The sequence below is a fragment of the Acinetobacter sp. YH12136 genome (genome assembly GCF_013418545.1).
GTDB lineage: Bacteria > Pseudomonadota > Gammaproteobacteria > Pseudomonadales > Moraxellaceae > Acinetobacter > Acinetobacter towneri.
Window position 1 is genome coordinate 57,672 of the sequence record NZ_VPBV01000006.1, and the last position, 55,974, is coordinate 113,645.

The window sequence follows — 55,974 nt, forward strand, 5'->3', positions numbered from 1 at the left end:
GCATGTGCATCCTTTTTACAGTAAAGTGATGACCAAAAAATTATTCCAGTTTTTTATTCAGCCCCATCAGGACATTTGGCAAAACGTAAAATCTTTATCGCAAGTGTTAAGTGCGACTACATTGGCAGAGTTTGAAAAGGCGTATTTTGAATTGGCGGGTTTTGAAGATTATGACAGCTACACACAAGCCATTAACCCAATTTATGTGTTTGAGAATGTCAAAATTCCGCTTATGGTTTTAAATGCAGAAGATGACCCAGTGTGCCACATCAAAAACTTTGATCCTTATAAAGAAACCATACGGAAAATGCCAAATATTATGGTAGTGACGACCCGTAAAGGCAGTCATTGTGGTTTTTATGAAGGTGTCGGTTTTACTAAATCTTGGGCATCGCGTTTAATTTCTAATTATTTTAAAGTGCAATCGCAGTTGCTGCAGGCAAGTTAAAGTGAAGCGCACAAACCTATATAGAAATAGGTAGCTGTATTGCAAATGTATTCACGAGTTATCTCAGCGAAGACTCATCCAAATGAATAAAAAACCCAGTACACAATGACTGGGTTTTTTAACGTCAATTCAAATCTAAGATAAGAACTTACACCTTAAAACTGACTTTAACTTAAAGCTTAGTTTTAAGTGAGCACTTAGTTCTCAAGTGCTGGGGTTGCAGCAGCAATCGCAGCGGCAACAGCATCATCTTCAGATTGAGCACCTGTGTTATTGCTTGGACGTGCTTGAGTTGGTTTATCTTCTGCTACAGGAGCTGCCGCTTTCGGCGCAGGCGCAGGTGCAGCAGCAGGTTGTGCAGGTGTTTCACGACGGATTTCAGTTGTGGTGTTCGCTGTTTCAGTGCGCTCCACTTCTACCTGTGCAGGCGCTTCTGGTTCAGCATCTTGAATGTTTTCAACAGGTTCTAGTGGTTCAAATTGAGCAGTTTCAGTAGTTTGTTCAGTTTGAACCTCTACTTGTTCTTGCTCATCTTGCTTTGGCTGTTCTTTTTTTACACATGCAGTTAATAACAACGCCGTTGCAATTGCACCACAAATTAAAAGTTTCTTATTCATAATTGCACAAAATAAAAGATCGGATAGACGGACGTATTATAGCAATAAAATGACAGATGAAAATCCTCTCAAGAAGTTCTAATTTTTTATAGGAAATGCTGATAGAATAACCAATTGTTTATTGTTCTATGAATTGACGCGGAATGACTTTGCTTTATTGGTGCAGAGTAAAGTAAAATTGCGCAACATTGCAGGCCGATTTAGGCTCGATTGTACGAGAAACCCAATGACCCATTTTATTTTCGTGACTGGTGGTGTAGTTTCATCACTAGGTAAAGGTATTTCAGCTGCTTCAGTTGCTGCACTTTTAGAAGCCCGTGGTTTAAAAGTAACCATGGTCAAAATGGATCCATACATTAATGTCGATCCAGGGACAATGAGTCCTTTCCAACATGGTGAAGTTTTTGTCACAGAGGATGGTGCCGAAACTGACTTAGATTTGGGTTATTACGAACGTTTCTTGCGTCGTGCGAAAATGACCAAGTTAAATAACTTTACATCTGGTCGCGTGTATCAAGACGTTCTAAACAAAGAGCGCCGTGGTGATTACTTGGGCGGTACTGTTCAGGTGATTCCACACATTACCGATAATATTAAAGAACGTGTACTTCGCGCTGGCGAAGGCTACGATGTCGCAATCGTAGAAATTGGCGGTACAGTAGGCGACATTGAATCTCTCCCATTCATGGAATCTGTACGTCAATTGATGGTGGAATTAGGGCATAAGCGTACTATGCTCATGCACTTAACTTTATTGCCATATATCAAATCTGCGGCAGAGTTAAAAACCAAGCCAACTCAACACTCAGTTAAAGAATTGTTATCTATCGGTATTCAGCCAGATATTCTCATCTGCCGTACTGAACATGATGTTGATGCTGACACTACCCGTAAAATTGCGTTATTTACCAACGTAGAAGCACGTGCGGTTGTGGTATGTAAAGATGCCAAAACCATCTACCAAATTCCGCGTACATTCTATGAACAAGACGTTGATGATTTAATTTGTGAGCGTTTTGGCTTCAATGATCTTCCAGAAGCAGATTTATCTGATTGGGATAACGTAGTTGATGCATTATTGAACCCTGAATACAGCGTTCGTGTGGCGATGGTGGGTAAATATGTTGAACTGCCAGATGCCTATAAATCTGTAAACGAAGCATTATTGCATGCGGGTATTCAAAACCGCGTCAAAGTTGAAATTGACTATGTCAATGCAGAAGACCTTGAAAGCCAAGACGTTAATAGTGTGCTTAAAGATGCCGATGCAATTTTAGTTCCGGGCGGCTTTGGTGAGCGCGGTACCGAAGGTAAAATGCAAGCCATCAAATATGCACGTGAAAACGGTGTCCCATTCTTGGGAATCTGTTTGGGTATGCAATTGGCTGTGATTGAATATGCACGTAATGTGGCAGGTATTGCCGATGCAAGTTCAACAGAGTTTAACCGTTCGACTAAGTCGCCACTTATTGGTTTGATTACTGAATGGTTAGATGAGCGCGGCGAAGTTCAACAGCGTTCTGTCGATTCTGACTTGGGCGGCACTATGCGTTTAGGTGCACAAAAATCTGAATTGGTTGAAGGTACCAAAACTCGTGAAGTGTATGGTTCTGCAGAAATTGTAGAGCGCCATCGCCATCGCTATGAAATGAATAACCGTTATATTCCTGTGCTTGAAGAAGCAGGTCTTAAAATTTCGGGTTATTCACCAATTCAGCACTTGGTTGAAACTGTTGAAATTCCGCAACATCCTTGGTTTATTGCGGTACAATTCCACCCAGAATTTACTAGCTCGCCACGTGATGGACATCCATTGTTTGCTGGCTTTATCGGTGCGGCAAAACAACAGCATCAAAAAACCAAATAAGATGGCTTTAGGGATAAACTAGGAAGTTGAAATGTCACAATTAAAACCACAAGAAATTGTACGTTTGGGTGATATACAAATGGCGAATCATTTGCCATTTGTATTGTTTGGCGGCATGAATGTACTTGAGTCTAAAGACCTTGCATTTGAAATTGCTGAAACTTATGTGGATATTTGCACACGCTTAAATATCCCGTATGTATTCAAAGCCAGTTTTGACAAAGCCAACCGTTCTAGCCTGAACTCATTTCGTGGTCCCGGTTTAGAAAAAGGCATTGAATGGCTGGCTGACATTAAAAAGCATTTTAATGTGCCAATTATTACCGATGTGCATGAGCCGTATCAGGCTGCGCCTGTGGCAGAAGTGGCAGATATTATTCAGCTTCCTGCGTTTTTAAGTCGCCAAACCGATTTGGTTGAAGCGATGGCAAAAACTCAAGCCATTATCAACATCAAAAAAGCACAATTCCTTGCGCCGCACGAAATGCGTCATATTTTGCATAAGTGTTTAGAAGCAGGGAATGACAAATTGATTCTTTGTGAGCGTGGTTCAGCATTTGGTTACAACAACTTGGTTGTCGATATGCTGGGCTTTGACATCATGAAAGAAATGAATGTACCTGTGTTCTTTGATGTAACCCATGCTTTGCAAACTCCGGGTGGTCGTGCAGATTCGGCAGGTGGTCGTCGTGCACAAATTACCACCTTGGCACGTGCAGGTATGGCAACTAGCTTGGCAGGTTTATTCCTAGAAGCACATCCTGAACCAGAGCAGGCAAAGTGTGATGGCCCATGTGCATTGCGTCTATCACAACTTGAGCCGTTCTTGGCACAGCTTAAAGAATTGGATACCTTGGTAAAAGGTTTCCAAAAGCTAGATACACACTAAATTAGATCCATATTAAATTATAGACTCATTGATGCCTAAAGCATCACGTTATTAATCAACTGAGGAATTGTTCATGAGCCAAATCGTTGACATTCGTGCACGTGAAATTTTGGACTCTCGTGGTAACCCAACCATCGAAGCAGACGTAATCTTAGCATCTGGCGTAGTTGGCCGTGCATGTGCACCATCAGGTGCTTCAACTGGTTCTCGTGAAGCTCTAGAACTTCGTGATGGCGATAAAGCACGTTACTTGGGTAAAGGCGTTAAAACTGCGGTAAATAACGTCAATACTTTAATTCGTGATGCTTTACTTGGTAAGTCTGTGTTTGAACAAAAAGACATCGACAACACCATGATTGCGCTTGATGGTACTGAAAACAAAGAAAAATTAGGTGCTAACGCAACTTTAGCCGTGTCTTTGGCTGCTGCGCGCGCTGCTGCTGATGAAAAGAAAATTCCTCTTTTCCAATACATCGCAGACCTTCGTAACAACAGCATTTTAACCATGCCTGTACCAATGATGAACATCTTAAATGGTGGTTCACACGCAGACAACAACGTTGATATTCAAGAGTTCATGATTGAGCCAGTGGGCTTTACTTCATTCTCTGAAGCATTACGTGCTGGTGCAGAAATTTTCCACTCATTAAAATCTGTATTGAATCAAAAAGGTTTAAACACAGCAGTGGGTGATGAAGGTGGTTTTGCGCCAAACTTACGTTCTAACGAAGAAGCAATCACAGTTATTCTTGAAGCTATTGAGAAGACTGGCTACAAAGCGGGTTCTGACATCATGTTGGCGCTTGACTGTGCATCTTCAGAATTCTACAAAAATGGTCAGTACATTCTTGCAGGTGAAGGCAACAAAGCATTCACAAGCAACCAATTCTCTGACTATTTAGCTGGTCTTGTAAATCAATATCCAATTATCTCAATTGAAGATGGTTTAGATGAGTCTGATTGGGAAGGTTGGTCTTACCTCACTTCGATCTTAGGTGACAAGATTCAATTGGTCGGTGATGACTTGTTCGTTACTAACCCGAAAATCTTACAACGCGGTATCGATGAAAAAGTAGGTAACTCAATCCTGATCAAGTACAACCAAATTGGTACTTTGACTGAAACGCTTGATGCAATTTACCTTGCGAAAGCCAATGGTTACACAACTGTTATTTCACACCGTTCAGGTGAAACTGAAGATTCTACAATTGCGGATCTTGCAGTAGGTACAGCAGCAGGTCAAATCAAGACTGGTTCACTGTGCCGTTCTGACCGTGTAGCAAAATATAACCAATTACTTCGTATTGAAGAATTGACGAATGCTGCATATCGCGGTAAAGCTGAGTTCAAAGGTTTGAACTAAGCGAAATCAGTAGATGTCATTATTAAATGTATTTGACTCCAAAGCGAGTAAAGCATTGTTGGGCCTTGCGATCTTTTTGATCGCAGGGTTTCAATATTTACACTGGTTTGGTGAAGGTGGTTATCGTGACCATGCTGCACTGACAGAAAAAATCCAACAACAAATAGAATTAAATACAGAGCTGAAGGAGCGCAATCGTGTACTTGCAGCAGAAGTTTATGATTTAAAAAATGGGGTAGAAGCCATTGAAGAGCATGCCCGTTTAGATTTAGGCTTAATTAAGCCACATGAAACCTTTGTGCAAATGAGCACCATCAGCACACAATATAAACCAATTTATATTCAACCGAATTCCACAGTAGATTTACGCACCAATGAATCACAACAACTTGCAGCAGCAACCGCCCCGACACCGTAAACTTTGGGCGGTTATTCCCGCAGCGGGTTCTGGTAGTCGTTTTTCTAGAACTGAACTTAAACAATATCAGTATATTCAAGATCAAACAGTCTTAGCGCACAGCATCGCACGTTTAAATCACTTGCCTTTAGCGGGTTATGTTTTGGCGATTGGTCAAGCAGATGATGTAGCGCAAAACCTAAACTTGGCACAAAAAGAAAAAGCACATTTTTGCGTAGGTGGTGCAGAGCGAGTGGATTCAGTCTTAAATGCACTGCATTATTTATCTGAAATCGCCCATGCAGATGACTGGGTTTTGGTGCATGATGCAGCGCGTCCTTGTGTGACAGCTGCTTGCCTTGAACAGTTGTATCAGACTGCACTGGCAACAGATCAAAGTGCAATTTTGGCTATTCCAGTGCGTGATACTTTAAAAAAGGTAAGCCAAGGCACAAAAATTGAAACCACGGTAAGCCGTGACCAACTTTGGCAAGCGCAAACTCCGCAAATTGCTAAACTTGATGTGCTTAAAACAGCCATTGAATCTGCATTAAAACAGCAATTGACGATTACCGATGAGGCCAGTGCTTTAGAAGCAGCAGGGCAAATTGTAAATGTTGTGCACGGTCGTTCGGATAATATTAAAATCACCTATCCCGATGATTTAGAGCTGGCACGTTTAATTTTAGCCTCACAACAACATGGATGATAAAAATCTAGTGTAATTAACACCGCGTTAAACTTGAATCTTCAACGATTAAGCTCTAATGATTCACTCTGTGCCGCTTTGCTTCTATAATTGTCCATCCTGTCTATTTTAAATACCTTTGAGTCGCATGAATCCATCGCAGCAGTATCGTTTTTTACGTCACTCATTACGTGATGGTAGAAGCATTAAAAATGATTCCTCACGCTGGACTAAATTACATTTAGATCCATGGTTGCTGTGTTTTCTGATTTTAAATGCGATTCTGGGTTTAATGGTGGTATATAGTGCCACCGCGCAAGATATGGGGATGGTGCTGCGTCAAGCAACCAGTTTTGGCATTGGTTTTATCGCCATGATTATTTTGGCGCAAATTCCGCCTAAGGTATATCAAGCTGCCAGTCCATATTTTTATATCTTTGCAGTCATCATGCTGGCTTTGGTTTTGGTCATTGGTGAAACCCGTATGGGGGCAAAACGCTGGATCAGCTTGCCGGGTATTGGCAGTATGCAACCCAGTGAATTTATGAAATTTGCCATGCCATTGATGATGGCGTGGTATTTTTCGCGTCGTGCTTTCCCGCCTAAATTGATTCATATCATTGTCGCTTTAGTGATTATGATGATTCCTTTTGTCTTGGTGGCATTGCAACCCGATTTAAACATTGGTTTGATTATTCCCGGTGTCTTTGCGCTATTTTTAAGTGGCATGTCATGGCGATTAATCTTAGGAGCAATCACTGCATTGGCGCTCGCAGCACCATTGCTTTGGATGTTCTTTTTGCAGGAGTACCAAAAGAAAAGGGTACTCACCTTATTTGACCCAGAGTCGGATGCCTTGGGGGCAGGCTGGAATATTATTCAATCTAAAATTGCCATTGGTTCAGGCGGCTTTACAGGTAAAGGTTATTTAGAAGGAACGCAATCACATTTGGGTTATCTGCCTGAACATCATACTGACTTTATTATGTCGACCTATGCCGAAGAATTTGGTTTTATTGGCGTATTTTTACTGTTCAGTTTGTTTGCTGCCATTATTTTACGTTGTTTGATGATTGGGATGAATTGTTTCCATAATTTTGGACGTTTGTATGCAGGCACGGTTGGTCTGACTTTCTTTTTCTTTGTATTTCTAAACTCAGGGATGGTGAGTGGTATTTTACCTGTAACGGGTGACCCATTGCCGCTGATGAGTTATGGTGGAACGGCTGTTATTTCCATGTTGGCGAGTATGGGGATTGTGATGTCTATCCATACTCATCGTTAATACAGAATCCATCTGAAAGATGATATAGGTGAGTTTTGCTATTATCATCTTTTTCTCTTTTTGTGGTTTTAAAAAGCCTAAGCAATTAGGATAAACACAAAACAATCCTTATAATATCCAGTAAATTTACTTTATTTATTAAGCAATAATTTAAAAAGAACAGCATAACAGTAACACAGAGCACCCCATGACCCATTTAATTTTTATTGCACTTTTCCCTTTGATTGCCTTAATTGCAATGGGTTATCTGCTTAAGCAATCACGTATGTTGGATGAGCCATTTTGGAAGGGTGCAGAAAAGTTAAATTACTATATTTTGTTTCCTAGCATGTTGTTATTAAACCTCGCTACAGCAAACATTGAAGCGAAATCAATCGCACAGATTTTGTCGGTCGTAGGGATTATTGTGGCTTTAGTAAGTTGTCTGTTATATGCCTTGCGCGGCTATTTCAAAACACCCGCAGTCCGTTTTGGGGTGTATATGCAAAGCATGGTACGTTTCAATACGTATATCGGTTTGGCTTTGGTCGCAGCATTGTTTCAGGTGCAGGGCATGGCGCTGTTTGCGATTATTTTGGTGTTCTGCATTCCATTGGTGAATGTTTTATCTGTGCTGGCTTTAAGCGATACTAAGACTTTACAGGCAAAGCAAATCCTATGGTCATTAATGAAAAATCCATTAATTTTAGGGTGTATTGTTGGCGGTCTATTTAATTTATCAGGTTTGAGCTTGTGGGAAGGTGCAGCGCATTTTATTCGTCAAATAGCGTTATGCAGTTTGCCTTTGGGATTAATGTGTGTGGGCGCAGCATTACAATTTAATGGCTTGCAACGAGATGTATTCGCATTGGCATTGAATGTGTTCGGGCGTTTGTTATTTATGCCTGCTTTGGCTTGGCTAATTTGTCAGAGCTTAAATGTTCCAGTGTTGGAGTCGCAAATTTTAGTCTTGTTTTTTGCTTTACCTACTGCATCGGCAGCTTATGTACTTACACAAGTTTTAGGGGGAGATAGTCGTTTAATGGCTTCAATTATTAGCTTGCAAACCGTATTCGCCGCATTAACTTTGCCAATTGTGTTGTGGTTGCTCATTTAATCTGTCTAATACAATCTATTGTTCAGCATTAATCGTATAAACGATAGATGCCCGCAAAGCGTTCACAACCTTTTTGTTTGGTTTGAATTTTTAAGATTGCTTTAGAATAATTAAACTCATAACTGCAATCGTGCTCATTGTCGATGATTTTGTTTTTTTGATCAGGTGTTGTATAAGCTAAAAAGGCAATACTTTGGCTTTCAAGGCGGTTATTTGGATTGCGATAAGCAATACCTTCAATTTTAATGCTGTTTTTATTGAGTTGATGAATTTGTAAATGTACGGGTTGTGCAGCAAATTGACCATTTTCATATTTTAAATAATGTTGAGTCATGCTTTGATTCATTGAAGTGAAAAAATTCAGTTGATCAATTCTAAAATCAAATTGCTGAGTATAACAATTTAAGCTTTTGCATTGCTGTAAGCGTTGGATCCACAATTGCTGAGTATCTTCTAACAAGCGAATAGGCGCATCACTCATCAAATAAGCTGTTAAATGTTGATCACTTAATTTTTCACGCAATTCTGAGAAATTTTCTGTGCACACCTGCGCCAACTTTTTATTGGGTGTAGATCTACAATCAATCCCTTGTGCATAAGAGAAAGATGAATATAAACAGCCAAATAACAGCAGTGTACTTAAGTTTTTGATAAGATGAATCTCAGATTTCAACAGCATGATCGCTTATACTTTCACTATGTTGCGCTAGGTCTAATATAGCGAAATCGAAAGTATGAATACAAGATTTCAATGATTTATTTCTACAGGAGTTGAACATGGTTGCACAGATTCGTATTGGACAAGGATTAGATGTTCATGCCTTTGAAGCGGGAGATTTTGTGACGCTTGCAGGTGTTCAAATTCCTCATACACAAGGTTTAAAAGCACACTCAGATGGTGATGTAGTGCTGCATGCACTATGCGATGCATTATTAGGTGCTTTGGCGCTGGGGGATATTGGGCAGCATTTTCCAGATACCGATCCAAATTATAAAGGTGCAGATAGTCGGGTATTGCTTAAACAGGTTTATCAACTCATTTTAGACCGTGGCTATAAACTGAATAACGCCGATATTACTGTGGCGTGCGAACGTCCTAAACTTGCACCGCATACGCTAGAAATGCGCCAAAGTGTCGCTGATGTATTGGATGTAGAGGTCACACAAATCAGTATCAAAGCGACAACCACTGAAAAATTAGGTTTTACTGGGCGTCAGGAAGGTATTTTAGCAACAGCGATTGTATTGATTTCTCATACAAAATAATCGCGTTAGAATTTTATCTATACAATCTGCTGAATTAAGAAAGTTCAGCAGATTCTAAAGCTTGTTGTAAATCTTGCGTGGCTTTACGACCTTGTAATTGCAAAGAAACGGCGTGAATTAAGCCTGTCCAAGTTTCATTGGGTTTCCAGATATCATGTAAAAAGTCTTGAGCCGTTGCAATATCCACATCCATAAAATATTGACGATACAAATACATTAAACTACTGACGTGGTTGTTATTGCTGCAATGTACCCACACCATTTGGCTTTCTAATAAATGATTGACCAAATCGAGCAATAATAAACATTGATCAGAGGATGGTGTTTCCCATGAAATTGGCAGTTGAATATAGTTTAGTCCAACATCCAGACAAATTTTGTCTTCATGGGGAAGGGCGTGTTCCGCATCACTTTCAGCCAAATTAATGACAGTGCCAATACCATATTCTTTAATTTGTTTTAATTCGTCTGCGGTAGGTTGACCTGAAGTAAACAGGCGTTCATGAACAAACTGGAATTTTTTAATTTGGCTAAGTTGAGTTTCAAGTTCATTCATGGCAGGTCATTTCCTATGCAACAAATAGAAACGCCATCATGAAGATGGCGTTTTTAAATCTTAACGATTTGCTAAAACGTCTTTTAATGCTTCATGCATTTCAAGTAATGCTTTTTCTGTGGTTTCCCAGTCGATACAACCATCAGTCACAGATTTACCATACTCTAAATCGCATAAGTTTGCAGGAATATCTTGACGACCACCTTTAAGGTGACTTTCGACCATAATGCCTACAATAGACTTGTTACCATCAACAATTTGCTCGGTAATGTTTTTTAATACCAGCGGTTGTAAGAATGGGTCTTTGTTGGAGTTGGCATGACTGGTGTCAATCATGATTTTGGTGCTAACTTTGGCTTTAGTTAAAGCATTTTCAGCTTCTGCAACAGAGCCAGCATCGTAGTTAGGTTTGCCATTACCACCACGTAAAACCACGTGTGCATATGGGTTACCGCTGGTGCGAATTACAGAAACTTGACCTTGATCATTCAGACCTAAGAAGCTGTGACCATGTTTTACCGATTGCATAGCGTTAGTTGCAACTGTTAAACCGCCATCTGTACCATTTTTAAAACCAACTGGCGATGAAAGACCTGAAGACATTTCACGGTGTGTTTGGCTTTCTGTAGTACGTGCACCAATTGCAGACCAAGAAATTAAATCTTGATAATACTGTGGCGAGTTTGGATCTAGTGCTTCAGTCGCACACGGTAAGCCTTTTTCATTTAGCTCAAGTAAAAGTTTACGGCCAAGGCGTAAGCCTTTTTCAATATTGAACGAGTCATTCATGTCTGGATCGTTAATTAAGCCTTTCCAGCCCACAGTAGTACGTGGTTTTTCAAAATAAACACGCATGACAATGTAAAGAGAGTCTTTTACTTTTTCGCTTAAAACTTTCAAACGATCTGCATATTCGTGTGCAGCAACAGGATCGTGAATAGAACATGGGCCAATGACCACAAATAGACGCTTGTCTTTACCATCTAAAATATTGCGGATAGTTTCACGACCATGAAGAACGGTTTGATAAGCAGTTTCAGTCAAAGGTAACTCAGTTTTTAATTCTGCAGGAGTCACGAGTGGCTGAATACTTTTAATATTCACGTCATCGATGTCTGATTGTGTAAGAGGATTAGACTGTAAAGTATTCATTGCCGTCACTGGTTTGATCATACAAAAGATTGTTTAATAGTCTGAATATAACATGAATTTCACTGTATTTTGTTATAAAAAGATGAATACTTCTTTAAAAAATAAGTGGTGAATCGGGCAGATAAATTAAACTGCCCATTTCTATAAATTATATTCAAACTTAGTTTGTTAATTATTGCTTGGATTGTGCTTCAGAAATCACAGCCGCTGTTTCAGGTGTACTTACAGGCTTAGATTTGACAGGATTCACCATAAAGTTAATACCAATCACAAATAGGGTAATCCCTAAAACTTTACGAATCACTTTTTCAGGTAAACGTGAACTGACTAAAGTTCCCACCACAATTGCAGGAATCGAGCCAACCAACAACCAAACCAATAGGTGAAAGTCGACATTGCCTGAACTCATGTGACCTAAGCCTGCAACTAGGGTAAGCAAGACGGCATGCACGACATCTGAACCGATAATACGAATCATCGGTAGATTCGGGAACATCAGCACCAATGCCATGATGCCAAAAGCACCTGCACCCACTGAAGAAAGTGTGACAAATACACCCAGTACAACTCCCATAATTACAATGAGGGCACGCTTATCTGCAGCCTGTAGTTTGACCTTTTCAAGGTCTTGGGTCATATCGGGCAATTCTTGTTTATGGTATTTATTAAAAAACGTTTCAATTTGACTGCGAAACACAATTGAGATGCCAGTTAAGGTCAACATAAAGCCCAGTACCACGGTCAGTACCATTTTGTAATGGGTAGATTGGCTTAAATAATTCTCTAAAACCCAGTGGGTCGCAAATGAAGCAGGGATACTGCCCACCGCAAGCCAAATGACAATGGGCCATACAATATTCATTTTTTTGGCATGAACCAATGAGCCGCAGAATTTTGAAATGGCGGCATAAAGTAGGTCTGTTCCAATTGCGATATGCGGTTCAATTTTAAACAAGCTGATCAGAATGGGAGTCATCAGTGAACCGCCACCTACGCCAGTCACACCCACGCAGAAGCCGACCAATACACCTGCCAAAATAAACTCTAAAGGACCAACCATGAAGATATGCCGAAGTCAAAAATCGTGAATATATTATGACTTTTGGCAATAAGCTGTTGTCTTGATTAATGATTTACTTATTCTTAAAACAGATATAGTCAATGTGGAAAATCAGTGCAAAAGATCGCAGATTCAAGCCACGGCTTACTTTCTGTTTCTTACAAAATACAGTGGCTATGCTAAAATATGAAAAATTCATATCAATTAAAATTTAGAGGATAAAACGCTTGCAAAATCGGAAACTTAAAATAGGTATCGTTGTGGGAGAAGTATCGGGTGATACTTTAGGGGCACAACTCATGCGACGTTTTCGTGAGCAAGGCATTGATGCAGAGTTTGAAGGCATTGGTGGCCCACAAATGATTGCGGAAGGTTTTAAAAGTTATTATCCGATGGATATTTTATCGGTAATGGGCATTGTTGAAGTGCTGAAAGATTTGAAAAAACTCTTTGCAGTACGGGATGGTTTGGTCGAAAAGTGGACTCAACATCCCGTCGATGTCTTTGTCGGAGTTGATGCGCCTGATTTTAATTTACGTCTTGCCAAAAGTTTAAAACAGAAAAACTTGCCGATTAAAACCGTGCAATATGTCAGTCCTTCGGTATGGGCATGGCGACAAGGTCGGGTACATGGCATTAAAGCCAGTATAGATTTGGTACTGTGTTTATTTCCGTTTGAAAAAGCCTTTTTTAAAAAATGGGATGTGCCTGCAGCCTTTGTCGGACATCCTTTGGCGAGTCAGTTGCCGTTGGAAAATCCAATTGCTGCAGCAAAACAAGAATTGGGTCTAGACCAACAGCAACAATATATTGCGTTATTACCCGGTAGTCGACGTGGTGAAATTGAGCGTTTAGGGCCGTTAGTTTTAGATGCGGCTTATATTTTGACGCAAAAATATCCGCAGTTTAAGTTTCTAATTCCTGCAATTAATGATGCACGTAAACAACAAATTGAAGCGTTACTGCAGTCTTATCCGAGTGCATTACAAGACAAAGTGCAATTGATAGAAAATCGTGGCACAGAATCCAAAATTGGTCGTCAGGTAATGAATGCGTCCGATATGATTGCACTGGCTTCAGGCACGGCGACGTTAGAAGCGATGCTATTACATCGTCCAATGGTTACGTTTTATAAGCTCAATCGCATTACGTACTGGATTGCGAAACTGTTGGTGAAAATTCCTTATTATTCATTGCCAAATATTATTGCAGGTAAAAAGGTGATTCAGGAGTTAATTCAGGATGATGCAACGCCTGAGCGTTTGGCAGCAGAAATTGAAAAGTTAATTTATATCGAAACTGCACAAATTCAAGTGATGCAACATATCACTATGCATAAGCAATTATTGTCCGATAATAGCGAAGACCCTGCACAAGCAATTTTGGCGATTTTAGATCGTTAAACTGTTCATTTCGTGATTGCATTGTTGTTTTGAAACTGCTGCCGATACTGGCTAGGTGTTAGCTCGAATTGCTTTTTAAAAGTTTGGCTAAAGGCGGTTTCGGAAGAATAACCGACACGATGGGCAATTTGTTGAATCGACAATTGTCCTTGCTGTAAATAATGCGATGCCAAGCGTAGCCGATGTTGTTGTAAGTATGCCAAAGGCGGCTCACCAATTACCTGATTAAACAAATTGGCAAATTTAGAACGTGACATGCAACATTGTTCTGCCAAACTTTCTACCGTCCATGCTTTTTCGGGTTGACCATGAATAGCTGCGAGCGCATTGGAAAGTTCAGGATGTGCCAAAGCGCCGAGCCAGTTATTTGAGTCATCAAGCTGAAAAATATAATCACGCACACATTCAATCAGTAAAATACTGACCAAGTGATCTAATATTTTATCCCGTCCCGGTCGGATTTGATGACTTTCCACCGCTAAAAATTGCAAGCCAATTTGTAACCACTCGGGCGCTGTGCTGCACATGATATGCGGAATATGCAGATATTCGGGTAGGGCACTTAAAAGCGGTTTTGCCATGGTGGTGTCCATGTGGCATTGAATCACCAAAATAAATGCGTCTTCAGCTTGTGTGTGATTTATCGTGCCAAAATTTATTGACTGCTGTGACTGAATTTGAAATAAATCCGAAATATCAAAGTGTTCTGTCCAGTGAGTGTCTGCAGTTGCACTTGCGTAATGACTGCAACCCGATGGAATCAGGACAATATCACCTGCATCAATGTGAAGGTGTGTCTGTGCAGATAAATGGATATGCAGCGAGCCTTGTAGTACTACATAAGCCAGCATTGCCCCTTGGTCACGATATTGAAATGACCAATCTCCTTGAGGATTTAAATAGATATATTCTGATTGGTGCAGATGTATATCATCAAAAATTTTACTTAAAGCATCCATATTTTAAGCATAAATCATTATAAAAAATAAACCTGTGATTTCAGGACAATATAGCGCATTTTTGCGCCAAAGACTTTTGCATAGCTTTTTTGGACGTCTGCAACTGTTCATTCTCGTGTCTTTCCTCAAATATATAGGTAGAACAGCGTAGAAGGAAGAAAATAAGATGAACGCACCACTTCATTTGCTTAAAGAGATGGAACAGGATGTTCCTTATAAAAGCGCGGCTCAACTCGATAAAAAGCGTTATTTATGGTTGATCAGCCCATTTTTACCTGTATTGGGGATGGGGATTTTGGCGGGTTATCAATTCGCTCCGAAGCCTGCGAAAAAAGTTTTTGCTCTAGGTGGCCCTTTATTATTGCATGTGATTATTCCAACAATTGATACTTTAATTGGTCAAGATGCCAATAACCCAAGCAATGAAGATGTGAAACGACTTGAGGAAGATCGGTATTATTCGCGTTTGGTGAAAAGTTTTATTCCTTTGCAATATGCCGCCAATATTTATGCAGCTTATTTGGTTGGACGGCCACAAACCTCGTTAGTCGATAAAATTTTTCTGGGTATTTCCATGGGGATGGTGAATGGTATTGCTGTCAATACTGCGCATGAACTCAGCCATAAATCTTCAAAAATAGATCACTTACTGTCACATTTGGCTTTAGCACCAACAGGATATAACCATTTTCGGGTTGAGCATCCGTATGGGCATCATAAACGTGCTGCGACACCTGAAGACCCTGCATCTTCACGTATGGGAGAAACATTTTATGAGTTTTGGCCCCGCACGGTAAAAGGTTCGTTTAAGTCTGCACTGCAAATTGAAACTCAGCGTTTAAAACGTAAAGGCAAAATTTTTTGGTCGAAAGACAATGAATTATTACAAGGCTGGGGCATGAGTGCGGCATTTCATGCTGCATTGTTGGCGCGTTTTGGTACTGGGATCATTCCGTATTTGGCGACACAGGCTTTTTATGGCATTAGCCTGTTTGAAATAATTAATTATATAGAACATTATGGCTTGCTTAGACAAAAAGATGCGCATGGCAAATATGAGCGCACTATGCCTGAACACAGCTGGAATAATAACAATATTGTGACCAATTTGTTTTTGTATCAATTACAGCGTCATTCCGATCATCATGCTTATCCAACCCGACCATTTCAGGCTTTGCGACATTTTGATGAAGCGCCTGAATTACCAAGCGGTTATGCCAGCATGTTGCTGCCTGCCATGATTCCACCTTTGTGGTTTAAAATTATGGATAAACGTGTATTTGAACATTATCAAGGCAATTTAAACAAAGCCAATATTCAGCCTAAACGCCGTGCACGAATTTTTAAGAAATTTGGTGTGGTGGATAATTGATTGAATTATTAAGATTATTTTTTAATATTCATTTTGATATTTCTTTTGTATATATCTTTCAAAGGAAAGATTGAGATGTATACCAGATGTCTATTTTCACTCATCTTACTATGAATTGACTTCATCTCATTTTGGCGCATAATAAAGTTATATATTTATATAATATTGAGGTGGGTATGATTCATACAAACTTGAGAAAAGTAGGTGGTTCGGTCATGCTTGCCGTACCGCCTACATTATTAAAAAGTTTAGGTTTAGATGCGGGAAAGGAGGTTTCTCTGAGCATTGTGAATGGTAAGTTAGTGGTCGAACCTAAAGCGAAGCCATCTTATAAATTGGCTGACTTGCTGCAAGAGCATCAAGCTTTAGCATTAGAGCAAGATGCGTGGCATGATGTAAAAGCAGTTGGGCGAGAAGAAATCTAATGAATCAAGGCGATATTTATTTGATTTCATTAGATCCAACACTTGGACATGAACAACAAGGTAAGCGACCTGTATTTGTTATTTCACCTAAGTCATTTAATCTTATTACTAAAATGCCGATTGTTTTGCCTATTACTTCTGGTGGAAACTTTGCACGAAATATGGGTTTCGCTGTAGAGCTTATTGGTGGGAAAACTACAGGTATTGTGCGTTGTGATCAATCTAGAGCTTTAGATTTTGAAGCTAGACACGCGCGGTTTTTAGAATCCTCGCACGCAGATGTTTTGGATGAGGTTTTAGCAAGATATATCGCAATTTTTTCACCTGAAGATTAATTTATATAGAAAAAGACAGAAATTTATAGCAATATTTCTATGAAAATCTGTCTTTTATCTTACTTTACTATATGCCTTAAATCATAAAATCACTTGAGCTCACTCGAACTTTTACCTAATTCACGACGGGCAATAATCAATAGCTGAATCTGTTGCGTACCTTCAAAAATATCTAAAATTTTCGAATCACGTGCCCATTTTTCCAATAACTCATCTTCGTTATAACCCACCGATGCAGCTAACTCGACACACCTGAGCGTGATTTCATTACACACGCGACCAGCTTTGGCTTTGGAAATAGAAGCTTCGCGTGAGTTAGGCTGTTTATTGTCTGCCATCCATGCTGCTTTGAGCATCAATAAACGTGCGGCTTCCCATTCTGCTTCCATCCGATAAGTCTGTGCTGCGATATGTGAACACTGTAAATAGGGCGTGGCATAATTTGCATCTAATTGGTCTTTAAAAATTTCCTTAATCCGCTCTAAAGCGGCTTTGGCACAACCAACGGCCATAGCTGCCACCAAAGGGCGAGTGTTATCAAAGGTTTCCATCACACCTGCAAACCCTTTGGCAACATCAATTTCTGTATTGCCTAAAAGGTTGCTCGCAGGAACACGGCAATTTTCAAATCGAATTGTTGCTGTGTCCGAGGCTTTAATCCCTAATTTATGTTCTGAGCGTTCCACGGTCATGCCAGGTGTGCCCTTAGTCACAACAAAGGATTTGATCGCAGCACGTCCCAGTTTTTTGTCTAAGGTTGCCCACACAACAACGGCATCGGCGCGGTCACCAGAGGTCACAAAAATCTTTTCACCATTTAAAATATATTCATTGTCTACTTTGGTGGCAGTGGTACGAATAGCCGCAGAGTCAGAACCACAGTTGGGTTCGGTAATTGCCATGGCTGCCCAAACACCATTAAAGCGTTGTAATTGTTCTTCATTGGCCACCGCAGCAATCGCAGAATTACCTAAACCTTGGCGTGGCATACTGAGTAATAAACCTGTATCGCCATAACACATTTCGACAATACTCAGTGCGGTAGACATATTTACGCCATTTTTGTTACCTGTAGATGTGTCACCACGTTTGTTGACTGCTGCACCTGCATTCATGCCATCGCCCGCTTGGTTCATACCATCAACTAAGGCGGCAAGCATGTCTAATTCTTTCGGGTAGGCGTGTTCGGCTTTATCATATTTCCTTGAAATGGGACGTAATACATTTAAAGCAACTTCATGTGCCTGATCGACCAACATTTTGAATTTTTTTGGATTTTGTAAATTCATGGATGTATTCCTTATTTTTCTAGCTGGCTATCGTTTATTGATGGTGTGAGATTAAGCATGCAAGCCTGAATGCATAATTGCAGTCGCACGTAAATCACGATACCAACGCTCTACAGGATGTTCTTTGGTAAAGCCATGACCACCTAAAATTTGCACGCCATTGGTGGCAATTTGCATAGATTTTTCTGCACAGAGCAGACGTGCTAAATATGCTTCTCGATGAAAGTTTTTACCCGATTCGGCAAGACTCGCTGCATTCAGCAACAGCATGCGCATGGCTTCAATTTCAATGGCCATATCTGCAATCATAAAAGCCACACTTTGACGATGTGAAATTGGTTCGCCAAATGCAGTGCGCTCATTGGCATAGCGAATACAATAACTTTTCACTGCTTCACAGCAACCAACTGCCATGGCGCACCACATGAGATTGCCTAAATCTAAAAATGCGCTGTAATCGAAATCATCTGTGCCTAAACGCTCCGCAGGGGTTTGATTAAACTTTAAAGTTGCCGTTTCGCAGGCTTTTAAGCCCATTGCAGGCGCTGCTTTAAATTGAATAGAAGCATCACGTTGCACAATGAACACATCGGCTTGACCATTTAGCTCTGCACTAACCAAAAATAAATCTGCTGTTTCGGCCAAAATCACCAGCGTTTTTTCACCTGTAATTAGGTACTGTCCATTTTGCAAAGTCGCTTTGGTTTTTAGCTGATACGGATTAAACGCAGCAGTATTTTCCTGAATCGCAAAAGTGGCTTGAAGTGGCGTTGGATGGTTCGCGTCTGTTTCGGAAAACGCAGATAAATACTGATTTTGAACCTGTTCTGAACCCCAGCGAGTTATGGCATTCATTACGCCAAATGTGGAAAGTAATCCTGCGGTTAAGCCAAAGTCGCCACGTGCCAATTGTTCGGCAATTAAAATATGGCTGACAATATTTTGTTCAGTGGCAACACCGCCTAAAGCTTCGGGCAGAGCATAGGTGTTCAAACCTAAATCTGTGCTGTATTGCCATAATACTTGTGGGAATTTCGCATCATGATCTGCCTGATGTGCCAATGGATAGATCACTTCTGTAGCAAATTGCTGCATGGCATCGACCAGCATTTGCTGTTCTTCACTCAATGACAAATCAAATAAATCTTTGGATTGACGTGTCAGTCGTTGTTGCGGTAATTTTTGTGTGCTTTTAAAATTTTTTTGAGTGGTTTCAAAGGTTTTAAAACCTGCTTTGGCTGAGTGATATAGAGATTGTTCAACCCATTTGCGTAATTTGAATTGATCGAGCAGATCACTCGATGCCATTTTAGTGAGTAGCGCTAAGCCGAATCCTTGGGCTTTGTTTATCATTTGACTCATGATTGTGTTGTCCTACACAGAGAATGCTTGTTTTTTATGCTGACATGCAGACTATAAAAAAACTATGTCATTGCTGACATGCAGAATTGTCAAAGATAAACGGTAAAAATTTTCTTATAACTGGACTAATATGTGGATTTTTATAGATTATTAATTTTATAGAAATCTACGCTTTTAAAATAAATTGACCTAAATGACAATTGCATCGAGTGGGCAACAATCATTTAGGTCTATATAACAGCTTTGATCAAAGAAATAAAAGTTGGGACTTAAATAAACTTTTGAATCATTTTGCGGACATTGGTTTTCGCATCAATCACGGTCATAAAGGTGTAGGCACCAATAAATTTACGGCTAATAAACATAAATTCTTTAGGCGGCACACTAAAGTAACGCGAAGCCATCGATTTAGATGCTTGTTGCATGACACGGCTATGCAGCTGACTTTTTTTCCAGTCATAGCGCGATTGTTCATCCATCACGCCTGCAGGTAAATCGCGGTTATTGTCTAAGTGACTAAAGGCTTCGGTTGCCAATAGAAACACTTTTGCCATGTCAGGTTTAATGCTTTCAGGGATGCTGTCAAAAAACTCATAACCCGTCATGGCATTCACCATCATTTGTGGGTCGTGGTAATAACCCGCCTTGATCAAATTACGAGCCACAGTCAGCAAGTGTTGATCAAATTGACGAATAGCACCAAAGTCGAGCAGTACAATTTTATCGTGAATATCTTCACCATTACCTAAGCGAACTAAGTAGTTGCCAAAGTTCGGGTCAGTCTGCATTTCGCCCCATTCAAATACTTCACGCACAGCAATTTCTAAAGAGGCTTCGCCTAATTGGTTACGGCGTTCTTGAGGTAATGAGAGCATGACAGGGCTGTTAATCGGTACGCCACGTTCAAAGGTCATACACAGCACTTGGTCGCTACAGTATTCATCCACAATTTGCGGCACAATGTAGCGCGGATCATCTTTTAAACGGGCAGCAAAACGACGTGTCGTTTCCGCTTCAATTTGATAGTTGACTTCACGATGCATCATTTCACGCACTTCATCAAACCACTGATCAAATTCACGGGTTTGCGGCACCATGCGTGTCAATTTGAGCATATTTCTAAATAGGCTCATGTCTGAGTCAATCGCATCTGCTACGCCTGGATATTGGATTTTTAATACCAACTCCAAACCATCCGACTTGCGGGTCGCGCGGTGAACTTGAGCCAAAGAGGCTGTACCTAATGGCTCATGATCAATGGTGAGATCATCAAGTTTGGCACCTAACTGTGCCTGTAATTGCTGTTTAATTGCAGGCCATGCCAATGCGACAGTCTGGTTATTCAGCGTGTTGAGTGCTTGCGTAATTTCTTCAGGTAAAAAATGTTCGCCGTACAGCGCCATCATTTGCCCAATCTTCACGATAGAGCCTTTGAGTTTGCCAATTTCAGCCACCAAGTAATCGGCTTGTTCTTTCATGGCTTTTTTTCGTTTACGTTCTTTTTCTTCTTCGCTTGAAAACATAGAGGTGGCATTCGAGGCTGCCCATCGTGTTCCTGCAAGTAAAGATGCCTTTGCGATGGATAAGCGTCGATCCATAGAGGAAGTCTTGAGTTGTTTAAGCTTATCGTTCTGATCTGACATTAAAATCAATCCTTAAATCAGCAATACGCAGGAAAATTAGATTGTAACGGATATTAGCGCGTCTTAACGTATTAAAAAAGTTCAACTTGCTGAACGACGAGTTTCCTCGTGAAAAAAGTATGAAAAACGGCTTAAAAGTACTTTTACATCCGATATTGCACTTTGGTTTCGGCTTTTTTCATCAATTGCGCTTTGTTGTCTTGGATAAATTTGAGAATCATCAATTTTACAGAATCGTGTAAAAAACCATGCGCATATCCCTTAACAATAATCACGCTGGGCAAACTAAAAAATAGATATTTGGCATCATCTAATGACGAATTTTCAAAAATGCCGTTTTCAATCAAAATTTGCTGAAAAAATTGTTTTTCAATCAAGACTGCTTCGGAGTGGTTGTCGTTCCAATAGCTTTGGCGCATGGCCATCAAATTATTGTGTTTGTAGCTCATAAGGCTGAAAGTTTCATCTATAAAATGAGTAATTCAATTATTGGGATATTGTCACATTTTTCAATGATTGTTGTGCATTTATCATAGACTGAATCATAAAAAGCAGGGGATTGACTATATGCTTTTTAACCTGAATCTTGTAGCATCAATGCAGCAATTTGGGTTTTGTAAAATTATAAAATATTGAAAATTTACCGCGCTTTAAAAACAGACTGCGCTCAGGGGAAAATATGAAAGTTTGGATATTTACACTATTGGGGATGCTGACTTTGGGTACAGCTCAAGTTTGGGCGAATGGCGTTTCACAAGGCTATACGCAATGTATGAACAATAGTTATGGCAAAATTTCCCAATCGCAAAAATGTATTAAAACTGAGCAAAAAGCACAAACCAAACGACTCAAAAAACACTATAAAGCCTATGTAAAACGCAGCGCAGGCAATGCCAGTAATATTCAACAACAGCATCAACTTTGGGAAAACCGTGTAAAACAACGCTGTTATTTATCGACTCAAAGCGATTTTGCCGCATTACAACGTGCACAATGTGTTTTGCTGCAAACAGCAGAGCGCGCTGATTATTATCAAGGTCAGTTTGTGGGAATCAAATAAGTAAAACCATAGCAAATAAATTACTTGGAAACTGCTTAAACATTATAAAACCGAGCAAAACAAGGTATCATAAGGCGTTTTAAAATTTGACCTTGGAGCGCCTTAAGTGGATCGACCGACAATTAGCCCTGAACATTTGCAGGAAGCTGCTGAAAACCTATCAACCATTCGTGATTTTATTCGCTTTGGGGTTACAGCACTACGTCAATACGATGCACATTTAGGTCAAGGTACAGAAGATTATTTTGCAGAAAGTTCTGCATTGGTGTTACAAACTTTGTCTTTAGACTGGAATGCAGACGCTGAAATTTTAGATGCAAAATTATTGCCGAGCGAAGCAGCTGAATTTTTAAGCTTGCTCGAACGTCGTATCAATGAAAAAGTACCAACTTCTTACTTATTAAACTTGGCGTATTTCTTCGGAAAACCATTTTATGTCGATGAGCGTGTTCTAATTCCACGTTCACCTATTGCCGAGCTAATTGAAAATCGTTTTGCGCCATATTGCCTAGATGAAGAAGGTCAAATGCGCGAAGCAGATAACAATTTACCAGCCAATGCTGCGCCTAAAACCCCACAACGTATTTTGGATATGTGCACGGGTTCAGGTTGTATTGCGATTGCTTTGGCTTATGCTTTTCCAGATGCTGAAGTCGATGCAACTGACATTTCAAAAGATGCTTTGGAAGTCGCACAAATTAACTGTGAACATCACAACAAACAATACCAAGTGGCGTTGCTTGAGTCTGATTTATTCGCCAAAATCCCAGCCGAAAATCAGTATGATTTAATCGTATCTAACCCGCCGTATGTTGATGCGGAAGATATGGCAGATTTACCTGAAGAATTCCATCATGAGCCAGAATTGGCATTGGCAGCAGGGCAAGACGGCTTAGATTTAGTCCGTAAAATGTTGGCGCAGGCGGCAGATTACTTAACTGAAGATGGTCTGATTGTGATTGAAGTAGGTAATTCTGAATGGGCGATGAAACAGAATTTCAACACGGTTGATTTGCACTGGTTAAAATTCCAAAAAGGTGGTTCAGGTATTTTTGCATTGACTGCAGCACAATGCCGTCAATATCGCGATTTATTTATTCAATCTGTTCAAGCATAAGGAGTCGTTGGACGTGGCAGGTAATAGTATAGGGCAACTTTTCCGTGTAACGACTTGTGGTGAATCTCATGGCGTAGGTCTGATGGCGATTGTCGATGGCGTGCCACCGGGGATTGAACTGTCTGCAGAAGATTTACAAAAAGATTTGGATCGCCGTAAACCGGGTACGTCTAAGTTTGCGACACAGCGTAAAGAACCCGATGAAGTTGAAATTATTTCAGGTGTTTTTGAAGGTAAAACCACTGGAACTTCAATTGGTTTACTGATTCGTAATACTGACCAAAAATCGAAAGACTACGGTAATATTGCACAGACTTTCCGCCCTGGGCATGCAGATTATACCTATACGCAAAAGTATGGTTTCCGCGATTATCGTGGTGGTGGACGTTCAAGCGCACGTGAAACAGCAATGCGCGTTGCAGCAGGTGCAATTGCAAAAAAATACCTGTTCGAAAAATTTGGAATTGTGATTCGTGGTCACGTCACTCAAATTGGTACAGAAAAAGCTGAAAAGCTAGATTGGAACGAAGTACCAAACAATCCATTTTTCTGTGGCGATGCCGATGCTGTACCACGTTTTGAAGCTTTGGTAACGTCTTTGCGTGAACAGGGTACAAGCTGTGGTGCAAAACTGGAAATTGTGGCTGAAAAAGTTCCTGTGGGTTGGGGGGAACCTGTTTTTGATCGTTTAGATGCCGATATTGCCCATGCCATGATGTCTATCAATGCTGTGAAAGGCGTTGAAATTGGAGATGGTTTTGCAGTGGCAGCGCAGTTTGGGCATGAAACCCGTGACGAACTGACCACTGACGGCTTTTTGGCGAACCATGCAGGCGGTATTTTAGGCGGTATTTCTAGTGGTCAAGATATTCGTGTTGCGATTGCTTTAAAACCAACAGCCAGTATTACTACACCTGGTAAAACCATTAATTTAAACCGTGAAGATACAGACGTACTGACCAAAGGACGCCATGATCCTTGCGTAGGTGTGCGTGCAACGCCAATTGCAGAAGCTATGCTTGCGATTGTATTGATGGATCATTTCATGCGTCATCGTGCGCAGAATGCCGATGTGGTTGCACCGTTTGCACCCATTGAGCCGAAATAACAATATGCTTTAAGCAAGGTGCATAATCATTGCCAAGTGCGAAAATATGTTGTGAAAAAAGCCAAACCGTAGTGTTTGGCTTTTTTCTGCCTGAGTTTTGAGCTTAGTTCTTCTTTTAGATTGTAAGTTTCAAAATTTTATACGCTGTTTTATATGGTGAAGATGCAGAGGAATGATCTGCGGCTCCTAAATATTAAGCCAATAAAAAAGAGCGCATATTGCGCTCTTTTCAAGGAATTTATTTACACCTCATTAAAGAAACCAAGTGTAATAACCCCAAATCATCAATGGCCAAGCCACAAATGGGCTAAATAACCATTTCCAAAACCAAAAGCGTGGAATAAAACCAACACCGTGTACAAAGCCACCTGAAATACCAATCATAATAAACATCATGGCACGGTGGCTATATTCACCGTTGGCATCCAGCATTGCTGCTGGATGAAGAAGCAGTACAGCTGCGAGTGGGAATGCCAATAAACATGAAATAACCATCGCAATCTTGTTCGGTTTTTGAACTGTTGTTTCAGCGTTCACTGCAGTGTCTGTCATCTAATTATTCCTCGTCAAGGTCTTGATGAGATTCAATATACAGGGCACTCAAGACACCTGCAAAGCATGCCATCAGAATACCGAGAATCCATGCAAAGTACCACATAATTTATTCTCCTTAGACACAGCCTTAGTAAAGGCTGTGTGAATTCTCTTTAATGTGCTTGTTGGTGATAACGCCCCACATTTTGTAGTAACACCAAGTGGTGTATAGCAAAATAATTGGTACGAAGATACATGCTGCAACAGTCATTACAGTTAATGTGTTTTTACTTGATACCGCATCCCACATGGTCAAGCTTGCAACTGGGTTGAGGCTTGATGGCATTAAGAATGGGAACAATGCAAAACCTGCAGTTAAAATCGCACCGATCACCGCTAAAGATGAACCTGTGAAACTTAAACCAGCTTTGTTTTTACCTGCTGCAAGAATAATCAAAATACCACCCAAGATGCCCATAATTGGTGCAATCATGGTAATAGGGTACGCTGAGTAGTTGTTCATCCAACCTGGGTTTGCATTAGTTAAAACTTCTTTAGCCAATGGGTTTGCTACGCCGTTCGTGTCGTATGGAGTGACTAGGGTATAACCTTCGATACCACCGAAGTATAGCCATGCGCCTGCACCCAAGAAACACACAAGGAACACAATGCCCATGATTTGCGTTGCTTTTGCAGAGCGTGCACGTAAGTCACCATCGGTACGCAGCATTAACCATGCACCACCATGCGCGCAAAGCATAGACAAGCTGACTAAACCACACACTAAAGCGAATGGGTTTAATAATGCAAAGAAGCTGCCTGTATATGTTGAACGTACAGTTTCGTCTAGGGTAAATGGTACGCCAAGGAACATATTACCAAACGCAACACCGAACACTAATGCAGGAACTGCACCACCTACAGCCAAACCCCAGTCCCAAGATGTACGCCATTTGGTGTTTTCAAGTTTTGAGCGGTAGTCAAAACCAACTGGGCGCAGGAATAGGGCAAACAGAACTAAGAGTAGTGCCCAATACATGCCTGAGAATGCTGTTGCATATACCATTGGCCAAGCAGCAAATAACGCGCCACCCGCTGTAATGAACCAAACCTGGTTACCATCCCAGTGCGGTGCAATCGTGTTGATTGCAGCACGGCGTTCTTCGTCATTTTTACCTACAAATGGCATGATCGCCATTGAGCCCATGTCGAAGCCATCGGTGAGGGCAAAGCCAATGAGTAATACACCCACTAACACCCACCAAATGATTTTGAGTAATTCATATTCGATCATGCTTAAGCCTCCTCATTGGCTTTTTTCGCAGCTTCAATTTTCTCGAAGTGGTATTTACCAGTATGAAGCGAGCTTGGGCCTAGACGTGAGAATTTGATCATCAAGTACATTTCAATAATCAGCAAAACGGTATAGAACGCTGCCAATGCAATGATTGAGCCCCATACGTCGCCAGTGCTGAGTGAAGATGCAGACAAGTGTGTTGGAAGTACTTCACCAATTGTCCATGGTTGACGACCAACTTCTGCTACATACCAACCTGTTTGCGCTGCAATCCAAGGTAATGGTAATGAGAATAACGCAAATTTTAATAACCAAGGTTTGCTTTCTGCGTTGCGTTTAGCCACTGCAAAAGTTGCAAGTGCGAATAACAACAGCATTAAGAAACCAGAAGCTACCATGGCACGGAATGCCCAGAACAAACTTGGTACGTGTGGAATAGTATCCGCAGCAGCCATTTTAATTTGTTCGTCAGTCGCATCTACTACGTTTGGCGTGTATTTTTTCAACAATAAACCATAACCCAAATCGGTTTGAGTTTGCTCAAATGCAGCTTTAAGTTCAGGAGATTGGTCGCCCGCACGTAATTGCTCAAGTTGTTGATAAGCAACCATACCGTTACGAATACGAACTTCGTGGTTTGCGATCAGGTCTTTAATACCAGTCACTTCTTCGGTGATAGAACGCGTTGCAATAATCCCCATGACATAAGGAATTTTAACTGCGTAATCTGTCGTTTGCGTTTCTTCGTTTGGAATACCAAATAAAGTGAACGCTGCAGGAGCAGGGTGAGTATCCCATTCTGCTTCAATTGCTGCGAGTTTGGTTTTTTGAACATCACCTAATTCATAACCTGATTCATCACCAAGTAGAATTACAGATAAAGTAGAAGCTAAACCGAAAATTGCTGCAATAGCGAATGAACGACGCGCAAATGGCAAGTCTTGCTTTTTCAATAAGTAATAACTTGAAATCGCTAAAACGAAAATAGCACCCGTTACATAACCTGCAGAAACAGTGTGTACGAATTTAACTTGCGCAACAGGGTTAAAAATTAACGCCCCGAAGTCAACCAATTCCATACGCATGGTTTCGTAGTTAAAGGTAGAACCCACTGGGTTCTGCATCCAGCCGTTGGCAACTAAAATCCAGAGAGCGGACATATTAGAACCAAGCGCAACCAGCCACGTTACACATAAGTGCTGCACTTTGGAGAGGCGATCCCATCCAAAGAAGAATAAACCAATGAAGGTCGATTCTAAGAAGAAGGCCATTAAACCTTCAATTGCGAGTGGTGCACCAAAGATATCACCCACGTAGTGTGAGTAATACGCCCAGTTTGTACCAAACTGGAACTCCATGGTTAAACCAGTGGTTACCCCTAAGGCAAAGTTAATACCGAAGAGTTTTCCCCAGAATTTGGTCATGTCTTTATAAATTTCTTTACCAGAAATCACATACGTGGTTTCCATAATGGCAAGAATAAAAGCCAGACCTAAAGTCAGTGGAACAAAAATAAAGTGATACATCGCGGTCATTGCGAATTGGAACCGCGAGAGATCGACCACGCTTTCAGAAATCATCAACGTGTCTCCTTGATTGAGGAAGGACTGCCAGCAATACGCTCAGCAACTTGTGAATCAAAATTTTGAGGAATAGTTGGGGCATCAAACCAAATATTTTTGATGACCATTAACAGCACGACCTTAATTATTAAAATGATCGTGAGTTCACGAACTACTTTTCTATTTAAATCTTTAGGAACTAAGCTCACTTTTATAAGCCTATTTTTTAAACTGTGTTTTATATTATTAAACAAAAACATACAAAAAAAAATAGCTGGCACAGTTAAAATGCAAATATATTGTTAACTTATTATAAATCAATAGTTTGTTTTTAGGTGTTGCAGAGAATAAATGGGAGAAATTAGTATTTTTTAAACTTGACAGGAACACTTGTAATTAATAATTCCAAATCTGACTAAAATACTTATATTTTAAAAAAGCAAATCTGACTAAATTGCTATGAATAAAAATCAATCTAAAAACCACAATAAATTAGAGATATTATCAGCTAATAATTATTCTCATTCATTTGTTAAAGTTTAATGACGATTCCGCACATTTTTTTTATTTCCCTACAATGTAGTGGTACTTTGTCTTTGGCTTAGTCTAACGTAAATAGCATTTTTTCATAATAAGTTTGTTTAAATATTGTTCAGATCACATGAAATGTATCGTTTATAAACAAACAGATTGTGTTGAGTTTGAGTGAAAAATTTTAACTTTCTTAGGTCAGCAAGATTGGTTTTAAATCTTAAAAAATGACTTATTGATTGCTAAACAAGTTATTTGATGCTGAAATTTTTTTAGCTAGATAGTGTGATCTTTTTTTGCGCACAATAATAATTTGAGCTTGAAATTCAAGTTCACCAAATTCAGGTTCAACCTGCACATAATGCAGTTGTCCAAACTCATCACGCACACGTGCTTGTGCAGAAAAACCAGGACGGGCATTGCCACTGGAAATTGTGGCTAAGCGTCCGAGTAAATCGACTTGGCGTATGCTATATTTGGGCTTAATCACTTGGTCTAGACAGTGAATCATAAAGACTGTAAAAAAGATGGCAATAATAAACGCTGGAATTATAATGTAATAAGCGGGAACGAAATGTTGTTGTTGTGAGTAAATTAAAAACTGTAAAAAATATCCTGCAACACTGAAATTCATCAGTAAAAAAATAAAAATCAGTACCTTAGAAAATTTAACATCTAAAAGTGGTGATTCTGTAATCCGTTGTGAAAATGCACGCTTGAGCAACTGACTTGGGCGAAAATTAAAGTAATAACCAATCGTTTCGACAGTGCTGAGTAGCAATAAAACAACTAGGCTGAGATGAAAGGGCATTAAGTTCAAATCAGATAAAAACTCATGCATGCGCTAAACTCACGTGTTGAAATATTTATAGGTGATGTTATTAGATGCAGATCATTGATCTAACTCTGCTTAGAGAGCATAGATAAATGATCTGGTTTTGTATAGAGCTAAGATTTGGAACTTTTCGCTTCTTTCTGAAAGTTGCAAAAAAGTTAGTCGTTGATCAAGTAAATCCCACCATCTGAATGAACGCTGATCTCAACTTTCTCAAGTGATTGACCTAAACATGGGCCAGAAATACATTCACCTGTTTCAACTAAAAATAAAGCACCATGCGTTGAGCATTCGATATATTCTTGGTCACGGTCTAAGAACTGGTTTTCTAAAAATTCTAATTCCACTTGTAGGTGTGGGCAGACGTTTTGGTAAGCGTAATACATGCCATCACGTTGGGTGATAAAAATTGTGTCACCATTTTGCGTTTCGTAGGCACGTGCTTCACGCTCAGGAATGTCTTCCATCATACAAATTTTATTCATTATGCAGATTCCTTTTGAATGCTATGCAAAAGTTTAGCGTAATCTTCTACCGCAAGACGAGGGCCGAATTGAGAAACCACTTCACTTGAAATCAGAATGGCAAGTTGAGCTGCAGTTTGGAAACCTAAGCCTGCATTGAGTGCATACAGGAATGAACCTGCAAAGGCATCACCCGCACCGTTGGCATCAACAGCAGTGACTTGACGACCTGGTACAGAAAAAGCGTTGTTGCCATCATAAATTAGGGCACCTTGTGCGCTCAATGTAATGACAATGTATTTGCTTTTTTGTTTTAGTTGTTCTAATGCCGCTTCAGCCGTTTCCGTTCCTGTGTACATCATGGCTTCTTGCTGGTTACAGAAGATCAAATCCACACCATCATCTAGTAACTCATCCAAACCTTCACGCGCATATTGCACCATGGCAGGATCAGATAAAGTCAGTGCAATTTTAACCTGATTGGCTTTGGCAATTTCACGCGCTTGTTTTACCGCAGCACGTGCAGTATCACTAGTAGATAAATAACCTTCGATATAAAGCCATTTTGCTGTTTTAAGTGGCTCAAAATCAATTTGTGTAGCAGAAAGTTCTGCGGTAATGCCCAAGTAAGTGTGCATGGTACGTTCAGAGTCATCACTCACAAGTACCATACAAGTCCCTGTAACGCCTTCACTGACCGATTTGGTTGTGGTGTGAATACCTGCTTCATTTAAGCCTTTGAGGTAAATATCACCCAATTCATCGTTACCAACACGGCAGGCATAGAAGGCTTGACCACCTAAAGCACTAAATGCAACGGTGGTATTTGCGGCAGAACCACCCGAAGCTTGGCCTTTATGTCTTTGTGTTTTAATTAAGTTGTTGTATAAATTTGCTTGTGTTTCACCATCGGTTAATTGCATAGTACCTTTTTGCAAGCTATGTTGAATGAGAAAGTCATCCGAGACTTGAAATTCTTGGTCAATTAATGCATTACCAATTGCAAAAAGGTCAACAGTTGCCATGTCTTTAAATCACAGTCAAAATTAAAAACGCTAAGTTTACACCAATGCTCAGGATTGCTGTAGTTTCATGAATAAAATTCAGCTGAATGAATGTTATTGATGAAAAATAGGGGTTTAGCAGAGTTATCAGGAAGGTTAGATGAACATCGAAATTAAAGAAGCACAAGAGTTACCAACGCAAATTCAGACTTTGGCCAAACATGCTGCTCAAGAAGGCTTTGATTTTGTCCATCGTTTAATTGAAGAATGGGAAAGTGGTAAAAACCGCTTTAGTCAGCCTGGTGAGTTTTTATTGTTTGTTTACGATGGTGATCAATTGGTTGCATGTGGTGGCTTAAACCAGCAATGGAATGAGCAAGATATTGAAAGTCGTATTGGACGTGTACGTCGTTTTTATGTTTTGCCAAATTATCGTAAACATGGCGTAGGTAAACAGCTCTTGCAACATTTAGAGAAAAAAGCACGTGCTAATTTTTCGGCGTTGTGTTTAAACACTGATACCAAATCGGCAGCGCATTTTTATCAAAAACAGAATTATGTGTATGTCGAAAATCATCCAAACTATAGTTATTTTAAATACCTGATCTAGTTTTGCTCATGCTACAAGCAGCAGTGTAGGCAGCATTTTGTTGATACTTTGCAAATTTCAATCAATTTAGTCGGGTTTTCAACGTGAATTATCTAAAGAACTAAAGCTATAATGGCTTTAGTTTTTTATTTGCTTATTTTTAGGAGATCACATGACTGTAGATGTCACTGAAACCATTTCCCAGACTGTACATCCTGCGTTTCAGTTGGTACGTCAACACCATGTTGAAGCCTTAGACATTTTAGTGTCTGAATATAAACATAAAGTTACAGGTGCGGTGCATTATCATTTGGCGACAGATCATGATGAAAATGTATTTTTAGTCGCATTTCGCACTCAGCCGATGGACTCCAAAGGTGAGGCACATATTTTAGAACATACTGCGTTGTGTGGTTCTGAAAAATTCCCTGTCCGTGACCCGTTTTTTTTAATGATTCGTCGTTCATTGAATACTTTTATGAACGCATTTACCGCGGCAGATTGGACGGCTTATCCATTTGCAACACAAAACAAAAAAGATTTCCAAAACCTGCTTGCGGTGTATATGGATGCGGCTTTTGCAGCCAATTTAAATCCTCTGGATTTTGCTCAGGAAGGTATTCGTATTGAGCTGGAAAATGGCGAGCCTGTTTATAAAGGCGTGGTATTTAATGAAATGAAAGGTGCGATGAGTTCGCCATCCGATCAGCTTTATCATCAATTGGCTTATCATTTATTCCCTGAAACGACTTATCACTACAATTCAGGCGGTGACCCGAAAGATATTCCAGATTTAACCTATCAAGAATTGGTAGATTTTTATAAGTCACATTATCACCCAAGTAATGCGGTATTTATGACTTTTGGCAATACGCCTGCATACGATTTACAAGAACAGTTTGAACAGTTGGCTTTGGCGAAATTTGAGCAGGGCGAAACGCTATATTCGAAACCTGAACGTCGTTTAGCAGCACCAGTGTCAGTGACTGAAAGTTATGCAGTCGATGCAGAAGAACTCAAAGATAAAACTTATCATGTTTTGGCGTGGTTATTGCCTGAAGCGAGCGATATTAAATTACGCTTGGGTATGCGTTTGGTTGAAGGTGTTTTACTCGAAAACTCTGCATCACCACTGCGTCATTATTTGGAAACTTGGGCGCATGCACAATCTACAGGGCCATTGATGGGTGTAGATGATTCCAACTTTGAAATGACGTTCTTCTGTGGTGTGCAAGGTTCTAACCCTGAACATGCAGCAGAATTTCAGGCGGGCGTTTTAAAAGTTTTACAAGACGTGGCTGCGCAGCCTGTAGATACGGCTTTGGTTGATGCAATTTTGCATCAAATTGAATTGCATCAGCGTGAAATTAATGGCGATGGTATGCCATACGGGTTGAGCTTGATTTTAAATGGTTTAAGCAGTGCAATTCACCACAATGACCCAATTCAGGTGTGGGATGTAGATACCGCAATTGAACAAGTCAAAGAAGAACTTAAAGACCCAATGTGGTTATCGCAATTAATTCAGACACATTTAATTGATAACCCACACCGTGTGCAAATGACTTTGGTACCGGATGCAGAAAAATCGGCCAAAGATACTGCACTTGAAAAAGCACGTTTGGCTGAAATTGGCGCACAACTCACAGATGAGCAAAAAGCAGAAATCGTCGCGCAAACGGAAGCTTTAAAAGTCCGTCAAGATACGCCCGATGATTTGAACTTATTGCCAAAAGTTGGTTTGGAAGATGTGCCTGCAGCCTTGCATATTGTGCAGGGTGAGTTGCGTGAAATTATCAGTAACCGCATTGATTATCCTTTAAATTTATATCATGCAGGAACCAATGGAATTTACTATCAGCAAGTGTTGATTCAAATTCCTGATGAAATTGTTCAATCGCCATATTTTAATTTGCTGTCTATTTTGATGGGCGAAGTGGGTGCAGGTGAATACGACTATTTAGAATTACAACAGCTACAAACCGCAGTCAGCGGTGGTTTGGGCATGGGCGCATCTTTACGCTCTAAAGTCGATGACAAAAATCAGATCAGTGCATGGCTCACTTTAACCACTAAGTCTTTGGTGAATAATCTTGAAGCCATCCGCTTGCTGAAACTGGCATTTGAGCAATTACGTTTTGATGAAAAAGACCGTATTATCGAGCTATTACAACAACGTAAAACCCGTTGGCAGTCGCGTTTGTCGGGTTCGGGGCACAGTTATGCCATGCAAATTGCAGGACGTCATCACAGTGCTTTGGCACAGCGCGATTACAACAACACAGGTTTGGGCGCATTAAATTGGTTGGCAGACTTGGTTGCTAAAATTGAAAAAGATGCAGCGGAATACGAGAAATTGATTGCTGAATTGCAATTGATTCACCATAAATTACTGCAAGCACCTAAGCAATTTTTGTTAGTATGTGAAGAACATCAATCCGATCGTTTGGTCGAAGAAGTTCAAGAAGTTTGGGATAAACTTATTGTTGCAGAAAATCCTGCTGCTTTAACTCAAGTTCCTGTAGATCATTCAACGCAAGATCAGGCATGGTTGATTCAAGCCAATGTGCAATTCTGTGCGGCTGCGTATCCTGCGGTGGAAGTGTCGCATCCTGATGCTGCACCTTTGATGGTATTGGCTGCATATTTGCGCAATGGTTTCTTACACAGCGCAATCCGTGAAAAAGGCGGTGCTTACGGTGGCGGTGCAAGCTACGATGGCAATGCATGTTCATTCCGTTTTTACAGTTATCGTGATCCACGCTTGGCAGAAACTTTCGCAGACTTTGAAGCGAGTATTGATTGGTTATTTAATGCAGAGCAATTGCCGCATCAACTAGAAGAAGCGATTTTAGGTTTAATTGCTAGTATGGATAAACCAGGTTCGCCTGCAGGTGAAGCGATTACTGCATGTTATGCATTATTGCACGCGCGTACACCCTCATTCCGCACAGTATTACGTGAGCGTTTATTGGCGGTGACTTTAGACGATTTAAAACGTGTTGCGGAGCAATATTTGCGTCAGCAGCAAGCATCTAAAGCCGTAGTCGCACCTGTGTCAAAACGTGAAGCATTGCTCGAACTTGGTTTTGAAATTAAACAAGTGAACTGATACGTGAAATAACAACGAAAACTTAGGGGGATTTATGAGCGCGTTCAAACTGTTTGAACGCACAGGACTGTCGCTGAGTGTTGCCGCACTCAGCACTGTGTTTGTGGCGAAAACCTATGCACAAGACCCAGCTAGCTTAGTTGCACCTGCAACACCTGAAGCCTGTGTGGCTTTAGAGTCAAATGCTGATCGTTTGGTGTGTTACGATGCTCTGTTTAAAATTCCTGAAGCAGAAAAAACAGCGCTGATTAGCGAACGTCAAGCTGCTCAGGCACTAGCGCCTGAACCCGAAACGGTGACAGAAAAAATTGCAGTGGGTGTGAGTAATTTATTTTCTTTTGATGTACCAAAGCTTGATCCGAATGTATCTTTACTGGATAAGCGCTGGGAGCTTTCACCCGATAGCAAATTAGGCACATGGAATTTACGTGCTTATCAACCTGTGTATTTGATGCCTACTTTTTGGACGTCCGATAAAAATGAACGTCCACAAAGCTTGAATGAGCAAAATACCGTTCCCGTGGGTAAGGAGCAAAACCTGACCTCAATGGAAACCAAATTTCAGCTGTCTTTAAAAACCAAAGCGGTAGAAAATCTGTTGGGTGATAACGGTGATGTGTGGCTAGGTTATACCCAGTCATCACGTTGGCAGGTTTATAATGGTGATGAGTCACGTCCATTTCGTGAAACCAATTATGAGCCTGAAGCCAGTTTGATGTTCCGCACCAACTATACACTTATGGGGCTGCATGGTCGTTTATTGGGTGTGACGTTGAACCATCAATCCAATGGTCGTTCTGATCCATTATCACGCAGTTGGAATCGGGTGATTTTTAATTTAGGTTTTGAAAAAGACAATTTTGCCTTGATGTTACGTCCGTGGTATCGCATTGAAGAAGACCGCAGCGATGACAATAACCCTGAAATTAAAAATTATATCGGGCGTGGCGATATGTTGGCATTTTATCGCTGGAAAGAGCATGACTTTTCTTTGATGCTTCGTCATAGCTTAAAAGGCGGTGATGACGCGCACGGTGCAGCACAGTTTGACTGGGTTTTCCCAATCAGTGGAAAATTACGCGGTCATTTCCAATTGTTTGATGGTTATGGTGAAAGCCTGATTGATTATAACCACCGCGCCACCTATGTTGGTTTGGGTGTGTCTTTAATGAATTGGTTTTAAGTAGATTAAGATTGATTTCTCATTATTGCTCGCTGAATATAAAACGCCAATCTTGAAGATTGGCGTTTGTTTTTGAAGTCGGATCGTATCCAGCTTTTATCCAACTTGAATATCTGCGGTTGGATGTTTAAGTCGGCTTTTTTGTGGTGTGGCGATTAAATAAGCCAAAGTCAGCGGCCCTAAACGACCTGCAAACATCAACAACATTAAAATAATTAAGCTGGCAGGTTGTAATTCACCTGTAACACCACGGGATAAACCCACCGTGCACGCTGCAGATACAGCCTCAAACAACAGGTCTAAAAAATTCAGTTTCGGTTCAAGGGCAAGTAAGCTAAACAAACCGAGGCAAATTAACATACCTGTGATGCTGATCACCGCCAAAGCTTTAAAGGTGGTACGTTCAGGTACAGCATGATTAAACACACGCACCTCATCTGAACGTCTTAAAAAACTGATCACACTTAAAATGACAATAATAAATGTGCCAACTTTAATACCGCCTGCGGTACTGAGCGAACCGCCACCAATAAACATCAGTAACATGGTGAGTAGGGTGCTGGCATTTTGCATGCTGGCCATATCTAGACTGTTGAAGCCAGATGAACGTGGCACGGTAGCATGGAACCAAGCATTGAGGGCTTGATCGCCAATACTCATGGCTGCAAGGGTATGTGGATTATTGGCTTCAATCGCCCAAATCAGCAGAAAGGCCACAAAGTTTAAACCAGCAATGGTCGATAAAATCAGCTTGCTATTGGGTGAGAGTTTTTTCCAGCGTTTGGCACGTTTAATATCCATGAGTACTACAAAACCAATACCGCCAATGATATACAGCATACTAATAGTTAAGGTAATCAGGTATTGATCTGCAAAACTCATTAAGCTATTGGGAAATAATGAAAATCCACCATTGTTAAAGGCTGAAACACTATAGAAAGCCGCATAGAAAAATGCATCGCTAAATGGATAATCCTGCATCCATGCCAAGGTTAAAATAACCGTGCCAATCCCTTCAAAAAACAATGAGTAGAGCAACACGCTTTTAATGGTCATCGACACTTTAGACAGGTTGGTTTGCCCAATGGTGTCTTGCGCCATGATTTGTTGTTTTAAACCAATTTTGGATGACAAACTTAAAACCGCTAAAATCGCAAAAGTCATAAAACCTAAGCCACCACATTGTAACAACAACATAATGACCATTTGCCCAAATACGGTATAAGCATCGCCAATATTCACTACAGACAATCCAGTGATCGTCACTGCAGATGTAGCAGTAAATAAGGCATTAATCCAACTCATCTCGCCATGATGGGAAATGGGCAGTTTCAGCAAGATTGTGCCAATGCTAATAAAGCTTAAAAAGCCCAGTGCCAAAAGACTGGGTGGGCTTAAATTGACAGTTTTGATTGGTTGTTTCGCTGTTTTTTTCATTCTGACTTAAATTGTTTAGATAAGCGTTTTAATGGTTCAAGTTGTCCTTCAACCACCAAAATATCATCTGTTTGTAGCATTAAATTGGATTCAAGCGTATAGAAAATCGTTTCGGCACGTTTAAACAGTAAAAGTTTAACCTCGGGTGCATGTGACATCAGACTATGAATGCGCGTGCCATGCAAGTTGTCTTTAATTTTTACTTTTACAATATAGTGGTTGTCGTTTAGGCTCATATAACGACTCACCATCGGATAACTCAGCGATTGCGCGATGCGAACGCCCATATCTTCTTCAGGGTGAATAATTTTACTTACGCCCAAATGGGTCAAAATCATGGTGTGCGCTTTACTTTTGGCTTTAACGTAAATTTTAGAAATACCCAAATTCTTTAAATTTAAGACACACAAAATACTGGCTTCAATATCTTCACCAATGGCGACCACCACGGCATCGCAATTTTGAATATTCAGTTCTTCCAAAACGTGTTCATCGGTTGCATCGGCAATCACCGCATGGGTAATTTGATCGGCAATGTTTTCTACAAACTTTTTATTGCTATCAATCCCAATGACATCATGGTTGAGTTTGACCAATTGTGTCGCCACAGTTGCACCAAAGCTACCTAAACCAATGACAGCAAATTGTGCCATAGCATCATCCTGAAAAAATTATATTATTCTCTTAATATTTTAGAATACTTTGTGACTCAACACTGTATCAATATGACTAAAAAAACCGCTGATTGCAGCGGTTTTTTGCACTTATTGACGTGTATGATCGTTTATTTTAAGAAACGCTGATAACCCAAGTTGTTAGTAATTTCTTGGTATGGATAAGTGATCTTTTCCAAAGTTTCAATTAAACCATCTGGGTTCTGTTTGGCATCCGAAGCTTCTAAACCGACCAATACACGACCTTCCGCTGCACCGTGGTTACGGTAATGGAACAGGGTGATGTTATGGGTTGGGCCTAAGCGCTCCAAGAAAGTCAGTAATGCACCCGGACGCTCTGGAAATTCCACACGGAATAGACGTTCATTTTCAATATCGGCATGACCACCGACCAAATAACGAATGTGTAGTTTTGCTACTTCATCATCCGACAAATCATCAACATCGTACTGGGTTTTGAGTAACTCATAAATGTCGTGGCGTTCTTTTTCACCAGATTTTAAGCTGATGCCGACAAAGACTTGTGCAGCAGTAGCATCGCTGGCGCGGTAGTTAAACTCGGTGATATTACGACCTTGCAGCGCACGGCAGAAGTTAAGGAACGCACCTTTTTCTTCTGGAATGGTCACGGCAAAAATTGCTTCTTTATGTTCACCGAGTTCAGTACGTTCCGCAATATAGCGTAAACGGTCAAAGTTCATGTTTGCGCCACAGACAATTGACACAATATTTTTATTTTGCAATTGGTGTTGCTCGACATATTTTTTGATGCCTGCCAAAGCCATTGCACCTGAAGGTTCTACAATGCTGCGGTTTTCATCAAAGGTGTCTTTAATTGCCGCACAGATTTCATCGGTATTCACCAAAACGACATCGCGCTCAACAATTGGGCCTGATTGATCTGATTTTTGTAGTTGTAAAACTTCAAACGGTTTCTCACCAATTTGTGCGACAGCAGTACCATCGGCAAATAAACCCACTTGCGGCAAAATAACCCGTTCATTGGCTTCAAAAGCCGCTTTTAAGCAAGCCGATTCATCATATTCTACAGGAATGACTTTGACATGCGGTGCGACATCGCCCAAGTAGGCTGCAACACCTGCAATTAAACCGCCACCACCAACAGCAACGAAAACATATTCGACATCGCGCCATTGACGCAAAATTTCATTGGCAATCGTACCTTGACCTGCCATGACCAATTCATCGTCATACGGTGGAATAAAAGTCATGCCTTCATCTTGGGCACGTTGAATTGCATATTTGTTGGCAACATCAAATGAGTCACCATGTAATACCACTTCGCCACCCAAGCGTTTTACCGCTTGTACTTTAATATCTGGCGTGGTTTTAGGCATAACGATAATGGCGCGAATGCCCAGTTTTTGCCCAGACAATGCTACACCTTGCGCATGGTTGCCTGCAGAGGCAGTAATTACACCACGTTCAAGTTGGTCTTTGGGTAATTGGCTAATACGGTTATACGCACCACGCAATTTAAAAGAGAATACAGGTTGTAAGTCTTCACGTTTAAAGCGAATGTTATTGTTCAGTTTTTCACTAATTCGTGGCGCTGCGTCGAGTGGGGTTTCGATTGCAACATCGTAGACCGTTGCTTGTAAAATTTGTCGAACCAAACGAGACAGCATGTTAATCTTCCATCTAACAGTTTAAAATAGGGGGTTATTGTAACAAACCCCTGCACATTTGCGCTGTAAAATCGGCAACAAATGTCAAAAATAGTTGAGTGAAGTCATGAGTCTGTATGCTACCCAAGATGAAAAGAAGCAAGCGGCTGCCAAAGCAGCATTAAAACATTTGCCTAAAGGCGGGATTTTGGGGGTAGGTACAGGCAGTACAGTGAATTTCCTGATTGATTTATTGCCTGAATTACAATTAGAAGCAGCTGTGGCAAGTTCTGAAGCGACTGCGGAGCGCTTAAAGAAACTTGGTATTGAAGTGGTCGATATGAACTCTGTGGGCAGTTTAGATGCTTATGTTGATGGTGCAGATGAAATTGACCGTCACATGCACATGATTAAAGGCGGCGGCGCAGCGTTGACCCGTGAAAAAATTGTGGCTTCTATTGCACGTAAGTTTATCTGTATTGTCGATGATTCAAAATGGGTAGAGCAATTAGGACGTGAGTTTCCATTGCCAATTGAGGTGATTCCAATGGCTCGTTCTGCGGTAGCACGCAAAATTGTGGCTTTAGGTGGCGATCCTGCTTACCGTGAAGGTGTGGTAACTGATAACGGTAACGTGATTTTAGATATTTATAATTTAAATATTTTAAATGCGTTGGAATTAGAAAAAACCTTGAATGATATTCCGGGTGTTGTGACCAATGGTATTTTTGCCATCAATAAAGCTGATATTGCAATTGTAGCGACCAATAACGGCATTGAAGAACGTACTGCGGTTTAATTCGTCCCCCAAGCCCCTTGTTTTTAATAGGGGGCTTTTCTCCCTCCTTTATTAAAGGAGGGTCGGGGAGGATTTAATAAAAGAACAACAATGACATTATCCGACTTACCTGAAATTCAAATTACACCACATGCAAAAGCAACACGTTTACGGTTACGTGTCGAGCCGAATCAAATTCGCTTAACTGTGCCGAAATATTGCACTCAGCGACAAATTCAGGATTTTTTGCAACAATCTGAACAGTGGATGATTGAAACTTGGCATAAACAGCAAGCACAGCAAGGACTTGTGCAGCGTGAATTGCCAAATCAGTTATCACTTTTTAATTTGCCTGAGCCTTTAAATATTCATTATCAAACACAAAAACACAGTTTTATTTTAGATTTAAAACAGCATTGTCTTTGGGTCAGTGACCGTCAACCTGCAGCATATTTAAAAGCCTTTGTTATTGCTTATGCCAAACAAATGTTGCCGATATATTTGCAAACAGTCAGTCATGAAATTGCTTTGCCATTTAAACAGTGCGCAATTCGTCAACCGAAAACCCGTTGGGGCAGTTGCAGTACGCAACAGCATATTATGCTCAATAGCGCCTTGGTGTTGTTTCCTGAACAAATTGTGCGATATGTTGCTGTGCATGAGTTGGCGCATACACGACATTTTGATCATAGTCCTGCATTTTGGGTTGAAGTACAACGGCATGATGCGCACTATTTGCAGCATCGCAAGCAGTTAAAAACAACGTCTTTGCCTTGGTGGTGGTATCAATAAAAAAGCCAACACCCACATGATAAGACTACAATGCAAAGGTGTTGCACGTATTGACTACAATCCAAATCATCTTTTATAAAATCAACAGAATAAAGAAAAGCCCCAAAACCCTAGTAAAACAGTTCAGAAAACCAAAACTTCCTGTCATACTATAGCGTTAGCTTAAACATGCTTTTGAATTGAGGTAATGCACGTGATTTCAGTTGGTATTGTCGGTGGTACAGGTTATACAGGCGTTGAATTATTGCGTCTTTTGCTACGACACCCAAATGTGAAAGTAAATGTACTGACTTCACGTACAGAAGCGGGTCGCCGTGTAGATGATATGTTCCCAAGCCTACGTGGACATACTGACCTTTGCTATTCCGATTTAAACATCGAAGGCCTAAAACAATGTGATGTAGTGTTCTTTGCTACGCCGCATGGTGTTGCTATGCAACATGCTGCGGAACTTGTTGCAGCCAATACAAAAGTGGTCGATCTTGCTGCAGATTTCCGTTTGCAGGAATTAGCACAATTTGAAAAATGGTATGGCATGCAGCATGCCTGTCCTGAAATTTTAAAAGATTCTGTTTATGGTTTATCTGAACTTAATCGTGAACAAATTAAACAAGCGCAAGTGATTGGTAACCCAGGTTGTTATCCAACCACGGTACAGCTTGGTTTAGCACCATTGTTTAAACAAGCTGAAGCTTTAGTGAAACCTGAAAGCATTATTATTGATGCAAAATCAGGTGTATCTGGTGCAGGCCGTAAAGCCAGTCTGGGCATGATTTACTCTGAAAATGCAGATAACTTTAAAGCCTATGGTGTTGCGGGGCATCGCCATCATCCTGAAATTGTAGAAGCACTAGAAAATATTTCGGGTCAAAAAAATGTGTTCAATCACATATTATTTGTACCGCATTTAGTGCCGATGATTCGCGGTATGCTCAGCACTATTTATGTAGATTTGACTGATGCTGGCGATGCAGCAGATTTACAAAGCTTGTATGAGCAGTTTTATGCCAATGAGCAATTTGTAGATGTAATGCCAGCCAACAGTTCACCAGAAACACGTTCAGTACGTGGCGCCAACCAGTTGCGTATTGCGTTGTATAAACCTCAACCAAAAAAAATGGTACTTTTGGTTGCACAAGACAACTTGGTGAAAGGTGCAGCAGGGCAAGCCGTACAAAATATGAACCTGATGTTTGGTTTTGCTGAAAACGCAGGACTTGAGGTGATTGGTTTATTACCATAAAACACGTTTTTCAACTTCACACACATTTAGATTTCGATTTAAATGTGTGTTTTGAATGAATCAAAATAAGAGATGACGATGCATAACTCTGATACTGAAACCACGTCACAGTCGAATTCAACCACGACACCATCTACAACACCACCAGAAAAAAAGCCATTTTTTGAAACAAATGCGCCTTTAGCGATTGGTGCTGCAATTTTAATTTTAGGCAGTGGTTTTTTAGGATATTCAGTTGGACATCGTCAAGGCTTAACAGTGGTGGGTTATGATGCCGATGCTGAACAACTGGTTGAAGTGGTTCAGGAACAGAAAACCCGTTTAGAAAGCCTAAATAAAAGTTTAAATGCTGCAGTGCAAGAGCGTGATGTTGCGGTGAGTAACTCGAATGACTTATACGAAGCATTTACGCAAGCGACTGAAGATAAGCAACGTACTGAGGGAATGAGTGCGATCTATCGTGAAGTGTTGCGTCAGCGTGGAGGTTTGAGTCTGACTGTACAGAATTTAGGGGTAAAACCTTTACCTGAAAATGCCTATGAATATCAGGTCGATTTAGTACAAGTCAGCCCAAATAAACGCCGTGCAAGCGGTACAGTCGAGTTGCGTTTAATTCAGGGCACAGAAGTACTGGTTATTCCAATGGAAGACAGTAATTTTAATTTTGATAATTATGAGCGTTTAACGGGACGCTGGACAATGCCAAAAGGCTTTAATCCAGATTTTATTGAAGTCCGTGTCAATGGCTCAACGCCTGTCATCAAGCGTTTCAGTTGGAGTAAGGGCAAAGCTGTGGAAGCCGATTCAGCATTTATTGCTGAAATTCCACAAGCAGAAGCCAGTGCTCAATAATGTGTGATATGTAAAACTTATGCGAACCCAGAAACGATCTATTTGTTTAAACGAAATTAAAAATAATTTTCATCAATCTGGCTATGTCGATTGGCATTTAAGCCCACGTTTGGCGGTGGATGATGAAGGGCATGAAGATGATGGTGACATTGCAGTACAGACCGCACCACCACAATTAAAGCGTCCACCTTTGTATGCTGTAGTTTTAATGAACGATGATTACACCCCAATGGACTTTGTAATTGAAATTTTACAACAATACTTTGCAATGAATCTTGACCAAGCGACTCAAGTAATGCTAACTGTACATTATGAAGGAAAAGGTGTCGCAGGGGTCTATCCGCGGGACATTGCGGAAACGAAAGCGAACCAAGTCAATAATTACGCTCGATCACAAGGTCATCCATTACTTTGTCAGATTGAGCCTAAAGATTAAGGGGGTTGCATGCTCAGTCGTCAATTAGAAGTATCATTACGTTTGGCTGTTAGCATGGCTCGTCAAAAGAGACACGAGTTTCTAACGGTTGAACATTTATTATTGGCTTTATTAGACAATGATTCGGCAGTCAATGCACTCAAGGCGTGTGGTGCAGATGTTATTGTGCTGCGTAAAGAACTCGAAGAATATGTAGAACAACATACCCCTAAACTTGCTGAAAATAACGATCAGGCGCCGCACCCGACCGAAAGTTTTGACCGCATTTTGCAGCGTGGTATTTTCCATGTGCAATCTAGCGGTGGTGACCGTACGGTTGAAGGCGCAGATATTTTAGTGGCAATGTACTCTGAACGTGATTCATTTGCCGTGTATCTACTCAAGCGTCATCAAATTAACCGTTTGACCTTAACGCAATACTTATCGCACGGTACACGTAAAGACGAAACGCAAGCGGAAGAAGAGGTTGAAGAATTAGATAGCGAAAGTTCAAGCTCTGCCAATGCTGGCCCGTTAGAGCTTTACACGCTAAATTTGAATACTGAAGCGCAAAAGGGTAAAACCGATCCGTTAATTGGGCGTGAAAAAGAAATTGAGCGTGCTGCACAAATTCTATGCCGTCGTCGTAAGAACAACCCATTGTTGGTGGGTGATCCAGGCGTGGGTAAAACCTCTATTGCCGAAGGTCTGGCGTGGCTGATTGTGAATGGTAAAGCGCCAAAACCACTCGAAAATGCCGAAGTATATAGTTTGGATATCGGTGCGTTGGTAGCGGGTACAAAATACCGTGGTGACTTTGAAAAGCGTTTAAAACAACTGTTAAATGCCTTGAAAAAGAAACCTGATGCCATTTTATTTATTGACGAAATCCACATGATTATTGGTGCAGGCTCAAGCATGGGCAGCACTATGGATGCATCAAATTTAATTAAACCTGCGTTGGCAAATGGTACTTTGCGTTGCATTGGCTCGACGACATTCCAAGAATATCGTCAGGTATTTGAAAAAGACCATGCACTTTCACGCCGTTTCCAAAAAATTGATGTGAATGAGCCTTCAATTTCAGAAACGATTGATATTTTACGTGGTTTAAAATCGAAATTTGAAGAATTTCACCATGTTAAATATGATGATAAAGCATTGGTGTCTGCGGTAGAGTTATCGGCCAAATTTATCAATGACCGTTTCTTGCCAGACAAAGCCATTGATGTGATTGATGAAGCAGGTGCGCAGCGCCGTTTAAGAGCTGAGCAAGATGATACTTTAATCACAGTAGAAAACATTGAAGATATCGTCTCTAAAATTGCACGTATTCCACCTAAAACCGTATCGAAAGATGACAAGACTGTACTTGAACATCTTGAGCGTGATTTAAAACGTGTGGTCTTTGGTCAAGACGAAGCTATTGAAGCGTTAGCATCAGCAATTAAACTGTCACGTGCTGGTTTAAAAACACCAGACAAACCAGTGGGTAGTTTTGTATTTGCTGGCCCGACAGGCGTTGGTAAAACCGAAGTTACCAAGCAGTTGGCAAAACTGTTGGGTGTGGAATTGGTTCGCTTTGATATGTCTGAATATATGGAGCGTCATGCAGTTTCACGCTTAATTGGCGCGCCTCCGGGTTATGTAGGTTTTGATCAGGGCGGCTTACTTACCGATGCGATTCATAAAAACCCGCATTGTGTGTTGTTGCTAGATGAGATTGAAAAAGCACATCCTGATGTATTTAACTTATTGCTGCAAATTATGGATCATGGCTCATTGACCGACAATAATGGTCGTAAGTCAGATTTCCGTAATGTGATTTTAGTACTGACCACCAATATTGGTGCAGAAAGTATTTCACGAGTCAGCATTGGTTTCATGGATCAAGACAACAGTAATGACAACCAAGAAGCAATGAAAAAAGCCTTCTCGCCAGAATTCCGTAACCGTTTAGATGGTGTGATTCAATTTAAGGCTCTACCAGCTACCGTGATTGAAAATGTAGTAGATAAATTCTTAACTGAATTACAAGCTCAATTGGATGATAAAAAAGTCATTCTTGAGGTTGATCAAGATGCACGTGAATGGATGGCTGAGCATGGATATGATCGCTTGATGGGCGCACGCCCAATGCAACGCCTGATTCAGGAACACTTGAAGAAACCATTAGCAGAAATGATTTTATTCGGTGAATTGGCTGAACAGGGCGGTAATGTCGCTGTTTCTGTGAAGAAAGAGAATGGTAAAGCGGTTGGTTTGAAACTTGAAGTATTTGAAGATCAAACTGCTGAACCAGCTTAACTTTTATATTGCATCACCATGAATGAAAATAACCCATGTTCAACATGGGTTATTTTTTTATGTATTCCACTTTTAAGTAAAGTCGCTTATGGATGTTCAGATCACAAAAATTGCCAGTACCGTACTTTTGTTTTTTATAACAGCATTAATGGAAATATTAGGTTGTTATTTTCCTTATTTAATTTTGAATCAGGGAAAATCGCAGTGGCTTTGGGTGCCAACAGTTTTGGCTTTAGCGGCTTTTGTGTGGTTGCTTACTTTGCATCCTGCGGCATCGGGGCGAATTTATGCAGCGTATGGCGGAATCTATATTTGCACCGCTTTGATTTGGCTAAAGTATGTGGATCAGTTTAATTTAACCCGTTGGGATATGTTTGGTGGGATGGTGGTCATTTTGGGTGCATTGATTATTATTTTACAACCTCAAGGTTTAATACGTTAACTCTCAACTGTTTTGAGTATTCAACCTATTAAACCTGTAATGAGGATGTGATGCTTAATAGAATTTTTATTTAATCTGTTTTAAATTTACATTCACTATTCGACAATTGCACATTAAATTGTGTTTTCTCTGCACTGAGTTGTAAATTCAACACATACGGATTTACACGCTGAAATTGATGCTCAAACATTGAATCGCAGTTGTGAATCAAGTTTTGTTTAATCATGTTTTTAACATTGTTGTAGCCCGTGCTTTCTACAAACTGAGTAAAATCGGGTGAAATAATCATGCCGCGAATGTTAATTTGCTTGTCTGTAGTTGTACTTTGTTCAATCACGGTATTTTGATCGACTTGATACGGCATAGTGCGGGAATCTTCATCGCTGATTACATCTAAAATTTCATTTAAAGCTGCTACATTTTTAATTTTGTAGTCAGCCGTTAAAATATCGTGCTGAACCAAATATTGGTCTAATTCGCTAGGTTTAGCATAGGCTGTGCTATGAGTAAGCATTGCAGCTGCACAAAGAGTTATTGTCGCAAGTGTTTTATACATCATATTATTCATCTAGGCTCTTTTTGAAATTTTAGAAAATCAACCGTCGTTTCAGATTATAGCGAGCCAAATAAAAAAACAGCACTATTTAGTGCTGTTTGTAACAAAACTCATCAAAGCGTACTCAATGCTTTGAAGTCGTTTAGTCTTTTTTGAGGTTTTCGTTCAATAAAAACTCAACCAATGCTTTTTGAGCATGTAAGCGGTTTTCGGCTTCATCCCAAACCACGGCATTTTTATGATCTAGCATATTTTCAGAAATTTCTTCACCACGGTGCGCAGGTAAACAATGCATAAATAAGCAATCTGGATGTGCCAAGTCCATCAAATGCTCATTGACTTGATAGTCTGCAAAGGCTTTTTCACGGATTTTTTGTTCTTCTTCCTGCCCCATACTCGCCCAAACATCGGTTACAATCAGGTCAGCATTGACTGCTGCATCTTCAGCAGAGTCTACTAATTCTACACAGTGTGCAAATTCGGACAGGAAACGTTGTTCAGGTTCATAGCCTTTAGGTGTTGCAATTTTTAAATTAAAGCCCCACATGTGCGCAGCTTCAATATAAGAGTTACACATGTTGTTGCCATCACCAATCCAAGCCACGGTTTTACCTTCAATTGAACCGCGATGCTCTAAGTAAGTTTGCATATCTGCAAGTAACTGGCAAGGGTGGTGATCGTCAGTTAAAGCATTGATTACTGGAACTTTTGAATAAGATGCAAAACGCTCTACAATGTCATGTCCGAAAGTACGAATCATCACAATATCAAGCATGCTTGAAATGACACGTGCAGAATCTTCAATCGGTTCACCACGGCCTAACTGTGTGTCACGTGATGATAGGAAAATTGCGCTGCCACCAAACTGACTCATACCTGCTTCAAACGATACACGAGTTCGGGTACTAGATTTTTCAAAAATCATTCCCAAGACTTTGCCCACAAAGGGTTGGAAAACTTCATTGTTATGCTGTTTACGCTTAAGCTCAATGGCGCGTTGCAAAATTTGATTCAGTTCTAAAGTCGATAAATCGCGTAATGTTAGAAAGTGACGTAGAGCCATTCGTTACTCCACAATAATTGCTGAATGAGAAAAACAACAATTAGTTGTTGGTTGGTTAAGTGAAAAAGGGAATCGGCTAATATACTATAGGATGAAGAAATTGCAAAAAAACTAGACTTTTTGATGGGCGTCTAGAAAGCGATCTACACAATAACTTACATAATTGATTGTTTCTTGTTCAGTTTCTTGTTTTGGAATGCCCATAATAATGCGCCATTCTAAATTTCTTAAAATCCCAAAATACAATTGTGCCGAATAAACAGGGTGTTCGCAGCGAATGAGCCCTTGTTGGCTGGCATGCTCTAGCACTTTGGCAATGCACAATTGTACGTGCAGAGGGCCGCGCTCATGAATATGCAAGGCAATGTCAGGGTTGCGCTGACTTTGCTCTAAAACTAAACGCATAAAAGCTGCATTTTCAGGCGCTAGTATATGATGATAAAAATTCAGCAAGGTCTGAATTAAATAACCACGTAAATTGGAATCTATTTGTTCAAAAGGGATGTGAATATCCTGAAAAAACTTGTCACGGCGATAATCACAAATCGCTTTAAACAAGCCTTCTTTATTGCCAAAGTATTTATAAATAGAAGCTTTAGAACCGCCAGCATGTTGCACAATATCATCTAAAGATACGGCATCGTAGCCACGTTCTAAAAACAGATCAGTTGCACTGACGAGCAGCGCCACACATCGCTCATGTCCACGCTTTGTAGGAGGGACATCTTTACCGAAAGGGGTTAAATGAGCGATATCTTGCATATTGGATAATATTTCAGCAAATGATCAAAGGGAGAGATTGTTATTATAGCAAATTTATGCACAGCGTGCTGTGTTGAAGTGTACGGGCAGCGTGCTTGAATTCAGAAAAAATAGAAATACACTCAAAATAAGCAAAATTTTGCTTATTTAGTATGCAAAAAAGCTATGTTTATTAAATTTAAATAATAAGCAATATCACGAAAATTTATTGTGCAATAAAATTTCGAATTATTTGACTAAAGTTTTAGAGCATAGATTCTAAAAAGTCATGGCGCAGCGTTGCATTCCCGATATACTCAAACCTCGAAAAATATAGTAAGAAAAGCGGAAAGGAAGATGACAGAACAAACATCTGCGGGCTTAAGATTCAGACAAGCTTTAGAAGTGGAAAAGCCATTACAAATTATCGGCACGGTAAATGCTTATGCTGCCATGATGGCAAAGCAGGTTGGCTATAAAGCCATTTATTTATCTGGCGCAGGTGTCGCCAATTACTCTTACGGTTTACCTGACTTGGGCATGACCAGTTTAGACAACGTCTTGGAAGATGTGCGTCGTATTACTGAGCGTGTAGATACTCCATTATTGGTGGATATTGATACAGGTTGGGGTGGTGCATTTAATATTGCCCGCAGTATTAAGCAAATGATTGCTGCAGGTGCTGCTGCAGTACACATTGAAGATCAGGTTGCACAAAAGCGTTGCGGACATCGTCCAAACAAAGAAATTGTAACTCAGCAAGAAATGGTCGATCGAATTAAAGCTGCGGTTGATGCAAAAACTGATTCAAACTTTGTAGTCATGGCACGTACAGATGCCTTGCAAAAAGAAGGTTTGCAAGCGGTGATTGACCGTGCTTGTGCATGTGTGGAAGCGGGTGCAGATGCAATTTTTGCTGAAGCGATGACAGACATTACCATGTATAAAACAGTATGTGATGCAGTTGGTGTACCAGTACTTGCAAACATTACTGAATTTGGTGATACCCCATACTACACCACAGAAGAATTGGCGGAGCAGGGTATTCGTATGGTGTTGTATCCACTTTCACCAACACGTGCCATGCAAAAAGCTGCCTTAGAAGTGATGCAATCTATTCGTAAAGATGGCACTCAAGTTAATGTCTTAGACAAAATGCAGCAACGTAAAGAATTATACGAATTCCTTGATTATCACACTTTTGAAAACACATTAGACAAGCTGTTCAAACAGGAGAATTAAAAAAATGGCTGAAGGAAAAGTACTCACAGGCGCAGGATTGCGCGGACAAGTGGCGGGTAAAACTTCACTCTCAACTGTAGGTAAAAGTGGCGCAGGCTTAACTTACCGTGGTTATGATGTACAAGACTTGGCAGAAAATTGCCAGTTTGAAGAAGTTGCTTACCTGATTTTCTTTGGTGAATTGCCTACTTCAGAGCAATTGGCTGCCTATAAAGCAAAATTGAAATCTTTACGTGCATTGCCACAAGCATTGAAAGAAGTGCTTGAGCGTATTCCTGCAGATTCACATCCAATGGATGTGATGCGTACAGGTGTTTCAATGTTAGGTAACCTAGAAACCGAACAGTCATTTGAACAGCAACAAGATGTTGCAGACCGTATTTTGGCAACTTTGCCAGCCATTATCTGCTATTGGTATCGCTATAGTCACGATGGCGTACGTATTGAAGAAAATACGGATGATGATTCAATTGGCGCACAATTCCTGCATTTATTACGTGGTGAAAAACCAAATGAATTGCATGAACAAGTCATGAATGTGTCATTAATTTTGTATGCAGAGCATGAGTTCAACGCATCAACATTTACAGCACGTGTTTGCGCATCAACTTTGTCTGACATGCATTCATGTATTACAGGCGCGATTGGTTCATTACGTGGCCCATTACACGGTGGCGCGAATGAAGCAGCGATGGAAATGATTGAAAATTGGACATCGCCAGAAGAAGCTGAACGTGAAATGCTAGGCAAGTTGGAACGTAAAGAAAAGATCATGGGCTTTGGTCATGCGATTTATAAAGACAATGATCCACGTAACGGCATCATCAAAATCTGGTCTGAGCGTTTAGCGCAAGATGTAGGTGATACAGTACTTTATCCTGTATCGGTGCGTTGTGAAGAAGTGATGTGGCGTGAGAAGAAATTATTCTGTAATGCTGACTTCTTCCATGCGTCTGCGTATCACTTTATGGGTATTGCGACCAAACTATTTACACCAATCTTTGTGATGAGCCGTGTAACAGGTTGGGCAGCACACGTGATGGAACAGCGTGCAGATAACCGTATTATCCGCCCAAGTGCAGATTATACAGGCCCAGAATTGCGTAAAGTTGTACCAATTGCAGAGCGTTCGGCTGCTTAATTGGTTGTCTAAAAAGCTGTACCGTGCATGAACATCATGTGATGCAGCAGTTTAGGCTGAAGATAAGGTTTCATTGTTAAGCAATGGAACCTTATTTTTTTTGAGGTTTGGATGAGGGTAGTCAAAAATACAATGAGTAATTATTGAAGCGTTAGAGAATTAAAAAAGATCGGACGTACGATAGCGCATTTTTAAATATTTGATCATAAAAGAAGGTTGTTGTATTTTGTTTCTTAAGGTTGTAAATGGTTGCATGATTGGCTAAAATTTATTCCATAATTAATATGAGGAAAAAGCAATGTCACATGTAGCAGTTAAAATCGACAGCGATATTGTTGAATCAGCAAAGATTTACGGGATGGCTGAAAGTAGAAGTGCAACTAAACAAATTGAGTACTGGGCTAAAATTGGAAAAATCGCACAAGACAATCCCGATTTAACTTTTCAAGATATAGCAGATTTGTTGCTTAGTATGGCGCATGTCAAAGCAGGGAATACAACACCATATAGCTTTGGTTGAGTTCAATGAATATACAACAAACTCCCTTATTTGAACGGACAGTGAAAAAACTAACCAAGCAGCAGAAAAAAGATGTTGATAATGCCGTAATAACCGTTTGGAATAATCCTGATATCGGAGAAGCTAAAGTGGGGGATTTAGCAGGAGTATTTGTTTATAAATTTAAAATGGACAAACAGCTTGTGCTACTGGCTTACTCTGTGAGTGATGACGAAATCATGACACTCTATCTTTTAAAATTGGGCAGTCATGAGAATTTTTATAGAGACTTAAAAAGATAGGTTTACTTCAGGGTGCAGTACAAGTGCTTGTATCTTGCATTAGATCAATCAGGTCTTGAGCGACTAACAGAGTGAGCTGTTCTAGTCGTTGTAATGGATTGCCATCTAAAAAATATTTGTACTGAAAAGTTTGCTGCTGATAATGAATGGCGATAAAAAATGTCCCTACAGGTTTTTCTGGTGTGGCACTGCCGCCTGGTTTCAGTAACCCTGTGCATGCCACAATAAAATCTGCATGTTGAAATAGTTTTTTGCCTTGAACTGCCATGGCTTGTGTGACTTCTGCGGATTCAGCGGTATAGGTGGCAATTAAGTCACTATTCACATGCAAAATCTCACGTTTAATGCTTGGGTCGTAACTGACTAATCCACCAAGTAAAATATTGGCACCGCTATTTTTATAAATAGAAAACTGACTACATAAGTAACCTGAGCTGGCACTTTCAATAAAAGCCACAGTCTGTTGGCGTTGTTCAAGTATGGTACAGCATTGTTTGAGCATGATAAATCTGCAAGTGAATAGAATAAGTTGCTCAAGTGTACTGAATTTTGTCGACTTGTGCGAAAAAACATCAAAAAGTGAAATGCTAAAATAAGAATGTTCACGATTTAACTGCCTATAAATACAGCAAAATTTACAATTATAGGTTTAATCGTGGCATGAACGGTGATACAAATAAAAGTAAAGCAAAAAGTAATAAAAAGGATGCTGTGATGAAAACAACGGTGAAATATATCGTTTTAAAAAGTTTGGACTATCAACTTGGTACATCATTATTTGAGGATGAAATTGATGCTGATGCACAATATTTTGACCAAATTCCAAGCATTATTGAATATCAAAACTTGCGCTTTAAAGTGGTGAGTAAAGAACAAAAGCGTTTACAGTTGATTGAGGAAAATGAAGAACATCAAACCATCATTGTCAGAGTTTTGGTGATTTAAAGTCATTTCAATCTAGATTAGTCAGAGCTTCAATATAACAGCAGAATGATTGAGCATCAGTGGAGCGTATCGAAGTTGGTGTTTTTTTAGTCACTGGATGCAAAAAATTGTATTTCACATCACAAGAAAAAATTGAAGAATTGATTAAAAATGCTAACTACGTCACATATTTGTGTTGGTATTTTTGTAGATTAGCATTTTTCAAACGGGCTGTAATGGCTTAAATAAGCTTATGTTTTTTAGATCAATTTTTATTTTAACAGACTGATAATTGAGATAGAGAGAAAATTAATTAAAATATCTTAAAAATATAATCATGACAGATAGAACAAAATATAATTGAATTTTAACGTATTTTTTGAATGCGTGTTACATTTTGGTTTTTATTATATTGTTAAATAATAAAGTGTTTTTCTTAGATAAAATTAAAAAAAACAGTGTATTTTCTTTATGGAATTGAGCATTTTTGTTATTGCTGTGTATAGTCCTTGCATCTCACAATAGTGAGGAAGTTTAAAGGGGCTAAATATAATGAATCATAATGCAATTATCATGATGACGCTGATCATTTTAGCTGTGGGATTTTCTCTAGGCATTTATGTGTATTTTGAACAAAAGAGAAAGCAAAATGAAGAAATTCAGCTGATCATTACAGAAGCAAGACAGGGTCTAGTAGAGTTAGATCGGAAATAATAATCTAGGTGTAAATCGTATACTTCGATGCGGATCCAATGGGATATGTTAAAGGTGAAAAATAGACTTAAAAAAGTAATTTTATGCCACTGTTTGTCGGTCAGATGACGATAAAATAAATGAACGAAACATAGCTGTAGTTTCTTAGTTTTCCCACATTCCCATGTGGGATTTTTTTTGTCTAAAATTTAGACTAGCGCAGTATTTATTAAGATAAGTCATTATTTTTATGTACAAAAGTGACCTTTATTATAAAGATCAAAATAAGGTGCATATTCCTGCATAAACCTACCACCTATTCCTATTCGTTCCCTACCACTCATTCCTATTCCAAGTCGGCCACTTAGGGTTTATTCAGTAATAGAATTACAAGAAGAATGAACCTCATAAAAAGTATTCAAATGCCAATATTGCACAACAGCGCTACTTATATCATTTAGCGATGAACTGATTTACGATTACGTTCGATGAGAGATGGATCCGGAAATATGAACAACTCCTATAAGTGATACTCTGCTCCTCAAATGATGTTATAAACATCAATATATGGAGTATTTTATGGCACGTAGACCAAGAAGAAATCATTCAAACGACTTTAAGGCTAAGGTAGCACTTGCTGCGATCAAAGCAGAAAAAACACTTGCTGAATTGAGTGCTGAATTTGATGTTCATCAAAACCAAATTATTGACCGGAAAAATCAATTGATCTCAGCTTCCTCGCAAGCTTTCGATCAATCAAAAGCTCCATCAGAACCTCCCATTGATCTTAAAAAGTTACATGCAAAAATCGGTGAGCAGGCATTAGAAATTGATTTTTTAGAAGGTGTGTTGAAGAAACTGGGCCGCTTCAACCACAAAAGTTAATCGACGACTCACTTCAGATTTCAGTATCTAAACAAGCTAAGTTACTGAAAGTCTCTCGTGGTTGTTATTATTATCGCCCAAAACCTGTTAGCTCATCAGATCTGAAGCTGATGCGATGTATTGATGAATTACATATGCAATATCCTTTTGCAGGTAGCCGTATGATGCGTGATTTGTTGAATCGTCAAGGACATCATATAGGACGACGTCATACACGTACTTTAATGAAGAAAATGGGTATTCAGGCGTTATATTGCAAACCAAATTTAAGCCAGGCGAATCAAGCTCACCGTAAATATCCATATCTGCTCAAAGGATTGGCTATTCAGCGCAGTAATCAAGTGTGGTCTACGGATATAACGTATATCCCTATGGCAAAAGGTTTTGTTTATTTATGTGCTGTGATTGATTGGCATAGCCGCAAGGTACTTGCGCATAGGGTATCGATTAGTATGGAGGTTACATTTTGCATAGAAACATTAAATGAAGCGATTGAAAAATATGGATCACCTGAAATATTGAATACAGACCAAGGCAGTCAGTTCACCAGTGATGCATTTATTGATGTATTGAAATCAAATGGCATTCAAATCAGTATGGATGGTAAAGGTCGATGGGTAGATAATGTGATGGTTGAACGATTATGGCGGAGCGTTAAATATGAAGAGGTGTATCTCAAAGCTTATAGCAGTGTCACAGATGCGAAAAAGCAATTGAGTGCATATTTTGAGTTTTATAATCTGAAACGACCTCATTCGAGTCTAGACAAAATGACACCAAATGAGTTTTACTATGATCAGCTACCCCAACAAAACAAGGTGGCTTAACTAGAGCGGAATATCACTTATAAATACGCTTTTAGTTGTTCAAACAAGTGGAACCACCTCTATGATCGATTAAAAAATCGAACTTACACAAAATAATTTACAGGCTCTAAAATACGTTTAGTACTTTTAGCAGTATCAATAACAATACCACCACCTTTCTTCGCAACCGTTACCATCCCTGTACTAATCGCTGCTGAAAGACCATTGAGTGCTGTTGTCATCTCCTAATTTTGGTGGGTATTTAGCCTTATCGACTACAGCCCCTTAATTAATTACTTCAAGAAAATCATCTATTAAATTGAGTAAATCTAGACTTTTACATTTAGAAAAAATTACCTTATTTACAATGTTATCTTTGTATTCAAAAAAATGATCTTCATATAAAAACCAAGTAAAATAAATAGTATTATTATTCCTTGCTGCCCTTTTACTGAAATCATCAAAGGTTTCTTCTAAAGTGATTCTGTAATTCTCAGATAATAAACCTTTAGGATAGAAAAATTTTTTACAATTTTCATCATTTATCACATTGCTATAATAACCCCAGTTACGGATAAGCCAAAGATTTAATCACATGAATTTTAGGCTTATTCTTTTGGCAAAGTTGATACGCACATAGTGAAGAAAATACGCCTGCTAAAAAACCAGCAATCGAACGATGTTTA

The 55,974-nt window shown here is 39.9% G+C and carries 59 protein-coding genes and 1 pseudogene (1 of these 60 cut by a window edge); 33 read left to right on the forward strand and 27 right to left on the reverse strand.

Annotation, left to right across the window (positions count from 1 at the left end):
- Positions 1–448, forward strand: the final stretch of a protein-coding gene (locus FTU71_RS04325) for a YheT family hydrolase (protein ID WP_026438425.1). Its footprint begins 659 nt before the window's first position; 448 of the gene's 1,107 nt are visible here — the last part of the coding sequence; its start codon lies beyond the left edge, outside the window; the stop codon is at positions 446–448.
- Positions 449–645: 197 nt separating this feature from the next.
- On the opposite strand, the gene FTU71_RS04330 is transcribed toward FTU71_RS04325, so the two are convergent.
- Positions 646–1,065: a hypothetical protein gene (locus FTU71_RS04330; protein WP_004973341.1), complete on the reverse strand. Its 420-nt coding sequence runs from the start codon at positions 1,063–1,065 to the stop codon at positions 646–648.
- Positions 1,066–1,291: 226 nt separating this feature from the next.
- Between FTU71_RS04330 and FTU71_RS04335 the strand changes: the two genes are divergently transcribed.
- The 7 genes from FTU71_RS04335 (at position 1,292) to FTU71_RS04365 (ending at position 8,650) form a co-directional block, all read left to right on the forward strand.
- A complete protein-coding gene (locus tag FTU71_RS04335; RefSeq protein ID WP_179994180.1) occupies positions 1,292–2,932 on the forward strand; it encodes a CTP synthase in 1,641 nt (546 codons plus the stop codon).
- Positions 2,933–2,963: 31 nt separating this feature from the next.
- Positions 2,964–3,821, forward strand: a complete 858-nt coding sequence (gene kdsA, locus FTU71_RS04340; protein ID WP_179994181.1) for a 3-deoxy-8-phosphooctulonate synthase — start codon at positions 2,964–2,966, stop codon at positions 3,819–3,821.
- 73 nt (positions 3,822–3,894) lie between these two features.
- A complete protein-coding gene (gene eno / locus FTU71_RS04345) occupies positions 3,895–5,184 on the forward strand; it encodes a phosphopyruvate hydratase (RefSeq protein WP_004973347.1) in 1,290 nt (429 codons plus the stop codon).
- Between the two features lie 13 nt (positions 5,185–5,197).
- Positions 5,198–5,602 carry a septum formation initiator family protein gene (locus FTU71_RS04350; RefSeq protein WP_004973349.1) on the forward strand — a complete coding sequence of 135 codons (405 nt, stop codon included), beginning with the start codon at positions 5,198–5,200 and terminating at the stop codon, positions 5,600–5,602.
- On the forward strand, positions 5,559–6,290 hold the full coding sequence (gene ispD / locus FTU71_RS04355; protein WP_179994182.1) for a 2-C-methyl-D-erythritol 4-phosphate cytidylyltransferase: 732 nt from the start codon (positions 5,559–5,561) through the stop codon (positions 6,288–6,290). The genes FTU71_RS04350 and ispD overlap by 44 nt, the downstream gene beginning before the upstream one ends.
- Before the next feature lie 127 nt (positions 6,291–6,417).
- Positions 6,418–7,554, forward strand: coding sequence for a rod shape-determining protein RodA (gene rodA / locus FTU71_RS04360; protein ID WP_154320713.1), 1,137 nt, complete (start codon positions 6,418–6,420; stop codon positions 7,552–7,554).
- A gap of 187 nt (positions 7,555–7,741) precedes the next feature.
- Positions 7,742–8,650, forward strand: coding sequence for an AEC family transporter (locus FTU71_RS04365; RefSeq protein WP_096900859.1), 909 nt, complete (start codon positions 7,742–7,744; stop codon positions 8,648–8,650).
- Between the two features lie 28 nt (positions 8,651–8,678).
- Here FTU71_RS04365 and FTU71_RS04370 read toward each other — a convergent pair whose 3' ends face one another.
- Positions 8,679–9,329 (reverse strand): hypothetical protein, encoded by a 651-nt coding sequence (locus tag FTU71_RS04370; RefSeq protein ID WP_004973366.1) that lies wholly within the window; start codon positions 9,327–9,329, stop codon positions 8,679–8,681.
- Between the two features lie 98 nt (positions 9,330–9,427).
- Here FTU71_RS04370 and ispF point away from each other — a divergent pair, with 98 nt between their 5' ends.
- Entirely contained in the window at positions 9,428–9,916 is a 489-nt protein-coding gene (gene ispF / locus FTU71_RS04375; protein ID WP_004973369.1) for a 2-C-methyl-D-erythritol 2,4-cyclodiphosphate synthase, read from the forward strand.
- Between the two features lie 34 nt (positions 9,917–9,950).
- Here the strand turns inward: ispF and FTU71_RS04380 are convergent, their stop codons facing one another.
- From FTU71_RS04380 to FTU71_RS04390, 3 genes are all read right to left on the reverse strand, one after another.
- Positions 9,951–10,472, reverse strand: coding sequence for a protein tyrosine phosphatase family protein (locus tag FTU71_RS04380; RefSeq protein WP_180051309.1), 522 nt, complete (start codon positions 10,470–10,472; stop codon positions 9,951–9,953).
- Between the two features lie 60 nt (positions 10,473–10,532).
- Positions 10,533–11,624: a 3-deoxy-7-phosphoheptulonate synthase gene (locus FTU71_RS04385; protein WP_180051312.1), complete on the reverse strand. Its 1,092-nt coding sequence runs from the start codon at positions 11,622–11,624 to the stop codon at positions 10,533–10,535.
- 172 nt (positions 11,625–11,796) lie between these two features.
- The gene (locus tag FTU71_RS04390) at positions 11,797–12,684 is read right to left on the reverse strand and encodes a sulfite exporter TauE/SafE family protein (RefSeq protein WP_180038101.1); all 888 of its coding nucleotides are present in this window, start codon (positions 12,682–12,684) and stop codon (positions 11,797–11,799) included.
- Between the two features lie 227 nt (positions 12,685–12,911).
- Between FTU71_RS04390 and lpxB the strand changes: the two genes are divergently transcribed.
- Positions 12,912–14,087, forward strand: coding sequence for a lipid-A-disaccharide synthase (gene lpxB / locus FTU71_RS04395; RefSeq protein WP_180038100.1), 1,176 nt, complete (start codon positions 12,912–12,914; stop codon positions 14,085–14,087).
- A gap of 5 nt (positions 14,088–14,092) precedes the next feature.
- Here the strand turns inward: lpxB and FTU71_RS04400 are convergent, their stop codons facing one another.
- On the reverse strand, positions 14,093–15,046 hold the full coding sequence (locus FTU71_RS04400) for an AraC family transcriptional regulator (protein ID WP_096900855.1): 954 nt from the start codon (positions 15,044–15,046) through the stop codon (positions 14,093–14,095).
- 166 nt (positions 15,047–15,212) lie between these two features.
- Here FTU71_RS04400 and FTU71_RS04405 point away from each other — a divergent pair, with 166 nt between their 5' ends.
- From FTU71_RS04405 to FTU71_RS04415, 3 genes are all read left to right on the forward strand, one after another.
- Positions 15,213–16,418 carry an alkane 1-monooxygenase gene (locus FTU71_RS04405; RefSeq protein WP_180111522.1) on the forward strand — a complete coding sequence of 402 codons (1,206 nt, stop codon included), beginning with the start codon at positions 15,213–15,215 and terminating at the stop codon, positions 16,416–16,418.
- Positions 16,419–16,594: 176 nt separating this feature from the next.
- The gene (locus FTU71_RS04410) at positions 16,595–16,843 is read left to right on the forward strand and encodes an AbrB/MazE/SpoVT family DNA-binding domain-containing protein (protein WP_004973383.1); all 249 of its coding nucleotides are present in this window, start codon (positions 16,595–16,597) and stop codon (positions 16,841–16,843) included.
- Positions 16,843–17,178 (forward strand): type II toxin-antitoxin system PemK/MazF family toxin, encoded by a 336-nt coding sequence (locus FTU71_RS04415; protein WP_096900853.1) that lies wholly within the window; start codon positions 16,843–16,845, stop codon positions 17,176–17,178. The genes FTU71_RS04410 and FTU71_RS04415 overlap by 1 nt, the downstream gene beginning before the upstream one ends.
- An 89-nt stretch (positions 17,179–17,267) precedes the next feature.
- On the opposite strand, the gene FTU71_RS04420 is transcribed toward FTU71_RS04415, so the two are convergent.
- The 4 genes from FTU71_RS04420 to FTU71_RS04435 form a co-directional block, all read right to left on the reverse strand.
- On the reverse strand, positions 17,268–18,467 hold the full coding sequence (locus FTU71_RS04420; protein ID WP_180005666.1) for an acyl-CoA dehydrogenase family protein: 1,200 nt from the start codon (positions 18,465–18,467) through the stop codon (positions 17,268–17,270).
- A gap of 51 nt (positions 18,468–18,518) precedes the next feature.
- On the reverse strand, positions 18,519–19,829 hold the full coding sequence (locus tag FTU71_RS04425) for an acyl-CoA dehydrogenase family protein (RefSeq protein ID WP_004973388.1): 1,311 nt from the start codon (positions 19,827–19,829) through the stop codon (positions 18,519–18,521).
- Between the two features lie 269 nt (positions 19,830–20,098).
- A complete protein-coding gene (locus FTU71_RS04430; protein ID WP_004973390.1) occupies positions 20,099–21,472 on the reverse strand; it encodes an AarF/ABC1/UbiB kinase family protein in 1,374 nt (457 codons plus the stop codon).
- A 143-nt stretch (positions 21,473–21,615) separates the two neighbouring features.
- Positions 21,616–21,921, reverse strand: coding sequence for a hypothetical protein (locus FTU71_RS04435; protein ID WP_154320717.1), 306 nt, complete (start codon positions 21,919–21,921; stop codon positions 21,616–21,618).
- 230 nt (positions 21,922–22,151) lie between these two features.
- On the opposite strand from FTU71_RS04435, the gene FTU71_RS04440 reads away from it, so the two are divergent.
- From FTU71_RS04440 to aroC, 3 genes are all read left to right on the forward strand, one after another.
- Positions 22,152–22,532 (forward strand): DUF1311 domain-containing protein, encoded by a 381-nt coding sequence (locus FTU71_RS04440; RefSeq protein WP_004973395.1) that lies wholly within the window; start codon positions 22,152–22,154, stop codon positions 22,530–22,532.
- Between the two features lie 106 nt (positions 22,533–22,638).
- Complete coding sequence (gene prmB / locus FTU71_RS04445) at positions 22,639–23,649, forward strand: 50S ribosomal protein L3 N(5)-glutamine methyltransferase (RefSeq protein WP_004973398.1); 1,011 nt, start codon at positions 22,639–22,641, stop codon at positions 23,647–23,649.
- Positions 23,650–23,662: 13 nt separating this feature from the next.
- Entirely contained in the window at positions 23,663–24,757 is a 1,095-nt protein-coding gene (gene aroC / locus FTU71_RS04450) for a chorismate synthase (protein WP_004973401.1), read from the forward strand.
- A gap of 252 nt (positions 24,758–25,009) precedes the next feature.
- On the opposite strand, the gene FTU71_RS04455 is transcribed toward aroC, so the two are convergent.
- The 8 genes from FTU71_RS04455 to FTU71_RS04490 form a co-directional block, all read right to left on the reverse strand.
- A complete protein-coding gene (locus FTU71_RS04455; protein ID WP_004973403.1) occupies positions 25,010–25,309 on the reverse strand; it encodes a cyd operon YbgE family protein in 300 nt (99 codons plus the stop codon).
- Positions 25,310–25,313: 4 nt separating this feature from the next.
- On the reverse strand, positions 25,314–25,415 hold the full coding sequence (gene cydX / locus FTU71_RS04460; RefSeq protein WP_004860610.1) for a cytochrome bd-I oxidase subunit CydX: 102 nt from the start codon (positions 25,413–25,415) through the stop codon (positions 25,314–25,316).
- A gap of 24 nt (positions 25,416–25,439) precedes the next feature.
- Positions 25,440–26,585: a cytochrome d ubiquinol oxidase subunit II gene (gene cydB / locus FTU71_RS04465; protein ID WP_004973405.1), complete on the reverse strand. Its 1,146-nt coding sequence runs from the start codon at positions 26,583–26,585 to the stop codon at positions 25,440–25,442.
- 2 nt (positions 26,586–26,587) lie between these two features.
- Positions 26,588–28,168 carry a cytochrome ubiquinol oxidase subunit I gene (locus FTU71_RS04470; RefSeq protein WP_096900849.1) on the reverse strand — a complete coding sequence of 527 codons (1,581 nt, stop codon included), beginning with the start codon at positions 28,166–28,168 and terminating at the stop codon, positions 26,588–26,590.
- Complete coding sequence (gene cydP / locus FTU71_RS04475; protein WP_070155611.1) at positions 28,168–28,359, reverse strand: cytochrome oxidase putative small subunit CydP; 192 nt, start codon at positions 28,357–28,359, stop codon at positions 28,168–28,170. The genes FTU71_RS04470 and cydP overlap by 1 nt, the downstream gene beginning before the upstream one ends.
- 554 nt (positions 28,360–28,913) lie before the next feature.
- Positions 28,914–29,522, reverse strand: a complete 609-nt coding sequence (locus tag FTU71_RS04480; protein WP_167846036.1) for an OB-fold-containig protein — start codon at positions 29,520–29,522, stop codon at positions 28,914–28,916.
- A gap of 152 nt (positions 29,523–29,674) precedes the next feature.
- Positions 29,675–29,986 (reverse strand): Rieske 2Fe-2S domain-containing protein, encoded by a 312-nt coding sequence (locus FTU71_RS04485; protein WP_180005707.1) that lies wholly within the window; start codon positions 29,984–29,986, stop codon positions 29,675–29,677.
- A gap of 14 nt (positions 29,987–30,000) precedes the next feature.
- Positions 30,001–31,005, reverse strand: a complete 1,005-nt coding sequence (locus FTU71_RS04490; protein ID WP_004973415.1) for an adenosine kinase — start codon at positions 31,003–31,005, stop codon at positions 30,001–30,003.
- Positions 31,006–31,144: 139 nt separating this feature from the next.
- Here FTU71_RS04490 and FTU71_RS04495 point away from each other — a divergent pair, with 139 nt between their 5' ends.
- The 3 genes from FTU71_RS04495 (at position 31,145) to FTU71_RS04505 (ending at position 35,868) form a co-directional block, all read left to right on the forward strand.
- A complete protein-coding gene (locus FTU71_RS04495; protein WP_180038098.1) occupies positions 31,145–31,594 on the forward strand; it encodes a GNAT family N-acetyltransferase in 450 nt (149 codons plus the stop codon).
- Positions 31,595–31,745: 151 nt separating this feature from the next.
- Positions 31,746–34,685 (forward strand): insulinase family protein, encoded by a 2,940-nt coding sequence (locus FTU71_RS04500; protein WP_179994409.1) that lies wholly within the window; start codon positions 31,746–31,748, stop codon positions 34,683–34,685.
- Between the two features lie 34 nt (positions 34,686–34,719).
- Positions 34,720–35,868 carry a phospholipase A gene (locus FTU71_RS04505; protein WP_179994410.1) on the forward strand — a complete coding sequence of 383 codons (1,149 nt, stop codon included), beginning with the start codon at positions 34,720–34,722 and terminating at the stop codon, positions 35,866–35,868.
- A 96-nt stretch (positions 35,869–35,964) separates the two neighbouring features.
- Here the strand turns inward: FTU71_RS04505 and FTU71_RS04510 are convergent, their stop codons facing one another.
- The 3 genes from FTU71_RS04510 to ilvA all read right to left on the reverse strand — a co-directional run bounded on the left by FTU71_RS04510 (position 35,965) and on the right by ilvA (position 39,628).
- On the reverse strand, positions 35,965–37,305 hold the full coding sequence (locus FTU71_RS04510) for a TrkH family potassium uptake protein (protein ID WP_179994411.1): 1,341 nt from the start codon (positions 37,303–37,305) through the stop codon (positions 35,965–35,967).
- Entirely contained in the window at positions 37,302–37,958 is a 657-nt protein-coding gene (locus FTU71_RS04515) for a TrkA family potassium uptake protein (protein ID WP_004973425.1), read from the reverse strand. The genes FTU71_RS04510 and FTU71_RS04515 overlap by 4 nt, the downstream gene beginning before the upstream one ends.
- A 131-nt stretch (positions 37,959–38,089) precedes the next feature.
- The gene (ilvA, locus tag FTU71_RS04520) at positions 38,090–39,628 is read right to left on the reverse strand and encodes a threonine ammonia-lyase, biosynthetic (protein WP_019837302.1); all 1,539 of its coding nucleotides are present in this window, start codon (positions 39,626–39,628) and stop codon (positions 38,090–38,092) included.
- Positions 39,629–39,734: 106 nt separating this feature from the next.
- Between ilvA and rpiA the strand changes: the two genes are divergently transcribed.
- From rpiA to FTU71_RS04555, 7 genes are all read left to right on the forward strand, one after another.
- A complete protein-coding gene (gene rpiA, locus FTU71_RS04525; protein ID WP_004973429.1) occupies positions 39,735–40,406 on the forward strand; it encodes a ribose-5-phosphate isomerase RpiA in 672 nt (223 codons plus the stop codon).
- A gap of 90 nt (positions 40,407–40,496) precedes the next feature.
- Positions 40,497–41,177 (forward strand): M48 family metallopeptidase, encoded by a 681-nt coding sequence (locus FTU71_RS04530; RefSeq protein WP_179988618.1) that lies wholly within the window; start codon positions 40,497–40,499, stop codon positions 41,175–41,177.
- Positions 41,178–41,364: 187 nt separating this feature from the next.
- Complete coding sequence (gene argC / locus FTU71_RS04535; RefSeq protein WP_180038094.1) at positions 41,365–42,420, forward strand: N-acetyl-gamma-glutamyl-phosphate reductase; 1,056 nt, start codon at positions 41,365–41,367, stop codon at positions 42,418–42,420.
- 78 nt (positions 42,421–42,498) lie between these two features.
- A complete protein-coding gene (locus FTU71_RS04540; protein WP_373683000.1) occupies positions 42,499–43,272 on the forward strand; it encodes a DUF6776 family protein in 774 nt (257 codons plus the stop codon).
- A gap of 19 nt (positions 43,273–43,291) precedes the next feature.
- Entirely contained in the window at positions 43,292–43,708 is a 417-nt protein-coding gene (gene clpS / locus FTU71_RS04545) for an ATP-dependent Clp protease adapter ClpS (protein ID WP_168417363.1), read from the forward strand.
- Between the two features lie 9 nt (positions 43,709–43,717).
- Entirely contained in the window at positions 43,718–45,994 is a 2,277-nt protein-coding gene (gene clpA, locus FTU71_RS04550) for an ATP-dependent Clp protease ATP-binding subunit ClpA (RefSeq protein ID WP_180038092.1), read from the forward strand.
- A gap of 88 nt (positions 45,995–46,082) precedes the next feature.
- On the forward strand, positions 46,083–46,436 hold the full coding sequence (locus tag FTU71_RS04555; protein WP_180038091.1) for a YnfA family protein: 354 nt from the start codon (positions 46,083–46,085) through the stop codon (positions 46,434–46,436).
- Positions 46,437–46,506: 70 nt separating this feature from the next.
- Here FTU71_RS04555 and FTU71_RS04560 read toward each other — a convergent pair whose 3' ends face one another.
- The 3 genes from FTU71_RS04560 to FTU71_RS04570 form a co-directional block, all read right to left on the reverse strand.
- Positions 46,507–46,950 carry a hypothetical protein gene (locus FTU71_RS04560; RefSeq protein ID WP_257220039.1) on the reverse strand — a complete coding sequence of 148 codons (444 nt, stop codon included), beginning with the start codon at positions 46,948–46,950 and terminating at the stop codon, positions 46,507–46,509.
- Between the two features lie 184 nt (positions 46,951–47,134).
- A complete protein-coding gene (argF, locus tag FTU71_RS04565) occupies positions 47,135–48,055 on the reverse strand; it encodes an ornithine carbamoyltransferase (protein WP_180051332.1) in 921 nt (306 codons plus the stop codon).
- A gap of 111 nt (positions 48,056–48,166) precedes the next feature.
- Entirely contained in the window at positions 48,167–48,817 is a 651-nt protein-coding gene (locus FTU71_RS04570; RefSeq protein WP_168417358.1) for a TetR/AcrR family transcriptional regulator, read from the reverse strand.
- Positions 48,818–49,153: 336 nt separating this feature from the next.
- Here FTU71_RS04570 and prpB point away from each other — a divergent pair, with 336 nt between their 5' ends.
- The 4 genes from prpB (at position 49,154) to FTU71_RS04590 (ending at position 51,980) form a co-directional block, all read left to right on the forward strand.
- The gene (prpB, locus tag FTU71_RS04575; protein ID WP_004973459.1) at positions 49,154–50,038 is read left to right on the forward strand and encodes a methylisocitrate lyase; all 885 of its coding nucleotides are present in this window, start codon (positions 49,154–49,156) and stop codon (positions 50,036–50,038) included.
- A gap of 4 nt (positions 50,039–50,042) precedes the next feature.
- The gene (prpC, locus tag FTU71_RS04580) at positions 50,043–51,179 is read left to right on the forward strand and encodes a 2-methylcitrate synthase (RefSeq protein ID WP_004973461.1); all 1,137 of its coding nucleotides are present in this window, start codon (positions 50,043–50,045) and stop codon (positions 51,177–51,179) included.
- 298 nt (positions 51,180–51,477) lie between these two features.
- The gene (locus FTU71_RS04585) at positions 51,478–51,699 is read left to right on the forward strand and encodes a hypothetical protein (RefSeq protein ID WP_004973462.1); all 222 of its coding nucleotides are present in this window, start codon (positions 51,478–51,480) and stop codon (positions 51,697–51,699) included.
- Positions 51,700–51,704: 5 nt separating this feature from the next.
- Positions 51,705–51,980 carry a type II toxin-antitoxin system RelE/ParE family toxin gene (locus FTU71_RS04590; RefSeq protein ID WP_004973465.1) on the forward strand — a complete coding sequence of 92 codons (276 nt, stop codon included), beginning with the start codon at positions 51,705–51,707 and terminating at the stop codon, positions 51,978–51,980.
- Between the two features lie 7 nt (positions 51,981–51,987).
- Here FTU71_RS04590 and FTU71_RS04595 read toward each other — a convergent pair whose 3' ends face one another.
- Positions 51,988–52,482 carry a CinA family protein gene (locus tag FTU71_RS04595; protein WP_180051334.1) on the reverse strand — a complete coding sequence of 165 codons (495 nt, stop codon included), beginning with the start codon at positions 52,480–52,482 and terminating at the stop codon, positions 51,988–51,990.
- Positions 52,483–52,694: 212 nt separating this feature from the next.
- On the opposite strand from FTU71_RS04595, the gene FTU71_RS04600 reads away from it, so the two are divergent.
- The 3 genes from FTU71_RS04600 to FTU71_RS04610 all read left to right on the forward strand — a co-directional run bounded on the left by FTU71_RS04600 (position 52,695) and on the right by FTU71_RS04610 (position 55,309).
- Positions 52,695–52,925 (forward strand): hypothetical protein, encoded by a 231-nt coding sequence (locus tag FTU71_RS04600; protein WP_026438431.1) that lies wholly within the window; start codon positions 52,695–52,697, stop codon positions 52,923–52,925.
- 531 nt (positions 52,926–53,456) lie between these two features.
- Positions 53,457–53,618, forward strand: coding sequence for a hypothetical protein (locus FTU71_RS04605; RefSeq protein ID WP_004973471.1), 162 nt, complete (start codon positions 53,457–53,459; stop codon positions 53,616–53,618).
- A 546-nt stretch (positions 53,619–54,164) separates the two neighbouring features.
- A protein-coding gene (locus tag FTU71_RS04610) for an IS3 family transposase (RefSeq protein WP_180051336.1) occupies positions 54,165–55,309 on the forward strand; the annotation gives its coding sequence in 2 pieces (ribosomal slippage) (positions 54,165–54,429 and positions 54,429–55,309; 1,146 coding nt in all).
- Positions 55,310–55,392: 83 nt separating this feature from the next.
- On the opposite strand, the gene FTU71_RS04615 is transcribed toward FTU71_RS04610, so the two are convergent.
- Together FTU71_RS04615 and FTU71_RS04620 are read right to left on the reverse strand one after the other, a co-directional pair.
- Positions 55,393–55,530, reverse strand: a complete 138-nt coding sequence (locus FTU71_RS04615) for a hypothetical protein (RefSeq protein ID WP_158660382.1) — start codon at positions 55,528–55,530, stop codon at positions 55,393–55,395.
- Between the two features lie 326 nt (positions 55,531–55,856).
- Positions 55,857–55,974: pseudogene (locus FTU71_RS04620) on the reverse strand (IS982 family transposase); the annotation flags it as partial.

Excerpts from the sequence above, each read along its gene's own strand:
- FTU71_RS04330 (WP_004973341.1), bottom strand. The coding sequence starts at position 1,065 with ATGAATAAGAAACTTTTAATTTGTGGTGCAATTGCAACGGCGTTGTTA.
- FTU71_RS04335 (WP_179994180.1), top strand. The coding sequence starts at position 1,292 with ATGACCCATTTTATTTTCGTGACTGGTGGTGTAGTTTCATCACTAGGT.
- kdsA (WP_179994181.1), top strand. The coding sequence starts at position 2,964 with ATGTCACAATTAAAACCACAAGAAATTGTACGTTTGGGTGATATACAA.
- eno (WP_004973347.1), top strand. The coding sequence starts at position 3,895 with ATGAGCCAAATCGTTGACATTCGTGCACGTGAAATTTTGGACTCTCGT.
- FTU71_RS04350 (WP_004973349.1), top strand. The coding sequence starts at position 5,198 with ATGTCATTATTAAATGTATTTGACTCCAAAGCGAGTAAAGCATTGTTG.
- ispD (WP_179994182.1), top strand. The coding sequence starts at position 5,559 with ATGAATCACAACAACTTGCAGCAGCAACCGCCCCGACACCGTAAACTT.
- rodA (WP_154320713.1), top strand. The coding sequence starts at position 6,418 with ATGAATCCATCGCAGCAGTATCGTTTTTTACGTCACTCATTACGTGAT.
- FTU71_RS04365 (WP_096900859.1), top strand. The coding sequence starts at position 7,742 with ATGACCCATTTAATTTTTATTGCACTTTTCCCTTTGATTGCCTTAATT.
- FTU71_RS04370 (WP_004973366.1), bottom strand. The coding sequence starts at position 9,329 with ATGCTGTTGAAATCTGAGATTCATCTTATCAAAAACTTAAGTACACTG.
- ispF (WP_004973369.1), top strand. The coding sequence starts at position 9,428 with ATGGTTGCACAGATTCGTATTGGACAAGGATTAGATGTTCATGCCTTT.
- FTU71_RS04380 (WP_180051309.1), bottom strand. The coding sequence starts at position 10,472 with ATGAATGAACTTGAAACTCAACTTAGCCAAATTAAAAAATTCCAGTTT.
- FTU71_RS04385 (WP_180051312.1), bottom strand. The coding sequence starts at position 11,624 with ATGAATACTTTACAGTCTAATCCTCTTACACAATCAGACATCGATGAC.
- FTU71_RS04390 (WP_180038101.1), bottom strand. The coding sequence starts at position 12,684 with ATGGTTGGTCCTTTAGAGTTTATTTTGGCAGGTGTATTGGTCGGCTTC.
- FTU71_RS04400 (WP_096900855.1), bottom strand. The coding sequence starts at position 15,046 with ATGGATGCTTTAAGTAAAATTTTTGATGATATACATCTGCACCAATCA.
- FTU71_RS04405 (WP_180111522.1), top strand. The coding sequence starts at position 15,213 with ATGAACGCACCACTTCATTTGCTTAAAGAGATGGAACAGGATGTTCCT.
- FTU71_RS04410 (WP_004973383.1), top strand. The coding sequence starts at position 16,595 with ATGATTCATACAAACTTGAGAAAAGTAGGTGGTTCGGTCATGCTTGCC.
- FTU71_RS04415 (WP_096900853.1), top strand. The coding sequence starts at position 16,843 with ATGAATCAAGGCGATATTTATTTGATTTCATTAGATCCAACACTTGGA.
- FTU71_RS04420 (WP_180005666.1), bottom strand. The coding sequence starts at position 18,467 with ATGAATTTACAAAATCCAAAAAAATTCAAAATGTTGGTCGATCAGGCA.
- FTU71_RS04425 (WP_004973388.1), bottom strand. The coding sequence starts at position 19,829 with ATGAGTCAAATGATAAACAAAGCCCAAGGATTCGGCTTAGCGCTACTC.
- FTU71_RS04430 (WP_004973390.1), bottom strand. The coding sequence starts at position 21,472 with ATGTCAGATCAGAACGATAAGCTTAAACAACTCAAGACTTCCTCTATG.
- FTU71_RS04435 (WP_154320717.1), bottom strand. The coding sequence starts at position 21,921 with ATGAGCTACAAACACAATAATTTGATGGCCATGCGCCAAAGCTATTGG.
- FTU71_RS04440 (WP_004973395.1), top strand. The coding sequence starts at position 22,152 with ATGAAAGTTTGGATATTTACACTATTGGGGATGCTGACTTTGGGTACA.
- FTU71_RS04455 (WP_004973403.1), bottom strand. The coding sequence starts at position 25,309 with ATGACAGACACTGCAGTGAACGCTGAAACAACAGTTCAAAAACCGAAC.
- cydX (WP_004860610.1), bottom strand. The coding sequence starts at position 25,415 with ATGTGGTACTTTGCATGGATTCTCGGTATTCTGATGGCATGCTTTGCA.
- cydB (WP_004973405.1), bottom strand. The coding sequence starts at position 26,585 with ATGATCGAATATGAATTACTCAAAATCATTTGGTGGGTGTTAGTGGGT.
- FTU71_RS04470 (WP_096900849.1), bottom strand. The coding sequence starts at position 28,168 with ATGATTTCTGAAAGCGTGGTCGATCTCTCGCGGTTCCAATTCGCAATG.
- FTU71_RS04480 (WP_167846036.1), bottom strand. The coding sequence starts at position 29,522 with ATGCATGAGTTTTTATCTGATTTGAACTTAATGCCCTTTCATCTCAGC.
- FTU71_RS04485 (WP_180005707.1), bottom strand. The coding sequence starts at position 29,986 with ATGATGGAAGACATTCCTGAGCGTGAAGCACGTGCCTACGAAACGCAA.
- FTU71_RS04490 (WP_004973415.1), bottom strand. The coding sequence starts at position 31,005 with ATGGCAACTGTTGACCTTTTTGCAATTGGTAATGCATTAATTGACCAA.
- FTU71_RS04495 (WP_180038098.1), top strand. The coding sequence starts at position 31,145 with ATGAACATCGAAATTAAAGAAGCACAAGAGTTACCAACGCAAATTCAG.
- FTU71_RS04500 (WP_179994409.1), top strand. The coding sequence starts at position 31,746 with ATGACTGTAGATGTCACTGAAACCATTTCCCAGACTGTACATCCTGCG.
- FTU71_RS04505 (WP_179994410.1), top strand. The coding sequence starts at position 34,720 with ATGAGCGCGTTCAAACTGTTTGAACGCACAGGACTGTCGCTGAGTGTT.
- FTU71_RS04510 (WP_179994411.1), bottom strand. The coding sequence starts at position 37,305 with ATGAAAAAAACAGCGAAACAACCAATCAAAACTGTCAATTTAAGCCCA.
- FTU71_RS04515 (WP_004973425.1), bottom strand. The coding sequence starts at position 37,958 with ATGGCACAATTTGCTGTCATTGGTTTAGGTAGCTTTGGTGCAACTGTG.
- ilvA (WP_019837302.1), bottom strand. The coding sequence starts at position 39,628 with ATGCTGTCTCGTTTGGTTCGACAAATTTTACAAGCAACGGTCTACGAT.
- rpiA (WP_004973429.1), top strand. The coding sequence starts at position 39,735 with ATGAGTCTGTATGCTACCCAAGATGAAAAGAAGCAAGCGGCTGCCAAA.
- FTU71_RS04530 (WP_179988618.1), top strand. The coding sequence starts at position 40,497 with ATGACATTATCCGACTTACCTGAAATTCAAATTACACCACATGCAAAA.
- argC (WP_180038094.1), top strand. The coding sequence starts at position 41,365 with ATGCACGTGATTTCAGTTGGTATTGTCGGTGGTACAGGTTATACAGGC.
- FTU71_RS04540 (WP_373683000.1), top strand. The coding sequence starts at position 42,499 with ATGCATAACTCTGATACTGAAACCACGTCACAGTCGAATTCAACCACG.
- clpS (WP_168417363.1), top strand. The coding sequence starts at position 43,292 with ATGCGAACCCAGAAACGATCTATTTGTTTAAACGAAATTAAAAATAAT.
- clpA (WP_180038092.1), top strand. The coding sequence starts at position 43,718 with ATGCTCAGTCGTCAATTAGAAGTATCATTACGTTTGGCTGTTAGCATG.
- FTU71_RS04555 (WP_180038091.1), top strand. The coding sequence starts at position 46,083 with ATGGATGTTCAGATCACAAAAATTGCCAGTACCGTACTTTTGTTTTTT.
- FTU71_RS04560 (WP_257220039.1), bottom strand. The coding sequence starts at position 46,950 with ATGCTTACTCATAGCACAGCCTATGCTAAACCTAGCGAATTAGACCAA.
- argF (WP_180051332.1), bottom strand. The coding sequence starts at position 48,055 with ATGGCTCTACGTCACTTTCTAACATTACGCGATTTATCGACTTTAGAA.
- FTU71_RS04570 (WP_168417358.1), bottom strand. The coding sequence starts at position 48,817 with ATGCAAGATATCGCTCATTTAACCCCTTTCGGTAAAGATGTCCCTCCT.
- prpB (WP_004973459.1), top strand. The coding sequence starts at position 49,154 with ATGACAGAACAAACATCTGCGGGCTTAAGATTCAGACAAGCTTTAGAA.
- prpC (WP_004973461.1), top strand. The coding sequence starts at position 50,043 with ATGGCTGAAGGAAAAGTACTCACAGGCGCAGGATTGCGCGGACAAGTG.
- FTU71_RS04585 (WP_004973462.1), top strand. The coding sequence starts at position 51,478 with ATGTCACATGTAGCAGTTAAAATCGACAGCGATATTGTTGAATCAGCA.
- FTU71_RS04590 (WP_004973465.1), top strand. The coding sequence starts at position 51,705 with ATGAATATACAACAAACTCCCTTATTTGAACGGACAGTGAAAAAACTA.
- FTU71_RS04595 (WP_180051334.1), bottom strand. The coding sequence starts at position 52,482 with ATGCTCAAACAATGCTGTACCATACTTGAACAACGCCAACAGACTGTG.
- FTU71_RS04600 (WP_026438431.1), top strand. The coding sequence starts at position 52,695 with ATGAAAACAACGGTGAAATATATCGTTTTAAAAAGTTTGGACTATCAA.
- FTU71_RS04605 (WP_004973471.1), top strand. The coding sequence starts at position 53,457 with ATGAATCATAATGCAATTATCATGATGACGCTGATCATTTTAGCTGTG.
- FTU71_RS04615 (WP_158660382.1), bottom strand. The coding sequence starts at position 55,530 with ATGACAACAGCACTCAATGGTCTTTCAGCAGCGATTAGTACAGGGATG.